Below are 56,242 nucleotides of genomic sequence, written 5' to 3'. Positions count from 1 at the left end.
GTGTCGGCGCCGGCTTCGAGCCGGACGTGTTCGCCGCGTTCGGCCGCGATTTCGACGCGCGCTCGGCGCGGCAGGCCGATGCCCTTGCGACGCTGCGGCGCGCGCTGGACGGCGCGCCACTCGGTCCCGCCGGCGCGACACTGCAACCGGGTGCGCCCACGCTGGCCGCGCGTCTCTGGCAGGCGACCAGCCATGCCGAGGCGGTCGCGCGCGACGGCCTCGGGCTGATCGTCGCGCGCACGCGTCCGGAACAGGACGGCGAAGCGGCGCTCGTGGCACGCTATCGCCGCGCCTGGACGCATCCGCGCGCGCCGCGCGTCGCGCTCGTGCGAGCGGTCGTGCCGGGCGCGGACGCGGCCAGCGTCGAGGCCGCGCTCGGTCCCGACATCCTGCGCTACGCGGCCCGGCTCGCCCACGCGAGCGGTACCCCGACGCCGGCGCCGGCCGACATCTCCGCGCTGCTCGATCGCTTCGGAGTCCTGCGCGGCACACCTGCCGACATCGCGGCCGCGCTGCAAGTCGATCCCGCGTTTACCGGCGCGACCGAGCTGGTCGTGCAGGTACAGACGACCGGCACGTCGCATCGCGACGCGCTGCGGCGGCTCGAAGCCGTCGCCGGCGCGATCGCGCCGGCACTCGGCTGGACGCCGGCCGCCGCAGCCATCGAAGCCGCTTCGCCCACTTCCGCTCCGATCCCGACATGACACATTCGCCCTCTCCCGCACCGGCCGCGCAACGGCCGTTCAAGCTCGGTTTCCTCACGCACGTCCACGGCACCGGCGACGCGCGCCGCGTCTATGCGGAGCTCGAAACGCTGTTCGTCGCGGCCGAACAGCTCGGCTTCGACGGTGGCTTCGTCGCGCAGCACCACTTCCGCGCGGAGTACGGCCGGCTGCCGTCGCCGCTCGTGCTGCTGGCCGCCGTCGCGCAACGCACGCGCCGTATCGAACTCGGCACCGGCATCGTCACGCTGCCGCTCGAGGATCCGCTGCGGCTCGCCGAAGATGCGGCGGTACTCGACTCGCTGGCCGGCGGCCGGCTGCAACTCGGGCTCGGCAGCGGCGGCGCGAATCTCGACGCGTTCGCCGCGTTCGGGCTCGACGCCGATACGCGTCAGGCGCACTTCGCGAGCGCGCTCGAGCGCCTGCAGGACGCGCTCGCGGGCCGCCCGCTCGCACACGGCGCCGCCGATGCACCGCCGCTCGTGCTGCAACCGGCGGCGCCGGGCGTGCGCGCACGCCTGTGGCATTCGCATGCGTCGCCCGACGGCGCGCGATTCGCGGCCCGGCACGGCAACGGCCTGCTGCTCGGCACCGCCGTGCACGATCCGCGCATCGTGCAGTTGCCGCTCGCGCACGCGTATCTCGACACGTGGCGCGAACAGGCGCACGCCGGTGCGCCGGCGCCGCGAATCGGCGTGGTGCGCGCGGTATTTCCCGCCCGCGACCGGCGCACCGCGCTCGCCGCCCTCGCACCCGACGTGGTGCGGCATATCCCGTGGCTCGCAACGAGCGGCCATCCCGGCGTGACCGATCCCGAACAGATCGTGCGGCTGCTGAACGTCCATTACGGGCATCCGGACGAAGTAATCGAAAGCCTGCGCGGCGACCCGGCGCTGCTGCCGTTCGCCGATTATTTTCTGCCGGTCGTGCAATCGGAAAGCACGTCGCTGGACGACGCGCTCGCGCGGCTGCGCACGCTCGCGGAAACGATTGCGCCGGCGCTGGGCTGGCGGCCAGCCCTCGCCGCCGCATGAGCGCGCCGGGTCTGCTGCTGCGGCTCGACATCGGCTGCGACGACACGCGGCCCGATCCGGCCGCCGACTGGATTGCGATCGCCGAGGCCGGCGTGTCGGCCGGCTGCGATGCCGTGCTGCTGCCCGCGCAGGCGGCCGGTCCCGATCCGTGGATGGCGGCCGCCGCGCTCGTCGATGCGCTGCCGGCCGTGCGCGTGATGGTGACGCTGCAGGCAGGGGCGATGCTGCCCGTCGCGGCCGCCCATCTCGCGCAGAGCCTGCAGTCGCTCAGCCGCGGCCGCGCGCTGCTCGCATGCGAGGCCGACGCGCCGGACATCGACGCGACCGACCAGGCCATGCATCTGAACCGCGACCAGCGGCTAGCGCGCAGCGCCGAATTCCTGTCGCTCCTGCGCGCGATGTGGGCGGCCGATTCGGCGCTGCAGTATCGCGGCACCTACTATCGCGTCGAGCATGCGCGCCTGCCGGATCTCGCGGCATCGCGGCCTCCCGTCTACTGGTCGCTCGCGGAGCGGCACGAGATCGCGTTCGCCGCGCCGTGGTGCGACGGGCTGCTCGTGCCCGCCCGCGTGCCGTGGCTGGAAGCGGCCGTCGAGCGCGCGTACCGCACGCGCGGCCTCGCACCGCCGCCGCCCGGCGCGCTGCTGCGGCACACGCTCGGTTTCGACGACGCGCGCCGCACGCGCGGCTCGCACCGGATGAACCACCGACGAGGCAACGCATGAGCATCGATTTCGCGTGGTTCCTGCCGACCAACGGCGACGGGCCCCATCTCGCCAACAGCGGCCTGCCGCGCCCGCCGACCTTCATGCAGGACTTTCGGCCGGCCACGCCCGAATACCTGCGCGGCGTCGCCCGCGCGGCCGAGGCCGCGGGCTTCGACAGCCTGCTGCTGCCGATGGCCGCGGGCTTCGAGGATCCGTGGCTGGTCAGCGCACAGCTCGCACGGGCAACGTATCGCCTCGCGCTGATCGTGACGTTCCGGCCGGGGCTCGAACAGCCCGAGCAGATCGCACGCAAGGCGGCGACCCTGCAGCGCATGAGCGGCGCCCGCCTGCGCCTGTTCGCGGTGAACGGCTCGAGTGCATACGAGCAGCGTGCGCTCGGCGATTTTCTCGATCACGACGCGCGCTACCAGCGGACGTCCGAATACCTGCGGGTATTGCGGCGCCTGTGGCGGGGCGCCGGTCATTCCGTGGCCGGGCACTACTACATGCTGAACCCTTCGCATGCCGGCGTGCCGCTCGCGACCCCGCCGGCGATCTATCTCGGCGGGGCGTCGACGCTCGCCGAGCAGGTGGCCGCGAGCCAGGCCGATACCTACCTGCTGTGGGGCGAGCCGCCCGACGCCGTGCGCGAGCGCATCGCGCGGCTGCGCGCACTGGCCGCGATGCACGGCCGCCGGATCCGCTTCGGGCTGCGCGTGCACGTGATCGCCCGCCAGACCGAGCGCGCGGCGTGGGCACGCGCCGACGAACTGCTCAGCGAGATTTCCGACCAGACCTATGTCGATGCGCAGCGTCAGCTCGCCGCCTACGAATCGGTCGGCCAGCAGCGCCAGACCGCCCTGAGCCGCGGTGCGCTGCGCTCGTTGCGCGAGCTGGAGGTGTATCCGAACCTGTGGGCCGGCGTCGGCCTGATTCGTGGCGGTGCGGGCACTGCGATCGTCGGCAGCTACGACCAGGTCGCCGCGCGCATCCACGAATACCGGACGCTCGGCATCGAGACCTTCCTGCTGTCGTCCTATCCGAACCTCGAGGAAGCGACGCACGTGGGCGAGCAGGTCTTGCCGCGCGTGCGCATGCGGCTGGCACGCGCCAGCCTGCCTTGACGGGCCTGGCGGCGAACCGGGGCGACGGCGACGCGCGTCGGGCGGGTCAGTCGTCGAGCGCGGATTCCGGGCGCGGCTCGTTGAGCAGTCCGTGGCGCGCGAGCAGCGTGCGCATCGTGTTGCGCGTGACGCCGAGCAGCTCGGCGGTGCGCACCTGGCTGAACCGGCAATGCTCGAACGCCTCGGAGACGACCAGTTCCTCGATGTCGCGCAGCAGGCTTTCGCCGGGCGCGCGAAACAGGCGGCGCACGCCCGTGCGGATGTCGTCCTGCGGCAGGGTCGTTGCGGCGGCGTCCGCGAGCGCATAGCCGGCGAGCGCCTCCGAGAACTTCAGGTGCTCGGGGCGGATCAGGTTGCCGTTCGACACGAGCAGCGCGAGGTGCATGACGTTTTCCAGCTCACGGATATTGCCGGGCCACGGATACGCATGCAGCGCCTGGACCGTGCCCTCGGACAGCATCGGCTGCGGTCGCTTCAGCTGCGCGCAATAGCGCCCGCGGAAATGCTCGGCGAGCGGCAGGATGTCCTGCGGTCGCTCGCGCAGCGGCGGCAACCGTACGCGGGCGAGACTGATCCGGTAGAACAGGTCCATCCGGAAATTGCCGGCCAGCACGGCCTGCTCGAGATCGACGTTGGTCGCCGCGACGACGCGGACGTCGACCGGCCGTGGGCGGGTCGCGCCCACGCGCGTCACCTCGCCTTCCTGCAGCACGCGCAGCAGCTTCGCCTGTAGCGGCGGCGCGAGATCGCCGATTTCGTCGAGAAAGATCGTGCCGCCGTGCGCTTCCTCGAAGTAACCGAGGCGCCGCCCCTGCGAGCCGGTAAACGCGCCGGGCTCGTGACCGAACAGTTCGCTCTCCGCGAGCTGCTGACTGATCGCGCTGCAGTTGACCGCGATGAACGCGCCCGAGCGGCCGCTGACATGGTGGATATGACGCGCGACCAGTTCCTTGCCGGTGCCCGTCTCGCCCATGATCAGCGCGGGCGCGGCACTGGGCCCGATCTGCTCGACGAAGCGCAGCACCGCGCGCGACGCGGGATCGGCAAACACGAGCGCCTTCGCGCGCACCGACAGGGGGCGATGCTCGCTTTCCGGCAGCGCAATGAGCGAAGGGAAATCTGTGCGGTTGTCCATGATCCAAACCCTGGCGAACCGGTTATCGATACTGGCGTCCGCCCAAGGGATTGATCATAGTCAACCCCGCGCACAGGCAAAATGCCGATTGCTGTGATGCTTCGCTGCCGCGCGCAGATAACGAATCCCGTGTGCGCCGCCCGGCAGGATGTCCGATGTATCCGGAAGCTTCCGTTCGGCAGCCACGCGCGCCCCCTTTGGGAGCGCTCAGTCCCATTTGATTCCGGCGTCAGTTTCACGGTTGCAACGGACATTATCCTGGTCAATTCCGTAACATGGCATTTGCGTCTACTTCAGAATCCCCTAGCTATATAAATAGGGCGATTTTTTCGCCAAAATGACGGCCAAAATATTCAATTTAATTACTTGCATCTTTCAAATTCATTCACTCACTTATTCGCGCCCCATATTAAATTCCCCGTTTCGCAAATAACCAAAAACTATTCACGCATCATCGACACGACCCCATTAGAATCGTGACGGCAAATCAATATGAATTTTTGCTATTTGCTAATAAAAATTTCTTATGTTGCGCCGCAGCGTTAACCCTCCTATAGTTCGACGAAACAGTACATACCGGTTCGAATAAATCAGCCGGATTGAACAGAATTCGTTTATTTCGATTTTGTTTTCAATCGCCGCGCGCATCTCGCAAAAATAAATTCGCTCTATGGATTTGCATATATTTCCTTGCACAATCATTTTAGCAATTGCCTCGGAGCTTCAAGATGTCACATCTGCACGGTAAGGAAGAATTTTTCGACACTGAGCTCGTGTCTCCATCCGATCTCAAGAAAATTCTCTATTTGCCAAAAGAGGATCTTCAGTTTATAGAGCATGCGCGCGCAGCCATATCGAATGCCCTGAATGGCATATCCGACAGGCTTCTGGTTATTGTCGGCCCCTGCTCCATTCACGACACCGCAGCGGCACTACAGTACGCGGAATATCTTTCCCTCCTTCGCGGCCGGTTGAGCAAGGATCTGGAAATCGTGATGCGCGTCTACTTCGAGAAACCAAGAACGCGCCTGGGCTGGAAGGGTTTGATCAACGATCCGCACCTGGATGACACCTGCGACATCGCGGCCGGCTTGCACACGGCGCGCAAACTCCTTCTCGACATCGCCGCGATCGGCTTGCCGGTTGCAACCGAATTCCTGGATGTAACGAGCCACCACTACTTGTCGGATCTCGTCAGCTGGGGGGCCATTGGTGCAAGAACGACGGAGTCCCAGATCCATCGCGAGATGGCGTCCGGTCTGCCTTGCCCGATAGGGTTCAAGAACGGCACCGATGGCGGCATCAAGGTTGCCGTCGACGCGATCCTTGCGTCATCCCGGCCGCACCATTTTCTCGGCATTGCGCAGGATGGCCGTTATGTCAGGCGCAGGACCCCGGGCAACCAGTCCGGTCACCTGGTACTCCGAGGCGGGCCCACACCCAATTACGACGAGCAAAGTGTCGCAACGGCATGCAGCATGCTGTCGGCGAACGGCTTGACGCCGCGCGTGGTGGTGGACGCCAGTCATGGCAATAGCGGCAAGCAGCATGAAAACCAGTTGTCGGTTTGCGACGAACTGAGTTCCCGGATCGCGCGTGGCGATGCTCAAATCGCCGGCATCATGATCGAGTCGAACCTCGTTGCCGGTAGCCAAACGCTGAAGCCGGGCAAGGCACTTGTCTATGGGCAAAGCGTGACCGACTCGTGTATCGGCTGGCAGGAAACCTCGCTCATTCTGCAGCGGCTCGCATTCGATGTCCGAAGGCGTCGCAAGCTGCTTGCCGGCGCCAGCCAGCCGTTGCAGGTCCAGTTCGGCTGAGAGACCGCTTCAGAAAGCCCCGGATCCGACTACGCCATGATCAATGCCAGCCATACCGCACCGCAGCCCGACGGGGATGAGATCGGTGCTTGCCTAGCCCGCATCGACGCGATCGACACGACGATCCTCGCGCTGCTCAACAGCCGCTGCGAGGAGGCCGCGCATATCGACCGCACGGAGCCGCGCGCCGGGCATCCGACGCCCCAGGCCTCGTGGGAATCGCGGATTCTCGAACGTCTGGGCGTCGAGAACCGCGGCCCGTTGGCGCCCGCTCACTTGAACGATATCTGGCAGCAGATCTTCAGGTCGTGCCGCGCGGCACGACAACCGTTTCCGTTGCCTACCGCCTATCTGGGACCTGCCGGAACGTACAGCGAAGACGCCGCCGTGTCGCACTTTGGCATCGGGCAGCCTCGGCTCCCGTGTGCGACGGTCGACGAGGTCTTCAATGCCGTGATCGCCGGTACCGCTGCGTACGCGGTCGTACCGGTCGAGAACTCGGCGGAAGGCCCCGTGGCTCGGACGCTGGACCTGATCGAGCAGGCGGGCTTGCCGATCACCGGGGAAATCATCCTGCCGGTCGTCCACTGCCTGCTTTGCGTCACCGACAATCTTGAAGGAGTCCAAAGCGTGCTGGGACACCCGCAGGCTCTGGCGCAATGTCGCCAGTGGCTGGACACACACCTGCCCGGTGTGGAGCGCCGGCCGGTATCCAGTAACGCAGCGGCGGCCAACGCGGCGCACGAATCGTCCGCGCAGGCCGCCATCGCCAGCGCGCGTGCGGCAGGCATCTATGGACTCCAGGTGCTTGCCCACGGGATCCAGGATGACCCGTTCAACAGTACGCGGTTTCTCGTCGTCGGCGCGTCGCCCGGATCGCCAACCGGGCACGACCGTACGCTGGTACTCGCGGAAATCGCGAACGCGGCGGGCAGTCTCGCGCAGCTGCTTGCGCCACTGGAGCAACGCGGGATCTCGGTGACGCGCATCGAAACCAGGCCGATCCGGGGCGAACTGTGGAGCTACCGGTTCTATCTTGAACTGGCTGGTCATCCGGAAGACGAACTCATCGCCGCCGCGCTCAGCGAAATGGCGGAGACTTCGACGAGGTTTCTCGTGCTGGGGTCCTATCCGTGCAACGTAAGCCCTGATGTCGCGCCGACGGCCGGCATCGAACCGAATGCTCGCGACACCCGCGTGCGCGGCGGGAGGGCCCGCGTGCCCGCCACCGCGCGGGCACGGGTTGCGGCTCGCAGAGAGACATGACGTGAACTCGATCCCGGCAAGCACATCCGTGCACGCACACTCCGATCCGTCATCCACCAACAGCCGAACGGGGGACGATCCGGCACGCATCGCGCTCATCGGCATGATGGGTGTGGGAAAAACGGCTGTCGGACGGCAGCTAGCGGCAATGCTGAAGTTTCCATATGTGGACTCTGACCGCGTTGTCGAGGCCAGGACAAACTGGACCGTGGCGGAATTGTTCGCGCACGACGGGGAAGCTGCGTTCCGTGCGATGGAGGCCGGTGTCGTCGACGAACTCACGCGGTGGCCACGGGCCGTTATTGCCACGGGTGGCGGAGCCATCCTGGATACACATACACGTCTTGTGTTGACCAGTCGGACGCGAGTCGTCTGGCTAAGGGCGGAACCCGAGGAACTCTTGCGCAGAATGTCGGACGACTCGCAACGCCCGTTGTTGCGTCACGGCGACCGGCTGCAGGCATTGCTCGAACTGAGTGCACAGCGCGCCCCGCTCTACCGGCAATGTGCGCACGTGCAGGTCGACACGGATGGAAAGACCGTGGCGGACGTCGTCGCAGACATTCTCGGTCATTTGAGCCCGAGCCATTTGAATCGCGAAACCGGTCGCGACGCCGTAACCCATACAGGTCCGTCATGATCTGCGCGCGGTCGCACACGCCATCGCAACATTGATTTCATGCGCGTCGGGCTGAAGAGACCGGGATGGGCACCCAGCGCCCGACCGGCATTCACACTTCGAGCACATGAAACATGCGGATATCGGCTCACGCGGCGAGGTTCGACCCATTGAGCCTTTGATCGCGTAAGCGCAATCATCTTTTGGATAGGTTTGCAATAGACGATACGTATTCCTTAATTATTAACAAATATCGAACCCCGATACATTGTTTGGAGGGCTACACCGTGTCAACCCTGATTCCGGAATCTCCCGTTCTCGAGAAGTCCCGCGCGTATCGCCCCCAATCAATGAGCGTCGTCGACCTGTTGTGGCGGGCTGCACACCGGTACCCCAGCTCGGGGTTACGGTTCGTCGCCAGTGTTCCCGGCGAGGAGGACTTGTTCGTCACGTACGCTGCGTTGCTCAACGAGGCACGGAACATAGCCTCCGCGCTGCGCCTTCTCGGGCGCCGGCCCGGCGACAAAGTCGTGCTCGTGCTCGATGACGCGCGAGATTTCATCCCCGCGTTCTGGGCATGCCTCCTGGGCGGCCAGATTCCCTGCCCGCTCGCCCCGATCCGCAACGACCCGGCTCGCTGGGAACGGACGATCGAGCATGTCTGCACGTTGCTGGACGATCCGCTGCTGATCACGACCGAGGCGCTTGAAGGCTATCTGCCGGACGATTCGCTGGTCGTGACGCTCGACACCTTGCGCCACACGCTGCAGGGATTCAACCACGCGCCCGCGCATGAGGCGTTCCCCGACGACCCCGCCGTATTCGTGCTGACATCCGGCTCGACCGGCAATTCGAAGGCGGTGGTACTCACCCACGGCAACCTGCTTGCGTCGATGGCCGGCAAGAACGAGCGCCAGCGGCTGAGCGCGTCGGACGTCACCCTCAACTGGATCTCGTTCGAACACGTCGCCGCGCTGCTCGAGGCACACCTGTTGCCGCTCTATGTGGGCGCCCAGCAGGTGCACGTGGATTCGGGCACGATCATCGCCAACCCGCTGGTTTTCCTCGATCTGGTGAGTTGCTACCGCGTATCGATGACCTTCGCGCCCAACTTCCTGTTTGGACAGATCAATGCGGCACTCCGATCGGCCAGCCCGGGCGCACTGCAATCGAGTTCCGTCGACCTGTCCAGCCTGCGGCACATCGTATCCGGCGGCGAAGCGACCGTTGTCGACACCGGCCGGCGATTCCTCGAGCTGCTGGCGCCGTTCGGGCTGTCGCCGCACGCGCTGTGGCCGGCCTTCGGCATGAGCGAAACCTGCGCGGGGTCGATATATTCGCGCGAGTTTCCGGCGGCGGACACGTCGCGCGAGTTTGCCGACCTGGGTACGCCGATCGCGGGGCTGCAGATGCGCATCGCGGACGACGAAGGCGTACCCGTTCCGGATGGCGAGCCCGGAGAGCTGCAATTGCGCGGCGCGATGGTCTTCAGCGAGTACTACCGGAACGAAGAAGCGACGCGCGCAGCCTTCACCCTGGACGGATGGTTTCGCACCGGCGATCTCGGGCGTGTCGAGAACGGAAAACTTCATCTGGTCGGCCGCAGCAAGGACAGCATCATCGTCAGCGGCGCGAACTACTTCAGCCACGAGCTTGAAACGACCGTCGAACAGCTCGACGGCATCGAACGCTCGTTTGTCGCGGCTTTTCCGACCCGTCCGAAAGGTGTCGATACCGAGCAGCTGGTCGTCGCGTTCGCCACGTCGATCCCGGCGGACGACGAGGCGCGGCTTCATCAGCTATGTATTGCCGTGCGCAACACCACGATCCTCCAGTGGGGCTTCCGGCCGACGCTGATTCTGCCGCTGCCCAAGCACGCGTTTCCCAAGACCAGTCTCGGGAAGATCCAGCGGGCCACACTGCGCAAGCGCCTGGAGGCGGGTGAATTCGCCACCGAGATTGCGCGCACGGCGGAGGCGACAAGCCGGCAAACGGGTGGATACGTGGCGCCGGAGGGCGCGACCGAGACGGCGCTGGTCGAGATTTTCGCCAACCTGTTTTCGCTCGAGCGCACCTCGGTGAGTACAACGGCGAGCTTTTTCGACCTCGGCGGGACGTCGCTCGACATCCTCAAGCTCCAGCAGGCGATCGACCGCCGCTTCGACGGGACGCTGAAGATCTCGTTGTCCATGATCCTGCAGAATCCCAGCGCCCGCCGGCTGGCCGCACGTCTCGATCCGGCGCGCGCAACGAACGCCGCCTATGACCCGATCGTTCCGCTGCAGACCACCGGCACCAAGACGCCACTGTTCTGCATTCACCCTGGTGTCGGCGAAGTCCTCGTGTTCGTCAACCTGGCGAACTATTTCGTCAACGACCGTCCGTTCTACGCGCTTCGCGCTCGCGGCTTCAATCCCGGCGAGCCCTACTTCGGGTCGTTCGACGAGCTGGTCAAGACCTATGTCGACGCGATTCGCGCGCGTCAGCCCCACGGACCTTACGCGATAGCAGGCTACTCGTACGGCGGCGCCGTGACCTTGCCTGTCGCCAGGCTGCTCGAGTCGCAGGGAGAACGCGTGGCCTTTGTCGGCAGCATCGATGCGCCCCCGCTCATCCGGCATCCTCGCGGCAAGGTCGATGCCGTCGAGAGCGCCGTCATGCTCGCCTTCTTCCTGTCGCTGATCGACACCGAGCAGATGGAGACGTTGCCGGCGCAACTGCGCGCGATCGAAGATCGTCAGGATATCCATGAATATCTGTACGGCATCGCGCCACGGGATCGCCTCGCCGAGCTCGGGCTCGACCTGCCGGGCTTCACCGCGTGGTCGAAGCTTGCCCTGGCGCTATCCGACATGGGTCATGCGTACGTGCCGTCGGGCACGATCGAATCGGCCACGGTGTTTTATGCGGACCCACTGTGGGGCGCCAAGCAGGATTACCTCGATCGGGAACTCCGGCGCTGGGACGAATTTACGCGGGCGCCAAACCGCTACATCGAGGTGACCGGCGAGCATCACACGATCCTCGATCCGCGGCACGTGACGGCGTTCCAGGCGACGCTGCGCGCGGAAATCGACCTCGCGCTGAACGGCCTGTAACGCCGCACCGGAGACAGACATGACAACGACAGTCCGGCAGTTGAGCGTCAACGACGTCGACCTTGATTATGTGGATCAGGGTGCGGGCAACACGATTCTATTCGTGCACGGCTACATTTCGGATCACCGCGTATGGGACGCCCAGCAGCAGACGATTCCCGCCGGTTATCGCTACATTGCGCCTTCACAGCGCTACTTCGGCACCCGGCCGTGGCAGGACGAAGGCGAGAGCTTTTCGTTCGCGACGCACGTCGACGACCTTGCCGCCTTCGTCCATCGCCTGGACGTGGCGCCGGTGCACGTGGTCGGATGGTCGTATGGCGCGGCGCTGGCGCTGGCGCTCGCCGTGAGGCACCCGGATTGCGTACGCAGTCTCTTTGCCTATGAACCGGGCAGCGTGACCTTCGTCACCGATCCCGACGACATCCGCATCCTCGCCGACGACCGTGCCGACATGGTGACGCCCGCCGTCGCGGCACAAGAGCGCGGCGACCTTCGTGACGCGCTGCGCCAGGTTTTCGATCACGCGAATGGACGCACCGGCCTGTTCGATACGCTGGCCCCTGCGACTCGCTCTGCATTCCTTGACAATGCCCGGACCATCCCTCTGCTGTTCCGCTCGCCGCCGCCGCTCCCCATCACCGATGTCGAGCTCGGCCAGATCAGGGTGCCGGTGGCCATTGCAAGGGGTGAGCTGACCCGCACGTTCTATCGGGTCGTCGCGCAAACAGCCGGCCGCCTGATTCCCGACGCACGTCTCGTTGTCCTGTGTGACGGCATGCACGCGGCACCGGTTCTCACACCTGAACGGTTCAACGAAGCGTTCCTTGCCTTTCACCGCGACATCGACGCCCGGCTGACATCTCCGGTACGGGCACCCGCTTGAATACCCGCACGTCATGCACGTTACGTACGTGTTGCACGCCCCCCAGGGCCTTTTGAACCAATGGATAACCCAAACATGAATGCACCCGACGAAAAGCGTACCCAGAAATGGGTCCTCACGCTGACATCCATCGCCGCATTGATGGCCATGCTCGATTCGATGGTCGTTGCGACCGCGTCGAACGCCATCCGTGCAGACCTCCATGCATCGATCGGCGCGCTCCAATGGACGATGAACGCCTACAACCTGAGTATCGCCGCGCTGCTGCTCAGCGGCGCGGCACTCGGCGACCGCTTCGGGCGGCGGCGCATTTTCGTCCTCGGACTGTTGCTGTTCGTCCTGGCCTCGGCAGCCTGCGCGTTGTCGCGAAGCGCGCAATGGCTGATCGTGGCGCGCATCGTACAGGGCGCGGGGGCAGCGCTGATCACGCCACTGGCGCTCGCACTGCTGAGCGCGGCATATCCGCCCGAGCATCGCGGCAAGGCACTTGGCCTGTTCAGCGGCATCATGGGTCTTGCGCTCATTATCGGCCCGGTGCTCGGCGGCGCCATTGCCGGAAACGCCGCCTGGCAGTGGATCTTCTGGCTCAACGTACCGATCGGACTGGCCCTCATCCCGCTCGTGCAGCGCCACATCCCCGAGAGTTTCGGCCCCAACGTCGCGATTGATGCCCCGGGTGCGCTACTGGTCATGGGCGCGGCGCTTGGGCTGGTCTGGGGCCTGACACGTGGAAGCGCCGTCGGTTGGTCAAGTACGGAAGTTGTCACCGCGCTCGCCGCAGGGTTCGTACTGGCGGTCGGATTCATCTACCAGGAATCTCGCACGGCCCAACCGATGGTGCCGTTGCGCTTCTTTCGCTCACGAGCGTTTTCTTCCGGCATCGGCGCAAGCTTCCTGTTCTATGCGGGCATGTACGGCGTCGTGTTCTTCCTGCCGCAATTCTTCCAGTTCGCCCAGGGCGAAGGGCCTTTCGGCGCGGGGCTGCGTCTGTTGCCGTGGACGGCCACGCTCTTTGTCGTCGCTCCCGTGGCGGGCAACATCGTCGACAAGATCGGCGAGCGCCCGCTGATGCTCGTCGGGCTGTTGCTACAGGCGCTTGGCTTCGCGTGGATCGCCTGGGAAGCCAGCCCCGACGTTCCCTATACGCACTTGATCGTGCCGCTGGTGCTGGCCGGCGCCGGCGTTTCGATGGCAGGCCCCGCCGCGCAGAAGGCGGTACTGGGTGCAGTGACGGTCAAGGAAATCGGCAAGGCGTCGGGCATATTCAACATGTTCCGGATTCTCGGAGGCGCGTCCGGGATCGCAATCGCAGTCGTCGGATTCTCCAGCGCCGGCAGCCTCGGTTCCGCCAGGGAATTCACGCTCGGGTTCGTCTACGCAATGGCCATCGCAGCCATCCTCTCGCTTGCCGCCGTCGTCGCGTCCGCGTGGCAACCGGCCCGCGTCGCGGTCACCCAGGATCCGGCCGACGCAAAAATCTGAGGACACTGCACCACGTCTCGCCTCGGGGGCAGCAGTTGCCTGAACTGCTCCCCCGCAAAATCCGGCGAGATCCGACTGAATCCAAGGCCGTTCATCTCCGCACCCTTCCACCCGGTACGGCGTCTTTTTGTATGTCGACATCATCGCCGTCACGCCAAACGCGTTCATCGCCCAGCGAATGCCTAGGGAAAATCCGGAGACATCCTTACAGCGATTTATCTGATGATTCACGGAAGCGTCATGTTTCGGCGATCCAGTCGTCCGCCAGGCTTTCAATTCGCGTCACGAAACCGATGCCGCCTCGCGGCCATCACGATGACCGCGGTCTGAAACGGCAGTCGCTGGCAAATCGTCAGGCGCTCAATACTTTCAACAACCCGGTCGAGAGTAATCGTGAGATTCCGTGGCCCGCTGGTGCGGTGGAGACGAGGCGACGCGCGAAACCTGCGCGCCGCGATCGCGTCCTCCGACGACAGTGACGGCTGGCAAAGCCCTCGCCTGCATCTGTCGATCTACACCATCCTGTCCTGTCGTTCCGTTCGCCGCCACAACGCCGTCGCCGCGCGTGCCTACGTCGCGATCCATACCGACGACGTGGCATCGCTGCTGCCTTAGCGCGCCGCCCCTTTCCCTGTATCCGTTCGACCTGATCGCCGTGTCGCCAGACCGGTGACGGGATCGGCTCGCGCTTCGTTTCCGCGCGATCCCTCTCGAAATCGAACGGACTCCTCATCGTTGCGTATCGCGCTCGCTCACCGCGAGCGGCGATCACGCACGCCCGCTTCATCCGATGAACCATCGCGCCCCGACCCGCGCATCGCGGATCGACACGCGCACCGAAAATGGAAGACTTCGTCATGCGAACCCGCACGCTTGCCCGCGCCATTGCAACCGCCGCCATCCTGTCGGCCGCCGCGTCCGCCGGCACGACCGCCCACGCGGCCGGTGAACTGAACATCTACAACTGGTCCGACTACATCGCACCGGACACGATCCCGAACTTCCAGAAGCAGACGGGACTCCACGTCCGCTACGACAACTACGACAGCGACGACACGCTGCAGGCGAAACTGCTGTCGGGGAATTCCGGCTACGACATCGTCGTGCCGACGTCGAACTACATGGCCAAGCAGATTCAGGCGAGCGTCTACCAGCCGCTCGACAAGTCGAAGCTGCCGAACCTGTCGAACCTCGATCCGCTGCTGATGAAAATGGTCGCCGACGCCGACCCCGGCAACCAGTACGGCGTGCCCTGGGCCTACGGCACCGACGGCATCGGCTACAACGCCCAGGCCGTGAAGAAAGCACTCGGCGACAAGGCACCGGTCGACAGCTGGGCACTGGTGTTCGATCCGGCCAACATGGCGAAGCTGAAGAGCTGCGGCGTGTCGTTCCTCGACCAGGCCGTCGACGTGTTCGCGGCCACGCTGCAGTACATGGGCAAGGATCCGAACAGCACGAACCCGGCCGACTACCGCGCGGCGTACGAGGTGCTCAAGAAGGTGCGCCCGTACATCACGCAGTTCAACTCGTCGGGCTACATCAACGACCTCGCAAACAACGACCTGTGCGTGTCGTTCGGCTACTCGGGCGACGTCGGCATCGCGCATCGCCGCGCCGCCGAAGCGAAGCGCCCGTACGAGATCCGCTTCGCGAATCCGAAGGAAGGCGGGCTGCTGTGGTTCGACATGATGGTGATCCCGAAAGACGCGCCGAACCGCGACGCCGCGCTGAAGTGGATCAACTACCTGCAGGACCCGAAGGTCAACGCCGGCATCACCAACGCGGTGTTCTATCCGACTGCGAACAAGGCCGCGCGGCAATACGTGAAGCCGGCCATCGCGCGCGATCCGTCGGTATATCCGGCCGACGAGGTGTTGAGCAAGATGACGCTGCTCAAGCCGATGCCGCCCGAGATTCGCCGGCTGCAGAACCGGCTGTGGGCGCAGTTGAAGACGGGGCGCTGAGCGGAGGCGCGCGACACGAAGACAGCCGACGCCGCGCCTCCGGCCGTCCAGGCGGAGGCGCGTACGCCGCCGACACGCTCGTGCTCGCGTCGTTGCGGCAGACGTTCGACCCGTTCGCGACGTCGCCCGACCTGCCCGGCTACCTCATCAGCCGCGTCGCCGAACACGGCCGCCGGCGCGCGGCTGAAATGCGCGAGGTCTGCGAGACGCTGCGCGAAGGCGGCTTCGCGCCGGAGATGAGCGTGGCATGCGCGCGCGTGCAGGATCGCTTCGTCGACAGGATGGCCGGGCACGGGCTCGACTACGACGCGCTGCCGCCATTCGGCCGGGCGCGGCCGCTCGACCTGCTGGACGGCCGACAACGACAGGAACCGGCCATGCCGCGCGGGACGTCGAGACGAACGCGCTCGACACCGTTCGATGCGCTATCGCAGCGCCTGCTCCGCGGAAAACGCGTCTTCCACGAAGCGAATCACGTCATCGAGCGACGACGTGCACGCGGCGTCCGGCGCCAACGACGCAAACGCACCGTCCGGCCCGAAACAGACGAGCGGCTTGCGCCAGCGCTGCGCGAGCGCAACTTCTTCGGCGGTGCCGTGCCCGCCCGGCAGCGCGACGATCAGGTCGCTGCTCAGCACGTTCACGTAGTTGCGGTTGATCGTGTGCGGCTCCGCATCCGGCTCGCGGCGCGGCAGCGGCGTGAGGATCGGGATGTCGACGAACGGATGCGGATAACCGTCGAGCGGCACGAAGCCCGCAAGCGGATCGGCCTGTGTCGGCAGGATGCCGATCGATCGTCCGGCCCGCCCGGGCACGCCGGCGAACGCACGCGCGACCGCGAGCATCACGCCCTGCCCGCCGCCCGTCAGCAGGTTGAAACCGGCCTGCGCGAGCCATGCGCCGAGCGGCTCCGAAAACGCGAGCCACGGCTCCTTGCCCGAGCCCATCACGCCGATCGTCTTGTTGTTCTGCTGCATCGTGGTTTCCGGTGAAGTCGTTGGATTGCGCGCGATCGCGGCGCTCACTCGAGCTCGACGCCCTTCAGTTCGGGAATCAGGAACAGCGTCGCGACCATGTCGAGCACGTAGAGGCCGGCGAGCATCGCGATGGCTGTCTGGAACGAGTAGTGCGCGGCCAGTGCGCCGACCGCGACGGGGCCGAAGCCGCCGACCGCGCGACCGATATTCCACAGCACGTTCTGCGCGGTTGCGCGTGCGGCCGTCGGATAGCCTTCCGACATCAGCGTCCCGTAGCCACCGACCATCCCGTTGACGAACATGCCCATCAGCGCACCGGCCCACAGCATCGCCGTGGGGTCCGACAGCTGCGCATACGCGATGACCGTCGCCACCGCGCCGAGCTGGTACAGCAGGAACGTCGGCTTGCGCCCGATGCGGTCGGCCAGTTGCCCGAACACCCAGACGCCGATCATCATCCCGACGACCGTCGCCGCCGTCCACAACCCCGACTTCGTCAGCGAGAAGCCCATCTGTTTCGACAGGAAGGTCGGCAGCCAGATCATGATCCCGTAGTAGCCGAAGTTCTGGACCGAACACAGGATCACGATGCCGAGGCTCGTGCGTGCGGTGCGGCCGTCCGCGACGAGCAGGCGGAACGCGTTGGGCTTCGGCTGCGCCGCGCGCTGCACGAACGCTTCCGGCTCGTGCAGCTTGTTGCGCATCGCCCACGCGAGCAGCGCGGGCAGCACGCCGACCAGGAACATCCCGCGCCAGCCGATGTGCAGCAGCAGGAACGGTGTCAGCAGGGCGGCCAGCAGCACGCCGGCCTGCCAGCCGAGCGCGACGTAGCACGACACGCGTGCGCGCTTGCTCGCCGGCCACGCTTCCGCCGCGAGCGCCATGCCGATCCCGAACTCGCCGCCCAGCCCGATGCCCGCGATGGTGCGGTAGACCAGCAGATCCCGGAAACCCTGCGCGAACGCGCACAGCCCGGTGAAGATCGCGAACAGCAGGATCGTCCAGGTCAGCACGCGCACGCGCCCGTAGCGGTCGCTCAGTGCACCGAACAGGATGCCGCCCGCGACGGCGCCGATCAGCGTCCAGGTGACGAGCGCGCCGCCCTGCCCGGAGGTCAGATGCAGCGCCGCCGTGATCGCCGGCAGCATGAAGCCGAGGATCAGCAGGTCGAAGCCGTCCATCGCATAACCGATCGCCGATCCGGCCAGCGCTTTCCACGCGTACGCGCCGACCTGCTCCACGCGCGGGGCCGACGGGCCGCCGAGCGTCGAAGATTTCATGTTTGCTGCCATGGTGTCCCGCCACGATTGTCCGGCGACATTCTAAGGCCTGCGCCCGCGAGCGAAGGGCCGGCAGGCAGGCCGGTGGCGAGGCGCCGCGCGCGTCGGCACCCGCTTGCGGGACGGCATCGCGCAAACCTGCGGGCAACGAACGGGAGGGAACAACAGCGAGCCGGTGTCGGCGGTGAAGCCTGCGATGTCGCGGTCAGGCCGGACACCGGATGAAAAACGGCGTGGTGGGAGCATGTTGCCGGCCGGTCAGCTTGCGCGAACCGGGCGGCGCCGGATGGCCCGGCGTCCCGGCCGGCTTCAGCCCTGGTCGTCCCCGGGCCACCAGGTCTTGGCCTCGCGGTCGACGGCAAGCGTATCGAGATCCCTGCCTTCGAGCCATTTCGGCCGCGGGCCGCGGCCCGACCATGAGCGGCCGGTCGTCGGATCGTAGTACTTGGCAGGTGCCTTGCGTTTTCGCTGGACGATGTAGCCAAGCGCGCTCAGCACTTCCTGCTGCGTAATTCCCAAAAGCTCGACCTGTTCCTTGAATGCCGCGAGCGCGGCCTGCTTCTCCTTCTGCTTCGCATCCGACAGCTTGATGTTCAGGTCCCGAAGTTGTGCTTCGAGTTCCTGCAGGGCCTGGGTCATGTATTCATCCTCTTTGGGCATGTTTTCGCAAAAAGCTCCGATGGCGGAACCTACCACGAAGTTCCGCCGATGGGTGCTCTCAAATGTGTGAATCGTTTGCCAGAGCCGGCATGGCTTGCGCAATACGCACTAAACGACGTCGCGCGTCAATCAATGACAGACAGGACCGGGCCGGCATCGCGCAGCCCGCCGCGTACGAAGGCACGGTGAACGGCTGCGGCAAGTAAGCGCCGCACCTGGCACAGGCGCGGCATGGCGCGAATGATAGCAGTGCGCGGCGTCGTGATGCATAAGCCGCCGGACGGCGTTGATACGAACCCGGCCGCTTTTCGGCCGCTTATCGGTAGTTTACCGGCCGACGTCGCGGGCTTCCCACGCGATCCGGTCGAACAGCGCGCGCAGCTTCGCGCCGCGCGCCGCGTTCAGCGCGGCCGCATGCGCGACACGCCCGGCGAGATGCGCGCGGAAGTCCGGATGCGCATCGCGATTCTGCGATGCCGGCCCGCTCCGAATGCAGTTGGTCAGGATGGCTTTCAGGAGATCGAACTCATCGCGCGCCAGGTTCGGATGACGATTGACGACCACACCGGCCAGTTGCTGGCGCATGCCGCGCCGCATCACGCGCGTCTTGCGCAATTGCAGCGCAAAGCCCTCCTCCAACGCGATCGCGGCGACCCGGACCTCCAGCCGCTCGACGTCGCGCGCCTGCGCGCCGCCGCCGGAAAATGCGAGATCGTCGGCATAACGCGTGTAGGTCGCACCGAGCGAACGCGCGAGCCCGGCGAGCCGCATGTCGAACCGGAACGCGCACAGGTTCGCCAGCGCCGGCGACGTCGGCGCCCCCTGCGGCAGATGGCGTTCTCGATAGCGCTGGCGGCCGATCCAGTCGAACCGGTCGCGCAGGTCCGGCGCGAGCAGCCGCGCGGACGGTACGCGATTGGTGCACAGCCTGGTGAGCGTGCGCGCGACTTCGGCGGGGTACCCGAGCGTGACGAACAGCGCGTGAACGCGCGCGGCGCGGATCGATACGAAGAAATCCGCGAGATCGAAACGCACGACGACATCGCGATCCGCATGCGGCGCCGCGAACGACACGATCCCGTGCCCCTTGCGAAAGCCGTGTACCGCACCGTGCGGCGCAATGCGATCGAGCAGCCCGTGCAGGACGCGGCGCTGCGCTTCGCGCAGCCGGCCCTTCGGGATCTCGACCAGGCGGCACCCGCCGCTGCGCTTGTCGTGCGCCACGTACGTGTAGTGATGCAACGGCGTGGCGCTGCTGCGCGCGTCGACGCGCCAGTGGTCGGACAGCCAGTCGAGCTCCGGCACGCGCACGCCGAGCCAGTCGGCGAGATCGCCGGGCGTCGCCCATTGCGGCACGTCGCAGCCGGCCAGCAGCGCCGGCAACGGCTGCTGGACTGGCGGCCGCCGCACGACGCGGATCGCGGCCGGCCGATCGCTGCCATACCACGCGAGCACGAAAGCCGGCGCATCGGCGAGGTCCGCCGCAAGCGCATCGATGTCGACGTCGGCCCAGCGCGCGCCGAAGCGTGCGAGCGCGGCATCCGCGACTTCGTGCGTCCACAGTGGTGCGCCGCCGAGCACGGTTGCCATCCGGGACAGCACGCCGGCGCGTTCGGGCGCACCGGCCAGCATGGCCTCGGCAATCGTGCGGGTGGTATCGCGCAGGGATGAAGACATGGAGAAAGATGGGCGGGACGATGAGCCAACGTGACGGGTACTGCGAGGAGTCACGTTGCGCAACGCGCAACGGCGCTCCTTGCGACGCATCGGGATGTCGATCTGATCCACGGGGTAGCCCCGTAGTCCTGGAACATCGGTTGCCTGTTCCGGGCGTGTGCTTGACCCACCGGCCCGCGATGCGACTTTAATGGCCGCGAACGCGGCGTGTCAAACCCGGTGGCGATCCGCCGCCGCCGGAGCGCACCGGATCGCGACGAACGACCTACGCGTGCCGGGAAAACAGTTCGCGGTACGCGATCGGCGCGACGCCGACGCCGGCCATGTTGTTCAGCATCGTGGCCCAGGTCGCGTTGTCGACGCTGACCGGAAACGACCGCACGCGGTTCGCGAGCAGCCAGAAGGTGCGCGTCATGCCGTTGCTCATCGCGACTTCATACCCGCTTCCCTCGAGCCAGTAGCCGACCGGCGGCAGCGCGACCGGTTCGAGGCGGCCGGCCCGGAACGCGGCGGCGGCCGACGCGTACTTGCTGTCGAGCGGCATGATGCGGCGCGGCACGCAGTCCTGCGAGTTCAGTTGCGGAAATCTCGGGCTCGTGCCGAGCCACAGGCCGTAGAACGTCTGAGCGTCGAGGTGCACGACGTAGCGCTCTGTTTCGGCGGGCGTCGCCGCCATGTAGCAGTCGGCCTGGCCCGGAACGGCCACGCGCCACATCGCGCGCTGCGCGCTCAGGTCGACCAGTTCGCTCGCCTGCGGCCGCGGCTGGATGGGAGACGGTCGTCCCGCTTCGCGCAGGTCGCGCGCGCGATCGAGTCCGATACGAAGACGTGTCAGCATGGGCCCTCTGTTTCTCTCGTGATTTGTTCGAATGAGTCAGGATGCGGGCCAATACGTCGTCGCGTGTCGGCAATGCGTGTGCCCGGTGTCCTGACACTCCCGGTGTGTTCGGGAACCCGCGCAGTGTAGCGTTTTTCGGTGCGCGTCAAGATGAGCGCGCCCGACCTGCGCATCGCAGCCCCGACGGAAGGCCGGGCGCCGTGTCACGATCGATCGCTCTGCCCCGCGCCGCTCGGCACGATTGCGCGGCCGGCCGTGCCTGCGTGCGTCAGCGCGATGCCGATCACGACCAGCACGAGCGCCGGCACCACATACCACCGCAACGGTTCCCCCAACAGCGCCGACGACAACAGGACGCCGAAGATCGGTACGAGGAACAGGTATATCGATACGGCGCCCGCCTTGTTGTAGGACATCAGGCTGTTCCACAACAGGAAACTGGCGGCGGATACGAAAGCCAGATACGCAAGCACGAGTACCGACCCGGGCGAGAAGTCGAATGGCGCCACACCTGCTTTCGCGCCGCCGACCGCGATCAGGGCAAGGCCGCCGAGCAACATCTGCATCGCCGTGAGCGGCAGGACGGGCAGGATCGCCGGGGCCGCCTGCTTGCTCAGCATGTTGCCCCAAGCGGCAAAAAACATCGCCGACAACATCAGGCCCTCGCCGCTTCCGATCGTGAATGCGTAGCCATTGGCCATCACGTGGTAGAACACGATGCCGGCAAAACCCAGGACGGCGGCAGCGACCTTGGTCGCGGTCATGCGGTCGTCGGCATGCATGACGTGCGCGAGGCCCAGTTGAAAGAACGTGAGCGTGCCGGCGATGATCGCGCCTTCCATGCCACTGCTGAGCGCAATCCCCGCGTAGAAGAAGACGTATTGCAGGAATGTCTGTACGACACCCACTCGCACGACCGCTACGGCCGTTGCCCGGTTCAACGGCGGCCGCGGGACGCGCGCGACGGCCATCAGCGCGAACAGCAGCAGCGCCGCCAGGACGAAGCGATAGCCTGCAAATTCGATCTGCTGGAATGTGTCGTCGCGTCGAATGCCCAGCATCCCGTACCCGACCTTCACGACAGGAAACGCGCTGCCCCACAGGCAAGTCGCTGTCACCGCGGTCACGAAGCGACCGGTGGGTTCCGCAAGGAAGCTCGTCACGCCGGACCGTGCAGGCCCGAACACGTGATCGACCGGTTCATTTCGCAACGTAGCCTCCATCGACCAGAAAGTCCGCTCCGGCAATGACGAAGGCGGCCTGCGACGCGAGAAAGCACACGGCCGCCCGACGAGACTCAATGACATGCGTGGCCGGTTCCTGACACGTGTGCACGGTGTCCTGACGCTCCCGATGTGCTCGGGAACCCGCGCAGTGTAGCGTTTTTCCATTCAGGCACGAGTCGAATCGGCCCGGCCGGCGCCGACAACGGGATGAACATGGACAGATGCGCGCTGCGCAGCTTGCGCACCGGACGAACAACGCGCCCGGAATTCAGGCAAGACCCCGTCCGGTTTCCCGGCCAAGGATTCATCCCGCTCTCACACGCTCGAGCCCCGCGAACGCCCATGCGCTTCGTCTGCCGCGCCCGCACCACCCTCATCCATCGATTCAATATTCGTCGCCGATTATTTAAATATCGAAACAATCGAAAACAAAAACAACAACACGCAGAATTCAATGAAATAGCATTCAAACAAAAAATTATCGAATTCGATTAACGATAAATTAATTCGATTGGCGCTCTCAAATTCAAATAAATAGTCTGTGTTGTGCGCCGCAACACCGCAAGTCAAAATCAACGAGATAACGGAGGCGCAGCACGAATCATCGTATTCGTGTTTTGTCGCATGGTTTCACCGTACCAGGCCACCGTTGATTTCCAGACACTTGCGAATCAGCAATCCGTAAAGACAGACTTGTCTTTGCGGACGTGACCGACGTCGTCATATCGCATCATTTCATTCATTTCCAAAGGAAAGTCATGAAGAAGATTGCAACCGTGCTGTTTTCAGCACTGATGCTCGCCTCCACGTGCGCGTCCGCACAGGCGCTTTGCAAGGCCGGCAAGATCGACAAGATCGAAACCGACCCCACCGGCAACCTGCTGGTGACCATCAACGACGGCGTCTATTCGTTCAGCGCCAAGGAAGTTTATTCAATTATTTACCAGGTATATTCAGAAAACAGGAATCTGTTTATCTACGGAAATAATTGCGCGAATGGCTCGCCGGCGACCCGCTTTGCCATTCGTTAATCGACCTTGAAGCGCTCGACGATTATCAATACGTGGAGCCTGGAGCTGGATTGACATTCTGAATCCAGCGCCACGGCGGGCTGTGGTGCCGACATTGCGCAACATGACACCTTCATGCCCGCTGGCTGATCGACCCTCTGCCACGCCCTTCCCGGTATCAGTGAAGCCAGGTTGCTTGCCGTTTCGAGTCAGGCGCTGTCCGGTATGTGTCGCGCCCGGCGCATCGTCGTGAGGTTCGCACCGAAATGCCGCATCGACGGCTGCACGATCATGCAGTTGCCATATGGTGTGACGATCGGTGTGACGATCGCATCGTTACTGTCACGCGATCTCGTTGCCGGCCTTTGCGATCGCCTCGAGCTCCGTCGCATGTGCTGGACGTGCAGTGGAATCGGTAGTTGGCGTAGCCGGTCGAGACCGACGCCCGGTTCGTTGCGCCGGCTTCGCGCGAGATTGCGTGCGCAGCTTGTGAAAGCGTATGCGCGGTCGTAGCATCAGGCTTTCCTGCTTCATCGACAGGTTGAATCCTCAGCCACGAGCTGACGCTCGATCGAGCCGGCTAGTTTGCCGACAAACTCTGCGTGCTCTGCTTTGATGCACTCATCCTGTTGCCCCACATGCGCGGCAACAGGATGGACACGCGGCTGTCGAATATCGTTATGCGCAGACAGTACCCATCCACGTCGAAGGCGCCCCAATGATCGACCACGTTTACATCTCAGTCACCGACATCGAGAAGTCACTGACCTTCTACTCCGAAGCCTTGAAGCCGCTCGGCTGGAGACTCTTCGGCAACTACGACTCCGCTTCGGGCCCGGAGAGCGTCCCGGATCTTTACGGCATCGGTGACGATGTGTATGGCAAGGGAGAGGGGGTTGGATCGAGCATCTGGCTACGCAAACGCAAGCCCGGCGAAACCGGGCTTTACCTCGGGATCGTCTGCGATACGAATGAACTGGTCGACGCTGCCTACGCAGCCGCAATCAAGGCCGGCGGTATTGACGAGGGAAAACCGGCGGATCGTACCTACTTCGCCCCCGGTTACTACGCAGCCAACGTCGCCGACATCGACGGCAACCGTCTTGAGTTCGTACACAAAGCGTGGAACCCCAAGCGACACGCGTAGCAATCCGATTGATACACGGGTGCCCTGGCTGTTCGTACAAGCTCTGGACGATCCTGCACCGGATACAGGGTTCCTGTGCGGAAGTGCGGTTGGCCGAATCGGATCGAGAACGGACTTGCGGCGCCGGTCGAGCGGTCGAGCCGGCGATAGCCCTGCGCCCGGACAATCCATGCGGGCGCAAACGGCGTAACGGCGATTTGTCTGTGCCCCGCGCACGGGTGCGTGAATCGGATGCGGTGTAGCGCACGACACCCCGGCTGAGCGAGACCGCGCGGGGCGTATCCCGGCGGTCCGCCGCAGGCGACGTCAACGCTCCAGCAATCGCCCCAGCCGCATCATCGTGACGTTCACGCCGAGATGCCGCATCGACGGTTGCACGATCACGCAGTTGTCATACGGCGTGACGATCACGTCGTCGCCGTCGCGGGCAATCTCGGTGCCGGCCTGCTCGATCACCTCGAGCCCAGTGAACGGTTGCGAGAACCGGAAATCCATCGAACGCGCGACGACCGGCTCCGTGATCTCGACGAATTTCTGCGGCACCGGTGCAGGCTGCGTGAGGAAGGCCGCGACGTCGTCGCGCGCAACCACGCCCGCATGCAGCAGGAAGCGCGCCGCGCTGTCGAGCGCGACATCGCGCGCGCTCGCAGCGAAGTGCTGGCCCGTCTCGATCAGCAGCGCATTCTTTGCGCTCGCCGGATCGCCGAAGCCGCCGTAGTCACGCAGCCGCGTGCCGTTCGCATGGCCGCGATCGATGATCACGTGCTCCGGCGTGCCGATGGCGGCCGCCAGCGCGATCGCCTTCTCGAGCGGCCCGGTCATCATCAGCGGCGCGGACGCTTCGTGCATCGAATGAATGTCGAGCAGCAGGTCGACCGTATCGAGCAGCGGACGCATCGCGCGCGCACGCGCGAGCTCGCGGCTGTCGCGCGTGCCGTCGAGCGCGGCCGGCGTCCACACGCGATTCATGTCCTCGTCGAGATAGCGCGTCGCGTCGGCGTTCTCCGCGCTGAAGTGCTCGTATGCGCCGACGTTGCCGAAGCCCAGCGACAGCCGGCCCGCAACCGGGCGCAGGCCCGCGGCCAGCAACGTGTCCACCGCGATCGCGCCGCTGACTTCGTTGCCGTGCGTCAGCGCGAGGATCATCACGTGCTTGCCGGGCCGGCCGCTGTCGAACGTATGCAGATAGTCGATGCCCGTATTGCCCGCGCGCCAGCGCGTGATGTCGGGGAAGGCCACTTCGATCGGATAGGCCGGCAATGCGGCGCGGATGGCTTCAAGCGTGGTCATGTCGGAAAGGCTCAACAGGGGTTCGGGAAAGGCGCAGCCGACGTGTGCCGGTTGCGCCGGAATCGGGTTCGCGGCCGGCGCGTCACACCTCGGTCACGCCTCGGTCACGCGCGTCGACGGCGTGGCGGCAGCCGCCGCGCCGCGCATCCGGCGGCCGAGCGAAATCACCGAAGTGATCCCGAGCACGGCCGTCGCCATCACGTAGAAACTCGGCGCCAGCTTGTTGTGCGTCGCGTCGATCAGCCAGGTCACGATCAGCGGCGCGAAGCCGCCGAACAGCGTCACCGAGAAGTTGTACGACAGCGCGAGGCCCGTGCCGCGCGTGCTCGTCGGGAAGATGTCGGCGAGCAGCGCCGGCAGCGGCGCGAGGCTCACGGCGATCAACAGGCCGACCAGCGCCTGGACCGCGAGCAGCGTCTCGACCGTCGGATAGCGGTTCAGCGCGACGAACAGCGGCCAAGTCGTCGCGCCGACCAGGATCAGCGCGATCAGCATCACGCGGATGCGGCCGAAGCGATCCGACAGATGCCCGACGACCGGCGCGGCGACCATCAGCATCGCGCCCGTGACGACCGCGCCGAGATACGACGACGTGGCCGGGATATGCAGTTGCTTGACCGCGTACGTCGGCATGTACAGCTTGTGCACGTAGTTGAAGGCCGTGGCCGTCGCGACGACACCCGCGCCGAGCAGCATGTTCGCGCGATCGCGCCCGAACACCTCGCGCAGCGGCGACTTCGCGCGCCCTTGCTCGCCGAGCCGGCGGAAATCGGCCGGTTCGTCGATGTTGCGGCGAATGTAGAGCCCGACCGGGCCGATCAGCAACCCGACCGAAAACGCGACGCGCCAGCCCCACGCATGCAGCTGGTCGGCGGTCAGCAGCAGGCTCAGCAGCGCCGACACGCCGGCCGCGAGCACCGTCGCGAGCCCCTGCGTCGACATCTGCCAGCTCGCGAAGAAGCCGCGGCGCTTCGCATCGGCCTGCTCGACCATGAACGCGGTCGCCGCGCCGAATTCGCCGCCCGTCGAGAAACCCTGCAGCATCCGCGCGACGATGATCAGCAGCGGCGACGCGATGCCGATCTGCGCATACGTCGGCGCGAACGCGATCATCGCGGTGCCGAGCATCATCAGCGCGATCGACATCGTCAGCGATGCCTTGCGGCCCGCGCGGTCCGCATAGCTGCCGAGCACGATCGAGCCGAGCGGACGCGTGACGAACGAAATGCCGAATGTGCCCACCGACAGCAGCAGCGAGGTCGCCGCGTCGTGCGTGGGAAAGAACAGCTGGCCGATGACGATCGCGAAATAGCCGTAGATCAGCAGATCGTAGAACTCCAGCGCGTTGCCGATGCTCGCGGCGCAGATCTCGCGCCACGGGTTGTGCGGGGCCGGCGTCGCGGCGTGCGTATTGCGGGTCATCCCTGTGCTCCTCCGGTAATGCTGGCCGTCAGGATTTTGAAAGACGGCGCGCGGCTGTGCCGGCGGCCGTTCGGGCCAGTCAAGCGCGGAGTGTAGGCAACGCGGGGCGGGCGTTCGTGCCGTTTCGGCACGCAATCGTGCCGATCGGCGCGCGGGCCGCGCAGCCGCTGCTCACGGAGGCTACGCCGCGCCGTCGTCGCGTGACGGCGCGGTGCGCCAGATCGCGTCGAGTACCGGGTGCGGGTCGTTCCGGCGCCGGTACAGCGCAATGTCGAAGCCGATCTGCCAGTCGGCACCGCCGACGATCGCGAGCTCGCCGCGCCGCACATCGTCGGCGACGAGCCGCTGCGGCAGCCACGCGAGGCCGAGCCCGCGACGCGCCATCGCGAGGATCGCCTCGTACGAATCGGCCTGGTACACGGGCCGCAGCGTCGGGCGGTTGGGCATTTCGGCGAGATGGCGCGCCAGCACCGCGCGCAGGGTCAGCGTGCGCGCGAACGCGAGCCACGGCACCGGCGCCTGCCCGGCCGGCAGCCGGTAGCGCACGCTGCCGCGCGCATCGAACGCGCTGACCGGCACCAGCACCTCGCGCGCGACGGACAGCCAGTCAAAGCGGTCGCGATCGATCAGCAGCCGCGTATGCGGGCTCGAATAGACGATCAGCATGTCGGCGTCGCCGGCCGTGAGCTGCAGGATCGCTTCCTCCGCGCTGCCGGTCGACACGGTCGCCGTGAAGAAGCCTGCGCGCGCAACGGTTTCGTCGTACCAGTCGGGGAAGAAGGTGGCCGAGAGCGTGCGGCCGGTCGCGATCCGGAGGTTGTTCTCCAGCACCGGCGACGCTTCCTGGAGTTGCGTGCGTGCGCCATGCAGGATGTCGAGCGCGTTCGATGCGGCATCGAGGAAGACGGTGCCCGCCGCCGTCAGTTCGAGCGGCTTCGTGCGCGCGATCAGGCGCGCGCCGACCCATTCCTCGAGCGACCGGATCCGGCGGCCGAACGCCGGATGCGTGACAAACCGGTTCTCCGCTGCGCGTGTGAAGCTGCGCGTGCGCGCGAGTTCGACGAAGTCTTCGAGCCATTTCAGTTGCATGGCTGGGCTCCTGGGTGGGCGATGAGGTGCGGGCCGGTGTGCGCGGGCCGCATCCGTGGCGCAGCAGCCGCCATGGACGGATGCGGCTCATGCGGCGCGAGCCGCGCGTGGCGCCCGATCCTACCGCACCTGCGGCGCATCGCGCAGCACGGCGCGCAGCGCGATATCGAAGGGCGTCGCGTGATCGATCCCGGCTGCGCGCATGCGCGAAGCGTCCAGATGGCAATCGTACGGACGCGGCGTCGCGTCGGTCGGCTGGTCGATCCGCCTGAGCGATGCTTCGATGCCGAGCGCAGCCGCGATCCGCTGTGCGATGTCGTACTTCGTCATCGGCTCCTCGCCCGACCAGTGGCGGATGCCCGTGATCGACGCACCCGCGAGATGGCGCAGCGTCAGGTCGCGGATGACGTCCGCGACGTCCGGCGTATACGTCGGGTAGCGGATCGCCCAGGCATCCATGCCGACCGCGTCGGCGCCCGGCCGCGCGGAGGCGGCGACCGCCGGCACGAGGCTCGTGACGGCCGATTCGCTCCAGTCGACGACCGGGCCGAAGAGCAGCGGCAGGCGCAGCACGCACGACAGCGGCGACGCGGCGAGGAGTGCCGCCTCGCCTTCCAGCTTCGTGCGGCCGTAGATGTTCAGCGGATTCGGGACGGCGTCCTCGCGGTACGGAGCGGCCTTGCCGTCGAAGACGTAGTCGGTGGAGATGCCGAGCGTCCATGCGCCATGGCGCGCGGCAAGCGCGCCGATACGGGCCGGGGCCGTCACGTTGATCGCGCGGGCGCCGGCAGGATCGCGTTCGCAGACGTCCGGGCGGCGTTCGGCCGCGCAGATGATCACGGCCGCCGGCTGGCGGGTGGCGAACAGGTGTTCGAGGGCCGGTTCGTCGAGGACGTCGAGTTCGGCGAGGTTTTCCGGGGGCAGCGCAAGGCGTTTTGCGCCTGCGCCTTGCGGGTTGCGGATCGTCGCGACGAGGTTTAACGAAGACTCGCGGGACAGGGATGCGGCAACCGCTCGGCCCAGGAGGCCGGCGGCGCCGATGAGAAGGACGGTCGATTGCGGCACGGTAGCCATCTGTGAAAGGGGAACGGGGATTCCCCAGAGCCTATCGCAACTTTTGGGTGTGAGGCATCAATCGATGGCCTGGGCACCGCTTCACGCCGCGCAAACGCAAGAAAGCCGTGCCGATCAAATACGCGCAGGGGCTTCAACCCGGAGCCGATCAAGCTACGGATGCGTGGGACAGTCAAGCGAGCAACGAATGACGGGCAACCCGCCGCGATCATGGCAGCGCCGACACTGCTCGAATTAATCAGGAATTCGAATGTATCTGATGCGTGCCGGTCAGTGATCGAGGGCACATGGATTCCCGCCGCTCTGCGGCCCTGCGCTACCGCCACACGTCACGCCCCACTAACAAAACAAAGCCCGGCGCACTTTCGTGCACCGGGCTCCGAACCTGCACGGAAACTCCGCCCCGCCTTACTTCCGGTCGAGCGAATACCGCCCCGGCCCGGTCAGCGCGAGCAACAGCAACCCGCCGATGATGCTGATGTTCTTGTAGAAGTTGATCATCGCCATGTATTGCTCCATCCCCTGCAGCGCCCAGTAGCGATGGCCGATCAGCGCGGTCGCGAGCGTATAGGCGGCGAACACCAGTGCGAGCGGACGCGTATAGAAGCCGGCCGCGATCAGCAGGCCGCCGGCCAGCTCGACCGCCACCGCGATCGCGGCTGCCAGCTCGGGCGCCGGGTTCCCCGTCGACGCCATGTACGCGACGGTGCCCGAGAAGCCGTTCAGCTTCTGCCAGCCGAACAGCACGAACAGGACCATCAACAGCACGCGAGCCGCCAGCAGCAGCTCGTCCTTCTTCGACTCCAGCGAAACGTAACGCATAGCAATCACCCTTGAATTGACGGTTTGATGCATCCGGTGCCGAGATGCGCCGAAGCGGCGCGCCAGGTCGGCAACGAATCACTCCTCGCACAATCGGACAGCAAGCCGGCTGGCCCGCCGCCGAAGAATCCGTCTGGTCGCACCGTTCCCGGCGCGCTCCGGATCGGTTCTGGCGAAGCACGGATGCAGTCTACTGTCCCCACGGGAATCATCAATCCGTCAAAACATGATTCGCTGTATCAATTTAGTGGACAATCGAAGACAACATCGTCGATAGATAGCGGCCTGCGGGGAGTGCAAACCAACCTGCTCCATGATTCAAGAACACGAAAATGCCCCGCTTCTTTCAGGCCGCCTGATTCATTCGATATTTTCGACTTCAATTGACACGAATCGGTCACAGCTGTGCATCACGCACTGTCATTCAACGGCAATTTCAATATGTGATTCACGCAGGCCAACTTCATTCCCGCAACTCGACCGATATTGCAATCGATTGGGCATGTTTCAGAAAAAGACACATGGCCCGGGAATAAGCATTGGCAATGCGAAAACGTTTCGCGGGCATGCAGGCCGAAGTCACCCGCAACGGATATCGCCCAACAGGCAAGGATTTCAGCCCGATACCGGCCAGGGAGAACGCCTTCCACACGCCGTCGATCGACACGATGTTTAGCAGGGCAAGCGAAAAATCCGTGAATAAATACAACCAAAACGGTGTGTTAACGGCAAAAAATCGCAGACCTTTAGCCCTCACTCAATCACCCCGTTCCCGTCTGCATTTTTCTCAACAGGCATTACAAAAAATTACCAAGAAATACCGATTTAAATATACGATAGCGCACGTCCTTACGTTTTCCCGACACTCCCGTGAACCCCGGAACGCGTCTCGCCGGATGTGGCCTGCCTTCGAATCGCCGCAGGCCGTCGCGGCAGCCGCTCGTCACGGGATCGCTTTCCAACCGGAGACCATCCATGGCAATAAACACGCCCGTGAACAGCAGCGCGAATTCGAACAGCGTGATGCAACAGGCGGTGCAATCGATCATCAGCGGCTCGACCGGCAATTCGTCGGATATCAACGCGCTCGTCAAGGTGCTGGTGAACGCGAAGACGGCCGGCCACGCGGCGGCGCTGACGTCGGCGCAAGCCACCAGCACAACGCAGATTTCCGCATTCGGCGCGCTGTCGTCGGCGCTGGGTGCGCTCGAGGCAGGCCTCGCGTCGCTGAAGAACGGCGCCCTGCAGTCGACGTTCAACGCGGTCGCGAGCGGCAAGGGCCTGACCGCAACCGCAGGCGTCGGTGCGGTCGCCGGCACCTACACGGTCGGCGTCACGCAGATCGCAACCGCGCAGGCGCTGTCGTCGTCCGGCTTCGACGGGAACAAGGCGCTCGGCACCGGCACGTTGACACTGTCGCTCGGCAGCCAGTCGTTCAACGTCCCGGTCGGCGGCACGAACAACACGCTGTCGGGCATTGCGGCCGCGATCAACGCCGCGTCCGGCAACCCGGGGATCAGCGCAACCGTCATCAAGGGCACCGACGGCTCGCACCTCGTGCTCTCATCGACGAAGACCGGCTCGGCGAACGCGATCAGCGTCGCGGTCGGCGACGTGTCCGGGGACAACGGGCTGTCGAGCCTCGGCGTCAAGTCGACGGCCGACACGTCCGGCGGCGCATCGAAGATCGAATCGGCGAACAGCGCGGCCGCGTGGCAGCAGAGCACCGCCGCGCAGGACGCGAAGTTCACGCTCAACGGCATCGCATCGACCAGCGCGAGCAACGCGGTGTCGGGCGTGCTGACCGGCGTCACGCTGAACCTGTCGGCGGACGCGGTCAACGCGACCGGTCCGCAGACGCTGACGGTCAGCACCGATACGAAGGCGCAGGCGACGACGATCACGAATTTCGTGAACCTGTACAACACCGTCGTCAAGACGATGGGCACGCTGACGAGCTTCACGCCGGGCGCGAACTCGCAGGGCGCGTTGATCGGCGATTCGACGCTGAACACGATCCGCAACTCGCTCGCGTCGAGCGTCGCGCGCGGCGTCCCCAACGAGGACGGCAACGGGCACACAAACCTGATGACGCTCGGCATCTCGCTCGAGAAGGACGGCACGCTGAAGATCGACAACGCGAAGCTCGACAGTGCGTTGTCGTCCAACCAGGCGGGGGTCGCGCGTCTGTTCAACTCGAAGAACGGGATCGGCGCGCGTCTGGCCGAGCAGATCGAACCGTTCACGAAGAAAGACGGGATGATCGACGTGCGCACGAACGCGCTGAGCGCCGATCTGAAGCGCGTCACCAAACAGCAGTCGGACCTGACGGACTACGCCGACCAGCTGACCAAGCAGTATCAGGCGCAGTTCACGGCACTCAACGCGCTGATGGCCAAGATGAACTCGAACACGAAGTACCTGACGCAGCTGTTCGGCGGCGCCAACAGCAGCGGTACGCTGGCAAACAAGTGATGCGCGGCCGGGCCGCCCGATGACCGCGTCGGCGGCCCCCGGCCAATGGATCGGCCGGCTCGCGCCGTCGCGCGCGGCGTGCCGCGTCGCGACGGCGTTCATGCCCGGCGATCTGCTCGCACGTGCCGGGTTCGTTTCCCTGGTTCGCACCCGCGCGGCGGGCGGCCTGCCTGCGGGTTGCCCGACACGCGTGCGCCGTCAGCCGAGCCCTTCGACGCGATCGGCGAACAGATCGATCGCACGCGACACCTGACGCCCGAAATAGCCCGGCCGCTCGCGCTCGTAGGCGCGCAGCAACGACGTGCATTCACGCTCCGCCCAGCGCCACACGGGGCCCTGTTTCGCGAAGACCGGATGACCGTGCAGCTCGGCCGGTACCGTGTGCTCGTCGTCCCAGCCCCAGAAATACGCCTGGTAAGCGCGCGCGAACGGCATCCCCAGGTTGCTCGCCACGGTCTCGTCGTGGCGCAGCGTGAAATCGACGATTTCCTTGCGCGCGTGGCCGCCGATATCGTCGTGACGCGCCTCGATCCAGCAGTGATACCTCGCGAGCTGCGACAGATGCCGCGCGGTGCGGCGCCGCTCGCGCGTCGTGCATAGCGCATACAGGTTGCCGCCGCCGAAATCCAGCACCTCCCCACCCGCGTACGGCCGGTAAGGTTTACCGGTCAGCAGCGTCAGCACCTGCGCGCCGACGATCGCGTAGTCGGCACATCGCATGTAGCCGCTGCGCGTCGTCGCTTCCGACACGCTCCGATGCACGACCTCGTCGATCACGGCGTGCAGCATGGCATCTACCGGTGCCGCCAGGATCGGTGACTGGCTTGTCGTCGTTACGTGTTGCATGGGAAGCGGATGCGGACTCACGGTTCATCGGTAAAAATCGCTCCGCGGCATAATATTACGAATCGTTACGAGAAACGATGAGAGGGTTTGATCAGATTTGTGTGCTTTTGTCGTCCGACGTGAACATGCATCGGCCAGCCGACGGCGGCGGCAGATCGCGGGGGTAATGCGTCGGAGGGACGGGCGAGCGGCTGCGGCTGCGGCTTGCGGTTACGGCTCTTGGCTCTTGGCTCTTGGCTCTTGGCTCTTGGCTCTTGGCTCTTGGCTCTTGGCTCTTGGCTCTTGGCTCTCGGCTCTCGGCTTGAGGCTTGAGGCTTGAGGCTCGCGGCGGGCGGCGGGCGGCGGGCGGCGGGCGGCGGGCGGCTCGATGGTGCGATGGGATGGAGGAAGATGGGGCCGTGCGTCGGTGTGGTGTCGGCGGCCCACCGTCGTTCATGACAACGGGCCGCCTGACCGGTCAGTCAATGCGGCGGCCCGGCTTTGCCGCCCTCGACAGCATCGAAACTCACGATAGGTTCGCCGCGTGACACGTTCGGCCCGAACACGTGCCGGGTTCATGCAATCCGGCGCATGGCAGATACGCCGCCAATACCGCTTGTCGCGACGCGTACGCATCGCATCGCATCGCATCGCATCGCAACAAGCCGACCTTACTTGCAGCCACCGTGCGCCGCCGCACGCTTCCCGCCGAACCCATCCGCGAGCAGCCGCCTGTAAGGCACACCCTACCGTCGCGCACCGCAAGCCGCGAACGGCACACCGCGTGCACTATTGCGCAGCGATCCGACGGCGGAAATGCTCGGTGCCGGCCACGATCTTGTCGAGCACCGCATCGAGTGCCCAGAATCGTTCACGCACGTCGTAGTCGATCGCGCGACAGCGGATCGACGCGAAGGTGCCGATCCGCTGGTGATAGAGCTTCGCGAGCGCCGGATACCCCAGCGCCTCCGACACCGCCGAGACGACCAGGAACGTCGAGAGCTCGTCGGCCAGCGCCGGATGCGTATCCCCTTGCGTGCGCAACCACCGGTACAGATCGGGATGGAAGTTGGTGAACACGCCGTTGAAGCCGGCGGAACCCGCCTTCATCGCATCCCACGCAATCGCGGCATTCGCGTTGAGGATCTTCAGCGGCGAACCCTCGGCGAGCGCGACGCGCCGCTTCACCGTCTCCAGGTCGCAGCTCACGTCCTTGAGCATCACGAACCGGCCCGTGTCGATGCACGCGCGCAGTTCGTCGTCCGACAGCAGCCGCCGGTAAGGCGCCGGACACTCGTACAGCCCGAGCGGCAGATCCGACGGCAATCGCGCCAGCAGCCGGTGAAGATGGTCGAGCAACGCGGCACTGCCCTGGCGCTGCGGATCGAGGCGGTTGGTCACGAGCACGACGCCCTGCGCGCCCGATTCGGCCGCCGCGCACAGCTCCGCGACCTGCGCGTCGAAATCGTCGCTGATGTGCCCGGACGCGACGACGGGCACGCGCCCGGCCACCCGTTCGACCACGAAGTGCGCGAGCTCGGCGCGTTCGGCCAGACTCAGGAACTGCATCTCGCTCGATTGCGCGACCGCGAACAACGCATCTGCGCCGTGCGCCAGATACCACTCGATCAGCCGTTCGAGCCCTGCGTAGTCGATCGCGCCGGCATCGTCGAACGGCGTCAACATCACCGGCACGATCCCCTCGATGGTCACGTTCGATTGCTGCGGGTGTTGCATCTGTTTCTCCTTGCTTCAATGAATGCGGGGGGCGGGCTCACGCCGGCAACGGTCCGGACGCGGCGTTCGCGGCCTGCTCGGGAATCGGCTTGCGCACCAGCAGAAGATAGGCCATTGCACCAGCGAACGCGATCGCCGCAGCCGCCAGCAGCGCCGGCACGAACGACCACTTCTGCGCAATGACGCCCGTCAGGATCGGCGCAAGCGCGCCACCGATGAAACCGCCGAAATTCTGGATCGCGCCGAGCGATGCGACGCGGTTCGGCGGCGCGGCCGCCGTCGCAAGCGCCCACGAGCAGGCCGACGCCGCGTTCGCGAGAAAGATCACGACCGAAATGCACGCGAGCGCCACCGTGTTGCTCTGCACGAGCGCGGCGGGGATCGTGAAGGCGACCATCCCGAGCATCGCGACCACCACCGCATTGCGCCGGCTCACGACCGGCGAGCGGCTGCGACGCGTGATCAGGTCCGACAGCCAGCCGGCGACCAGCGAACCGACGAACCCGCACAGGAACGGAACCGACGCGGCGAAGCCGGTACGGATCAGGCTCATGTGCCGTTCCATCGTCAGGTAGCCCGGCAGCCAGGTCAGGTAGACCCAGTTCAGGTACACGGATCCGAAGTAACCGATCAGCATCCCCCAGGTCGTGCCGTGCGAGAACAGGCTGCGCCATTCGGCGAACGTCAGTTTCGGTGCCGCGACCACGCTTTGCGCGTCGGCATCGAGATAACTGCGCTCGGCGGCGGACAGTTGCGCGCGCACCGGATCGCGATACAGCGCGAACCAGACGACGGCGACGACGAGACCGAGCGCCCCCGTCGCGATGAACGCCCAGCGCCAGTCGAACGACGCGACGAGGATTGACAGCAGCAACGGCGCGAGCGCGGTGCCGAGCGGCGACGCGGCGTTGAAGATCCCGGTCGGCGTGCCGCGCGCGCGCAGCGGAAACCAGTTGCTCACCACCCGCGCGGCCGACGGGAATTGCGGCGCCTCGCCGATGCCGAGCACGATGCGCGCGACGATGAACCAGCCGAAAGTCGACACGATGCCGCCCGCCGCCTGCGCGAACGACCAGACGATCAACCCGACGCCGAGCAGCCGGCGCGGCCCGATGCGGTCGACGAGCCCGCCGACCGGGAACTGGCACAGCGCATAGCTCCACGAGAAGGCCGACAGCAGCAGCCCCATCTGCGAGAGCGACAAGCCGAGATCGCCGCGGATCGCCGAGCTCGCGACGGCCAGCGTGCCGCGATCGAGATAGTTGACGATGCCGCTCGCCATCAGCAGCGCGAGCGCGATGCGTTGCCCGCGCCGGATACGCGGCGGTGCGGGCGGAACTGTCGGGGTTTCGTTCATTGCGGTTGTCTCCATGTCACGGGTATCGGCCGGTTCCGGCCTGTCCGTCTGATGCGGAATTCAGGGGTGCAGGCGCGCCACTTCCTCGCGCGTCGGGATCGAGGTCTGCGCGCCGTAGCGCGTCACGCTGATCGCGGCGGCGCGCTGGCCGAAGCCGATCGCGTCGTCCATCGACGCGCCGCCCGCGCGGGCCGCCGCGAACCCGCCGACGAACGTGTCGCCGGCCGCGGTCGTATCGACGGCGACCACCGTCATCGCACGCACGCGGCCGTTGCCTGCACCGCCGCGCCAGCAAACGCCCCGCTCGCCGAGCGTGACCAGCACGTTGCCGGCACCCTTCGCGCACAGCGCATCGGCGGCGCGCACGGCCGACGCATCGTCGTCGACGGCGATGCCGGTCAGCGACTCGGCTTCGGTTTCGTTGACGACGAGGTAGTCGACCCGTGCCAGCAGCGCGTCGAACAGCGGCTGCGCGGGCGCGGGATTGAGCAGCACCGGCGTGTGGTGCGCGGATGCACAGGCAATCGCGCGCGCGACGGTGGCAAGCGGCACTTCGAGCTGGCACACGAGCAGCGCCGCCCCCGCGATCGCTTCGCGCGCCGCGTCGATCCGGTCGGCATCGAGGCGCGCATTCGCGCCGGGCACGACCACGATGCTGTTCGCGCCGCCGTCGTCGACCGTGATCGTGGCCACCCCGGTCGCCGTGCCGCCGATCCGGTCCAGGTGCGTCACGTCGATGCGTTCGGCCGCCAGCGCGTCGTGCAGGCGTGCACCGAATGCGTCGTCACCGACGCAGCCGATCATCGCGACCGACGCGCCCAGGCGCGCGGCCGCGACCGCCTGGTTCGCCCCCTTGCCGCCATGAACGGTCTGGAAATCCGTGCCGAGCAGCGTCTCGCCCGGCACCGGCAGGCGCGGCGCGCGCGTCACGAGGTCGATGTTCACGCTGCCGACGACGGCGATGCGCGGTGAATGGGCGTCGTTCATTTCTCGATGTAATCGCTTACATTTGCAGCGGACAAAATGGCCGGAACGGCCGTCGTCGATGAAAATTTCACGATATGGATAGAATATGTGTCTGACATAATACGGAAGCACGCCAAGATAGCGCTTACATTCTCACAGGGTCGATCGGGAATGCAAGCGGTGCCACCACGAATTGAGGGTAAACAACGATGCATCTGACAACGCGCGGTGCCGTCACCGCCGCCACGCCGGGAGACGGCCGATGAGCGCGCCTCCGTCCCGCGCCGGCGCGCCCCGGGCGCGCCGCGGCAGCGGCCGCTCGGTGCTCGGCGACGTCGCGAAACTGGCCGGCGTATCGACCGCAACCGTTTCGCGCGTGTACAACGATCCCGGCAAGGTGTCGGCCGACGTGCAGCAGCGCGTGCGCGACGCCGCACGCACGCTGAACTGGATTCCGAATGCGGCGGGCCGCGCGCTCGCGTCCACGCGCACCCACATCACGGGCGCGATCATCCCGACGCTCGACGACCAGGTGTTCGCGTCGCAGGTCGCCGGCATGCAGACGGTCATGGCCGAGCACGGCATCACGCTGTTCCTCGGCTGCTCGAACTACGATCCCGCGCAGGCGCTGGCCCAGGTGCGCGCGATGCTGTCGCGCGGCGTGGAAGCCGTGTCGCTGGTCGGCGAAGCATATCCGCCGGAACTGTTCGAACTCCTTGCGATGCACCGCGTGCCGTACGTCGTCACTTATGCGTATCGCGACGACAGCCCGCACTGCTGCATCGGCTTCGACAACCGTGCGGCGTTCGCGCGGCTCACCACCCACCTGCTCGACCTCGGCCATCGGGATTTCGCGATCATCATGCAGCCGTCGGCCGATAACGACCGCGTGCAGGCCCGCCTGCGCGGCATTCACGACACGCTCGCCGCGCGCGGCCTCGCGGTGCGCCCTGTCCATCAGCACGAAGGCGCGGCCACGATTGCCTTCGGGCGAGCGAGCCTGCGCGCGATCGCCGGCAGTGATGCGGCGACGCGGCCGACGGCCGTGATCTGCGGCAACGACGCACTCGCGCTCGGTGCATTGCTCGAAGCGCAGGCGCTTGGCATCGACGTGCCCGCGCAATTGTCGATCACCGGGTTCGATGACATCGCGCTCGCGCGCGAGATCCAGCCGCCGCTGACGACGATGTGGGTCGACACCGACGCGATCGGGCGCCAGGCCGCACAGGCATTGCTCGACGCGCTCGAGAACGGCGCAGCGGGGCCTGGTCATGCGGTCCTGCCCGAATTACGTGCGCGGGAGTCGGCTGCACCACCGGCCACACCGCCGGCGCAAGCGCGCGCAGTGCGAAAGAAATGAAGAGGCAGGCGCCGGGCGGCTCAGACTGCCCGGCCCGCTCGTCACTGCATCACGTCGACCGGCAGCGTCTTGTCGAGATTGTCGTGCCACGCCTGGATCGTCTTCGGCACGGTTTTCTTCCACGCCGGCACGTTCGAGTAATAGCGCATCCGGACGTTGTTCTGCGCGTCGAACACGAGCAGCCCGATCCACAGGTCGTTACCGCGGCGCATCACGATCGCCGCGTTCGTCGTTGCGATGCCGCGCACCCAGTACGACGCCACGTGCGCGTTCAGCCCGTCGAGATCCTTTTCGTCGACGCTGTAATTGATGATGTCGACAAGCGTCTGGTAATCGCCACCGAGCAGTTTGTGCGCGGTCGCGTTCTGCGTCGCATTGGCGAGCACATCCAGGCTCACGAGATCCGCCGGCGGCTTCGCCTGCATCTGCGACGCCGTCACATAATCGCCCGAGTAGACGACGCCCGAACCGGCGCCACATTCGCCGTCGGCGCCGTGCTGCGCAACCTGAACGCGTGCACCCTTGCGGCTGAAATCGAGACGGCATTGGTCGTGACGAAACGTGCCGCTATTGCCGTGCAGTTCGATATCGCCACCAAGTTCGCCGGTATTCGCGCCGTTGTTGCCACTCAGCTCGAAATGCAAACGTGGCGCCGTGCCAGTGAACGTCAGCACGCCACCGAACGACGGATTATCACTGTCGCGATACCACGTCTGCTGCCAGCGGTCGGCTGCCAGCGGCCTGCCGTTCAGGCTCGCGAGCCGTTCGCGGTAGCGGTCGCCCAGGCACCACGCGTCGGCACCGCACTGGTCGCGCTGCTTCAGCCACTTCAACTGCGCGGACTTCAGCACGGCCGTATCGCCGCCTTTCGCGAGCGCCGGCTTCCACGCCGCCGCGAGGTCGCCGTCGAGCTTCGACAGCGCGGCATCCGCGCAGATCGCCTTCTCGGTTGGCGAAGCGGCCTTCGCGCAGTCGAAGCCGGCCGCGTGCGCGGCAGCCGGTAACAGCGTCAGCATCGCGACCGTCGCGACGGATCGCAGACGCAGGTGCGAGGCATCGCTGACGGAAATCGCGGTTTGCCCGCGTGCATTCGATCGGTTCTGGAGGGTCATCGGCTTGGATCGTCGCTGGATCGCGCGCCTGTAGAAGCTACCTGCACGCGGCATTCGAGGTAAAAACGCCCGGCCCGGCATGCGGCGCATGCCGTCGCTCGCCGAAGCCTAACCCGAATGCGCGACGCCGATCAATCGACGTTCGATGTCGGCGCATCCGTCGGAGCAGCCACGCTGCATTGCACGATGCCGTCTCGCAATGCGGCTTCCACGGCGGCATCGAGGAACAGGATCGATGCGCACGCAACGACCAACTCGAGCCCGCGGTTCGCATACTGCCCCTTGAACCGGTCAGGCAGCGTGATCGCGTTGTGGCGCTTGCCGGCCCCCCGGATCTTCGGGCCGACGAAATACAGCGGTCAACCGTCGAACGGCACCAGCTCGTAACTCGTGCTCCGGCCGCCGGACGACGAGCGTTGCAGCACACCGCGCTCGACGAGTTCAGTGATGTCACGCAGCGCCGAATCCTGCGAGCACTTCGCGAGGGCCGCCCACTTGGTCGTCGTCAGCTTCCCTTCGAAGCCGTCGAGCAGGCGATTCATGACCTTGACCTGGCGTGCGTTCATCGCGAAGCCGGTGCATCGCTGCCAGAAGCGCGCCTTGACCAGCACCGCGTCGAGCGTCGTGTGCGCGTGCTCGATAGCCCGGCCCAGCGTGTTCAGGAACCACGCGAGCCATTCCGTGACATCGAGCGAACCACGCTGCGTACGCTCCAGCACGTCGTAATACGCGTTGCGCTCGCGCTGGATTTGCGCCGACAGGCTGTAGAAGCGCTGCGGACTGCGGTCGGCACGCGCCAGGACCAGATCCCCGAGCGCGCGCGCAATACGGCCGTTGCCGTCGTCGAACGGGTGCAGCGTGACGAACCACAGGTGGGCCAGGCCGGCCCGGATCAGCAAGGGCTCGACCGGTGCGGCATTGAACCACGCGAGAAAGCGCCCGATCTCGTCGGCGAGGCGCGGGGCGGGCGGCGCCTCGAAATGCACGCGCTGCCGGCCGATCGGCCCGGACACGACCTGCATCGGCCCGGTCGCATCCGTTCGCCACCCACCGACCGTGATCCGCGACATCCCCGAATAGCCGGTCGGGAACAGCGCCGCATGCCACCCGAACAGACGGGCTTCGGTGACGGGCGCCGCCGCATGGGTCGTCGCGTCCAGCACCATGTCGACGACGCCCTCGACGTGGCGATCGACCGGCGCCAGCGCGCCGATATCGACCCCGAGCCGACGCGCGATCGACGATCGCACCGACGCCACGTTCAGGCTTTCACCCTCGATGGCGCTGGTCTTGACGACGTCCTCCGTCAGCGCGGCCAGGCTGGCCTCGTCGCGCAGCGCCAGGCCGACGTCCGCCAGCCGCCCGGCCAGTACGCCTTGCGCACGGCTGACGTCGGCGAGTGGCGTCGCCAGTGCCGGGAGGTCGAAGCGCCATGCAGGCCAGCCGGCCGACTCCCAGATAAAGGTGTAATCTCCGCTCATGATGCGGAGATTATCCCACCGATTCACCGCACGACTCAATATTCTCCGCAAATTCTGCGGAGAATAACGCCCCCATTCACCGCAAACCCGCCCGCTACCTTGCCCGGCCCGCCCCGCCCTTCGTCGCGGGCGCCGCCTCCCCGAGCCGTTCCGCGAGAAACCCGATGAACGTGCGCAGCGTGACGAATCCTTCCCGATGCTGCGGGAACACCGCGTTGAGCGTGATCGGCGACGGCGCGTACGCGTCGAGCACCGGCACGAGCGCGCCGCTGTCGAGCGCCGCGCCGACGATGAAGTGCGGCAGCAGCGCGATGCCGAGCCCCGCGATCGCCGCGTCGCGCACCACTTCGCCGTTGTTCGCGACCAGCGGCCCCTGCACGTCGAACGTGCGCGCCGCGCCGTCGACGCGGAATTCCCAGCCGATGCGCCGCTCGCGCCCGTACAGCAGGCACGTGTGGCCGGCGAGATCCGCCGGCGTCTGCGGCGTGCCCTGCCGCTTCAGATAGGCCGGGCTCGCGCACGCGATCATCCGCCATGCGCCGAGCGGCCGCGCGATCAGCGTCGAATCCTCGAGCGAGCCGATCCGCAGCACGAGATCGAAGCCCTCGCCGATCAGGTCGACCCGCCGGTCGGTCAGGTCGAGGTTCAGTCGCACGGCCGGGTGCGCGGACAGGAATTCGGCGATCAGCGGCGACACGTGCGTGATCCCGAACGACAGCGGCGCGCTGATCTTCAGCGACCCGTGCAACTCGGTGCTGCGCACCGACATCGCCTGCTCGGCGTCGGCGATCTCCGCGAGGATCCGCTGCGCGCGCGCATAGAACTCCTGCCCCGATTCGGTCACCGCGAGGTTGCGCGTGTTCCGGTGCAACAACCGCACGCCGAGCGACGCCTCCAGCGCCATCGTGCGCCGGCTGACGAACTGCTTGGACAGCATCAGTTGATCGGCCGCCGCCGTGAAGCTGCCCGCATCGACCGTCGCGACGAAGATTCTCAGATCGTTGAGTTCCATATTGTCCACTCCATAGCGACAGTCATTATCTCCACGGCCATTTATTTGTCAAATCGATTGACCTAAGATTCATCTCAACGAACGGCCGCGCCCACTTCCGAGGTCCGGCGTCTTGAGGAACAAAAATCATGATCGAAATCCGTGCAGCAAACCAACGTGGCCGTGCGGAGCATGGCTGGCTCAGCTCCCGTCATACGTTTTCGTTCGCGAATTACTACGATCCGAAGCAAGTCGGCTTCTCCGACCTGCTCGTGATCAACGACGACCGCGTCGCCCCGGGCCGCGGCTTCGGCACGCACCCGCACCGCGACATGGAGATCCTGTCGTACGTGCTCGACGGCGCGCTGGAACACAAGGACTCGATGGGCACCGGCTCGGTGATCGTGCCGGGCGACGTGCAGCTGATGAGCGCAGGCACGGGCGTGCGCCACAGCGAGTTCAACCACTCGCCGGAAACGCCGGTCCACTTCCTGCAGATCTGGGTCGGGCCGGCTGAAAAGGGTGCCGAGCCTCGCTATCAGCAGACGAATGTCGCGGACGGCGACAAGCGCGGCAAGCTCGCACTCGTCGTGTCGCCGAACGGCGACGCCGGTTCGCTGAAGATCCGGCAGGACACCCGGATTTACGCGGGCCTGTTCGACGGCGATGAAAGCACTACGCTGGAACTTGACCCGAGCCGCTTTGCTTACGTGCACGTGGCACGCGGCAGCGTGACGGTCAACGGCGTGACGCTCGGCGAAGGTGACGGCGCGCGCATCCGCGGCGAACACGCGCTGAGGATCGCCGACGGGAAGGATGCCGAAGTGCTGGTGTTCGACCTGCGTCCGGTCGAAGTAACGGCCGAGTGGGCATAACGCCCGTTCGGGAAACCGGGCCCCGCTGAATGCGGGGCCCTTTTAATCGGAGATTCGCAACATGGCCAAGGTACTCGTTCTTTACTACTCGTCCTACGGGCACGTCGAAACGATGGCGCAGCACATCGCGGAAGGCGCGAAGTCGGTGCCCGGCGTCGAGGTCACGCTCAAGCGCGTGCCGGAAACGATTCCCGTCGACCAGGCCCGCGCGATCGGCGTGAAGGTCGACCAGGCCGCACCGGTCGCGACGGTGGACGAACTCCCCGAATACGACGCAATCATCTTCGGCACGCCGACCCGCTTCGGCAACATGGCCGGCCAGATGCGCACGTTCCTCGACCAGACCGGCGGCCTGTGGATGAAGGGCGCGCTCGTCGGCAAGATCGGCAGCGTGTTCGCGTCGACCGGCACGCAGCACGGCGGCCAGGAAACGACGATTACGTCGTTCCACACGACGCTCCTGCACCAGGGGATGGTGATCGTGGGCGTGCCGTATGCGTGCAGCGGCCTCGTCAACATGAGCGAAATCACCGGCGGCACGCCGTACGGCGCCACCACGCTCGCAGGCGCGGACGGCAGCCGCCAGCCGAGCGCGAACGAGCTCGAGATCGCGCGCTACCAGGGCAAGCGCGTCGCGGAACTCGCGAGCAAGCTCGCGTCGTAACGCGCCGCCGGCGCGGCCCCGCACACACGCAAACGGCGCCGGTAGACCCGGCGCCGTTTGCGCTGTGCCCGGCGCTGGGCCGTTACTGGCCCGACGCCGGGGCGGCCGGCGCCGCCTTCGTCGCGGGCGCCTTCGGTGCGGCGTTCTGCGGGTAGTTGCTCTGGTCGTTGGTCAGCCGGTAGCCGCTGCCCGTGCCGATCGCCTTCAGGTCCGACGCGTGCCGCGCCCGGGCGGCCTTGCGGGCCGCCTTCTTCTGCGCCTTGTCGACCTGCTTCTGCGTCGGCGCGGACGCCGGATCCTGCGCGTATGCCGCCGGCGCGGCGGTCAACAGCAGACCGAACGACGCCGTTACTGCTACTGCCACCGAAACCACGCGAGACTTCTTCATGGCCGGATCTCCTTGTCGATTGTTGGTTGTGGATTGTGGGTAGGACACCGGCGCGCACACGACCGCTTGCGACAACGGCGCCGATGCAACGTTAGCCGAACAGTATGCACTTGTCCCTGTGCGTTCCTGAATTCTCCCGATAACGGCCACGATACGTGCGCACCGCGTACGCCGTCGTTCCGGCGCCTCGCCTGCGCCATCAGGGAAACCGATAACCCGGCCTCTGGCCCGGCCGGCGCTCAGACCCAGCGCGACAGCACCGGCAGCAGGATCGGCACGACGAAAGCCGTCAGCACGCCGTTCAGCCCCATCCCGAGCCCGGCGAACGCACCGGCCTCCTCGCTGACCTGGAACGCGCGCGCAGTGCCGATCCCGTGCGACGCGACGCCGAGCGCGAACCCGCGCACCGCCGGTTCGTCGACGCGCAGCACGTTGAGGATCCCGCGCGCGCACACGGCCCCGAAGACCCCGGTCGAGATCACGAGCACGGCGGTGAGCGAAGGAATGCCGCCGATTTCCGCCGCGACGGCCATCGCGATCGGCGTCGTCGCCGATTTGGGCGCGAGCGACGCAATCGTCTGGTGCGACGCCCCGAACAGTGCCGCAATGCCGACGGCCGACACGATCGCGGTCAGCGAGCCCGCGAGCAGGCCGACCAGCAGCGGCACCGCGGCGCGGCGCAGCTTCGACCACTGGCGGTACAGCGGCAGCGCGAGCGCGACGGTCGCGGGGCCGAGCAGGAAGTGGACGAACTGCGCGCCTTCGAAATACGTCGGATACGGCGTATGCGTGATCGTCAGCAGCACGACGATCAGCGCGACCGCGATCAGCACCGGGTTCGCGAGCGGGTTGAAGCGCGCCCGCGCATAGACGGCCTGCGCGAACAGATACGCGATCAGCGTGATGGTCAGGCCCAGCAACGGGCTCGCGGCGAGATAGACCCAGATCGCGCCGAGTTTCGGAAAGGCCGTCATGGCGTGCCCTCCGCCGCACCGCCCGCGCGCCGCTGGCGCCGCAGCAGCGCCCGCGTGACGAGCGCCGTCACGGCAATCGCGAGCGTGGTGCTCACGGCCAGCGCGACGACGACCGCGAGCGCATCGCCGCGCACGCGGTCGGCCGACACCATGATGCCGACGCCGGCCGGCACGAACAGCAGCGACAGGTGGCGCAGCAGCTCGAGCGCGGTCGGCTCGATTGCGTCGGCCACTTGCGGGCGCAGCATCACGAAGCCGAACAGCAGCAGCATGCCGATCACGGGGCCCGGCACCGGCAGGCCGAACAGATAGGACACGCCTTCCCCGAGACACTGGAAGGTCAGCAAGACCGCGAACGCCTGCAGCATGAAGCGCTACTCCCGAAGGTGGCCGCGCTGCCGGGCGGCCGCGCGGCCGATGGCCGGCGGCTTGCGGCGCCGGCGTGGACGATACGCGCGATCGTACCAACAATGCCCGCGGCGCGGGGCTTCGCGGGCGCCGGGGCCGACGACGCGGGCGAGGGGGGCGAAGCGGGCGGCCAGCACCGCGCCGTGAAGCATCGCGCAAAGCCGGCGTTGCGGCGCGGTTCGTGAAGGAAATCGTATTGCCGAACCGGGACGGAAAATCGCGGACGGTCGGAGCGCGCGGTGTGCAGGGCGACACATTCACCCCACTCGCCCGCCGCATGCAACAAAGGCGGGCATGCGCCCGCCTCGTCGTCGTAAGCACTCGCGCTGCCCCGTCTCATGGGCAGCGCGAGCGCGAACCCACCGCTTACTTCAGTCGCGTCGCGATTTCATTCGCCATCGCCTTCATCGCGGCCTTCGTCGGCGCATCATCGGCCAGTGCGTTCAGCAGACCGAAATCATGGATCGTGCCGTCGTAGCGCGTGGTCGTCGCGTCGACGCCGGCCGCGTCGAGCTTGCGTCCATACGCTTCGCCTTCGTCACGCAGCACGTCGAACTGCGCGACCTGGATCAGCGCGGGCGGCAGGCCCTTCAACTGCGCCGTGCTCGCGCGCAGCGGCGACGCGTAGATCTCGTTGCGTTGCGCTTCGTTCTTCGTATAGGCGTCCCAGAACCACTTCATCATCGGCCGCGTCAGGAAATGCCCTTGCTGATACGCGTTGTACGAACCCGTGTTGAAGTTGTGGTCCGTGACCGGCCACATCAGCCCCTGGAAGCGGATCGCGGGGCCACCCTTGTCCTTCGCCATCAGCGCCACCACGGCCGCCATGTTCCCGCCGACGCTGTTGCCGACCACCGCGAGGCGGCTGCCGTCGACGCCGATCTCCGCGCCATGCGCGGCCACCCACTTCGTTGCCGCATACGCCTGGTTGATCGCGACCGGGTAATGCGCTTCCGGCGACGGCGTGTAGTTCACGAACACCGCGACGGCCCCCGATTGCACGACGAGATCGCGCACGAGGCGTTCATGCGTCGGAAAATCGCCGAGCACCCAGCCGCCGCCGTGAATGAACACGAACACCGGCAGCGTGCCCGTTGCGCCTTGCGGGCGGACGATCGTGACCGGTACGGACAAGCCGTCCTGTTCGATCGTGCGGTTCGACACGTCGATACCCGACAGGTCGACCTTCGCGCCGTTCTGCGCATCGACCAGCACCTGGCGCGCCTTCGCGGGGCTCAGCGTTTCGAGGCCCGGGCCCTTCTGGCCGTTCAGCGCGGCAAGGAAGGTGCTCGTCGTCGTATCGGGCCGGACCGCTTCGGCGCCGGCGGCGAATGCGGTGGTCGTGGCGGACAGTGCGGCGGCAACGGCGGCGGCGATCAGCAGCGGCTTGACGATTTTCATGATGGTTTTCCTTGGCATTAGCCGGTAAATGACGATGGATGATTCGGTGTGCGATCGATCAGGCAAGCGTGAGCGTGACGTCGATGTTGCCGCGCGTCGCGTTCGAATACGGGCACACGAGGTGCGCGCGGTCGATCAGCGTTTGTGCGATGTCGCGATCGAGGCCCGGCAGCGAGATCTTCAGTTCGACTTCGATGCCGAAGCCGTTCGGGATCGCGCCGATGCCGACGCTGCCTTCGATGGATGCGTCCGCGGGCAGCGCGATCTTGTCGCGGGCCGCGACGAACTTCATCGCGCCGATGAAGCACGCGCTGTAGCCGGCGGCGAACAGTTGTTCGGGGTTCGCGCCTGCGCCGCCCGCGCCGCCGAGCTCGCGTGGCGTGGTCAGCTTCAGGTCGAGGTTGCTCTCGGGCACCGTGGCACGGCCGTCGCGGCCGCCGGTGGCTTTTGCATGGGCGCGGTACAGCACTTTTTCGATCGACATGACAGACTCCTTTTCAACAAATGAATGAAACAGCCTTCGAACCGGGGACCGCGTGCCGACAGCCTTGCTGCCGGCATTGCGCTTATTTATCTACTCATAGATAGATAAACGTCCCCAAAAAAATGCAGAGGGTTGAGCCATCTGCGCCAACTATCTATCTACTTGAAGATAGACAAAGAGATCCAATAAAAAGGCGGCGAACCGCCTCACTGCTTGCGCGCTCCGTCAGGAGCGCGTTTTCCAAACGGCCTCGACATCCTCGAGGCGCGCCCGCGTGTGAAACAGCCGGCTGGCCAGCACACTGCCCTGGAACGCCGCGTACAACGTGCGCGCGGCCGTTTCGGGCTCACCGCTGAACTGAAGCGTGCCTTCCTGCGCGCCCTGCGCCAGCAATTCTGCCAGCCAGCTCTCGTTGGCCTTGAAGAACGCCTGCACGGCCTGCCGCACGTTCTCCGGCAACGTTTCGATGTCGGCCGCGAGCATCCCGCACAGGCAGATCAGGTTGCCGTCGCCCAACGTGCGGCCGAACATCTTCGTGTACAGGCTCAGCTTCACGTCGGCCGGCAATGCCGGATCGATCGCCCGCATGGCCGAGAGGACCTCGTCGCTATAAACCGCCACCGCTTCCAGCACGAGGTCGTCCTTCGACGGGAAGTAATAGTGGATGCTCGACGTCTTCACGCCCACCAGGTCGGACAGGTCTCGGTAGCTGAAGCCGTTGTAACCGCGCAGCATCATCAGCGTGATCGCGTGGTCGAGAATCTGTTCGCGGACGGTCGGTTTCGTTTCCATGGAGCGAACTTTATCTACTCATAGATAGACAGTCAAGGGTTTTTTTTGGGGGCGCGATATGCGCCCTGTCCAGCGCCCTACCCGCGCTCGCCCTCCAATGGCTGCCCAACGCATGCACCCGGCTTGGAAAGCGTCCGAACCGGCGTACGTCAAACAGGCGCCGTCATGCTCACTGCGGCTTCAACATCCGCTGAATGATCGTCCGCAACATCGCGCGATGCGCGCGCGGCTTGAACCCCGGCTCGAACACGACCCGCCCGACCGCGCCTTCCGCGAGCGCGAGCAGCCAGGTCGCGACAAGATCGGGCTTCAGGCTGCCGTCTATCTTCCCTTGCGCCACACCGCGCTTGATCAGCGCGACCATCCGCCCTTTCACCTGCGCCTCGTTCGCCGCGAACAGCGCGGCAACATCGGGATTGCGCGTCGCCTCCGCCGCCGTCTCGATGCTGATGCGCGCATAGACGGGATCGCTCGACAGTTCCATCAACGCCAGCGCGATCTCCTCGATCGCGGCCAGCGCGTCGTCGGCGTCCGCATAGCGCGCGAACAGGTCGGCCATCTCGCGCTGGTCGTCCTGCGCGATCGCCTCGATGATCGCCGCCTTCGTCGGGAAATAATGAAACAGGTTGCCGGGGCTCATGCCGGCCGCCTTGCAGATCGCGGCCGTGGACGTCGCATGGAAGCCGTCGCGCGCAAAACACTCGATCGCGGCATCCAGGATCTGGCGCCGCTTCGCTTCCACTCTTTCAGGGTCGATCTTTCTCAACAGGCACTCCGTACTCGACGATGACTCAAATATTTATTAGACTAACTAGTCGATCTATTATCGTGGCGATGCCCCGCAGGCGTCAAGGTAGCGTGCCGATGTCCGTGCCGCCTGCGACATCCGCTCACACCACCACACCGAGGGTCTCTTGAAACGAATCGTCATTGCCGGCATTGCGCTCGTCCTGTTCGTGTTCGTCGCCGCCGGTGCGCTCGTGCTGCGCGGCCTGGCCGACTTCGAGCTGAAGGGCGCGAGCGTGTCGACGCTCACGTTCCGCGCCGGCGGCGCCGACCTCGTCGGCACGCTCGCGCTGCCGGCCCATGCGCCCGGAGCGCCGATTGTACTGCTCGTCCACGGTGACGGGCCGCGCACCCGCTTCTCCGACGACACAATGCTGCCGCTCGTCAACAGCCTGCTCGATGCCGGCATCGGCGTGTTCGCATGGGACAAGCAGGGCACCGGCCGCAGCGGCGGCGACTGGCTCGCGCAATCGATGCAGGATCGTGCGAACGAAACGATCGCCGCGATGGCGCGCGTGCGCGCCACCGTCGGTCCCGCGCACAAGATCGGCCTGCTGGGCTTCTCGCAAGGCGGCTGGGTCGTTCCACGCGTCGCGAATGCGGTGCGGCCCGCGTTCTCGGTGATCGTCGGCGGCGCCGTCAGCTGGCGCCGGCAAGGCACCTACCTGACGCGGCAGCAGCTCCAGGCAACCGGCCTGCAGCCGGATCGAATCGATGCGACACTGGCCGCCGAGCGACGCGATAACGATGCCATCTTCGGCCGGGCAGACGTGCCGGCCGATCCGAACCGCCGCCCCGACATCGAGCCGCGCCGCTTCGGCTTCATCGCACGCAACTACCTGGAGGATTCGTCGCAGGCGCTCGCGACGATGCAGGGGCCCGTGCTGGCCGTGTGGGGCGCGCTGGACCGCAATGTCGATCCGGTCGACGAGGCGAACGCTTACACGCATGCCTTCGCGAACCGGCCCGACCGGCGCGTGGTGGTCGTGGCCGGTGCGACGCACGGGCTGCTGCGCGCCGGCTGGTTCGACTACCAGCTCGAGTCCGACTGGCCGACGTGGAAGACATGGCTGTACATGGCGCTCGGCCGCCACGCGTATGCGCCTGGCGCGCTCGGCCCGATCGAAGCCTGGGTCCGTGCGCAATGAACACGTGTGCAACATGGCGGCATCGCGACTGGCGCCGCGCATGAAGCACGCAGTACCGGCTGCGCCGATCGGCGCAGCCGCATCAAGGAGAGGTTCCAATGTTTTCGTGGTTTGAACGGCGCCTGCCGACTTTCCCGCTCGAAGATCCCGCCACGCCGCCGAAGGGATTCTTCTCGTTCGTCTGGGCGTGCACGAAAGGCGCGCGCAGCTGGATCCTGCTGATCGCGCTCACCTCGGCCGCGCTGGCCGCGTACGAAGCCGCGCTGTTCGCGATGATGGGCCGCGTGGTCGACTGGCTCGCGTCCGCGACACCGGCGGAGTTCGGCGGCCGGCACTTCGGCACGCTGGCCGGTTTCGCGGCGATTCTCGCCGGCAGCACGTTGCTGATCGCGCTGCATACGATGGTCAAGCACCAGGTGCTCGCGATCAACTTCCCGATGCGGCTGCGCTGGCTGTTTCACCGGCTGATGCTCGACCAGAGCCTGTCGTTCTACGCGAACGAGTTCGCGGGCCGCGTGACGACCAAGATCATGCAGACCGCGCTCGCGGTGCGCGATGCGCTGTTCATGTCGGTCGACGTCGTGATCGGCGTCGCCGCGTACCTGATCGGCATCCTCGCGCTCGCGGCCAGCTTCGACTGGCGGCTGATGATCCCGCTCGTGCTGTGGGCGCTCGGCTACGGCGCAGCGTGCGCGTTCTTCGTGCCGCGCCTGGGCGCCGTCGGCAGCCGCCAGGCCGATGCCCGCGCGCTGATGACGGGCCGCATCACCGACGCGTATTCGAACATCACGACCGTGAAGCTGTTCTCGCATACGCGGCGGGAAGCCGATCACGCACGCCGCGCGATGGAAGCGTTCAAGGCGACCGGCGACGCGCAGATGCGTCTCGTCAGCGCGTTCGAGGTCGTCAATCACCTGCTGTCGACGCTGCTGCTGGTCGGCTCGACCGGCCTCGCGCTGTATCTGTGGATGCACGGCGAGGTGAGCGCGGGCGTCGTCGCGGCGGTGATCGCGATGGCGCTGCGCCTGTCGAGCTATTCGCACTGGATCATGTGGGAGATGACCGAGCTGTTCGAGAACGTCGGCACGATCCAGGACGGCATCAATACGCTGACGAAGGTGCGCAGCGTGGTCGACGCGCCCGATGCGAAGCCGCTCGCCGTGCAGCGCGGCGGGATCGTGTTCGACAACGTGCAGTTCGCGCACGAGGACAACGACCGCGCCGTGTTCGACGGGTTGAACCTGACGATCCGGCCCGGCGAGCGGATCGGCCTGATCGGCCGCTCGGGTGCCGGCAAGTCGACGCTCGTGAACCTGCTGCTGCGCTTCTACGACGTGGGCGGCGGCACGATCCGGATCGACGGGCAGGACATCGCGCACGTGACGCAGGACAGCCTGCGCAGCGCGATCGGGATGGTCACGCAGGATACGTCGCTGCTGCACCGGACGATGCGCGAGAACCTGCTGTACGGGCGCCCCGACGCAACCGAACGCGAGATGCACGAGGCGGCCGTGCGCGCGGAAGCGTCCGAGTTCATCGACCGGCTGCGCGACCGCCACGGGCGCAGCGGCTACGACGTCGAGGTCGGCGAACGCGGCGTGAAGCTGTCGGGCGGCCAGCGGCAGCGCGTCGCGATCGCGCGCGTGATGCTCAAGGACGCGCCGATCCTCGTGCTCGACGAAGCGACCAGCGCGCTCGATTCCGAGGTCGAAGTCGCGATCCAGCGCAGCCTCGACGGCCTGATGAGCGGCAAGACGGTGATCGCGATTGCGCACCGGCTGTCGACCATCGCGGCGATGGACCGGCTGATCGTGCTCGACGAAGGGCGCATCGTCGAGGAAGGCACGCACCAGCAGTTGCTGCAGGCCGGCGGTATCTATGCGGCGCTGTGGGCGCACCAGAGCGGCGGGTTCCTCGGCGAAACGGCGGACGTGGAGAAGGCGGAGCAGTAGGCGGGACCGCTGTGGCAACATGGCGGCACGGCGATCGCCGGCCGGTTCGGCCACGATCGCTTTCCCGACGGCCGGACGCCACTGCCCGGCTGCCTGTCGCCCGACGCAGACCCAAGGAGCCCGTATGACCACGCGACCGGATATCGCCACTGCGCTCGACGCGCCCGATTCGGCGCTCGAGGAAGACGAGCAGCGATTCGTGAGCCAGATTCGCCAGCACGGATGGTTCCGCACGGAAGTGTTTGCGGAAGGGGACGATCCAGGGTTCTCGTTCACGACCGGGCTGTGGGTCAACCACGGCTTTCCGGAAATCATCGTGTTCTCGTTGCCGGCGCGCATCGTCCACGACGTGCTGTGGGACGTCTACCGGATGGTCGCGGCCGGCACGCCGCCCCCGGTCGGCGAAGTCACCGCATCCGTCTACGCCAAGGCGAACGCGCTCCTCATGCCGGTCGAAAAAGCCCACTACGAAGCCCATCTCGGCTGGAACCGCTGGTTCTACGGCAACGACGACTTCCCGTGCGTCCAGCTGCTGTGGCCCGACCGCGACGGGGTTTTCCCGTGGCAGCCGGAAGCGGACGACGCGTTGAACGCCGCGCAGCCGCGGCTGTTCGCAGCGGGCGACGCCTGACGCTGATCCGCGCACCGGATTGCGCGGCACGCCGCTCGCGTGCCGCGCCACCCAACGCTACAACCGCACGACCGTCGACTTCAGCTCGGTGTACTTGTCGAGCGCGTGCAGCGACTTGTCGCGGCCGTTGCCCGACTGCTTGTAGCCGCCGAACGGGAAGTTCAGGTCATCGCTGCCGTCTCCGTAGCAGTTGACCCACACGGTGCCCGCGCGCAGCCGCCGCGCAACGGCATGCGCGGTCGACAGATCGGCCGACCATACCGCCGCGGCCAGCCCGTAGTCCGTATCGTTGGCGATCCGCACGGCCTCGTCGACGTCGTCGAACACGATCACCGACAGCACGGGCCCGAAAATCTCCTCGCGCGCGATCCTCGCATCGGGTTTCACCTCGAACACCGTCGGCTCGACATAGAACCCGCCCGTCTCCTCGCGCACGCGCGCGCCGCCCGTCACGAGGCGCCCCTCGTCGCGCCCGGCGCCGATATAGCCCATCACGCGATCGAGCTGCATGCGATCGACGATCGCCCCCATCGTCACCGACGGATCGAGCGGATGCCCGGGCGCAAAGCGCCGCGACGCAGCGACCAGTTTCGCGACGAATGCCTCCTTGATGTCGCGATGCACGAGCAGGCGCGAGCCGGCCGTGCACACTTCGCCCATGTTGAAAAAGATCGCGTCGGCGGCCGCCTGCGCGGCGCGGTCGAGATCGGGGCAATCGGGCAACACGATGTTCGGCGACTTGCCGCCGAGCTCGAGCCACACGCGCTTCAGGTTCGACTGCGCGGCGCACGCCATAATCTGCTGCCCCGTGCGCGTCGACCCGGTGAACGCGATGCAGTCGACGTCGCGATGCAGCGCGAGCGCCCTGCCCGGCTCCGCGCCGCCCGGCACGACGCTGAACACGCCCGCCGGCATACCGGCGTCGCACGCGAGCTGCGCGACGCGGATCGCGGTGAGCGGCGATTTCTCGGACGGCTTGAGCACCACGCTGTTGCCGGCCGCGAGCGCCGGCGCGAACTTCCAGGCGGCCATCAGCAGCGGGAAATTCCACGGCACGACGGCCGCGACGACGCCGATCGGCTCGCGCGTGACGAGCCCGACCAGATGATGGTCGACCGGCGCAACTTCACCGCCGACCTTGTCGATCGCTTCCGCATACCATTCGACGCAATGCGCGGCAGCCGGCACGTCGATCGCCGTGGTATCGGCGATCGGCTTGCCGGTATCGAGCGTCTCGAGCAGCGCGAGTTCGTCGAGGTGCTCGCGCATCAGCGCGGCCCAGCGCTGCAGTACCGCCTTGCGGGCGCGCGGGTTCATGCCGGCCCAGCTCCGGGCGTCGAACGCGCGGCGCGCGGCCGCCACCGCGAGGTCGACGTCGTCGGCGCCGCAATCGGCCACGTGCGCGAGCACGCCACCGTCGATCGGGCTCACACAAGCGAAGGTCGCACCGGTTTGTGCGTGGCGCGCCTCGCCGTCCACGAACGCGCGCCCTTCGATCCTCAACACGGACGCGCGGGCCTGCCAGTCTTCGAATGTCGGTTGATTCATGCGTTTCCTCGTGAAAAGTCGCGCATCACGACCCGGTGAACGGATCGATCGGCGTGAAGATGCCCGCGCGCGCCTCGATCGCTTCGCCCGCGGCGAGACACAGCGCTTCCTGGAAGCGTCCGGCGACGACCTGCACGCCGGTCGGTACGCCATCGCGGATGCCGGTCGGCACCGACAGCCCCGGCAGCCCGAGCAACGCGGTCGCGAGCAGCGGCCCCTGCCGGTCGATGATCGCGCGCATCGCGTCGTCGCCGTGCTGATCGGCGTCGATCGCGAACGGCCGCGCGCACGACACCGGCATCAGCAGCAGCGGATAACGCACGAAGAACTGCTGCCAGTCGCGCAGCAGCGCAGTGCGCCGTGCCAGGCCGCTCATGTAGCCCTCGAGGTCGAGCGGCGTCGCGAGACGGCGCTGGCTCGCGAACGCGGTACGGATCGTGGTGTCGCCGTGCTCCATGATCACGTCGCCGAGGCCGCTGCGCGCTTCGTTGGTCACCAGGTCCAGCCACAGTTCGCATGCTTCGGTGAAGCGCGGCGGCTCCGCTTCCTCGACGACGCAGCCCGCGTCCTCGAGCCAGCGCGCGGCCTGCCGGATCGCATCGACCACCACCGGATCGGACGGCACGCCCGGCAGCGCCGGGCACACGGCCACCCGCGCGGGGAACGCGGCTTCGTGCGCCATCGGCGCGACCGGCATCCACCATGCGTCGCGCGCGTCGCCCGCCGCCATCGCGTCGAGCGCGAGCCGCAGATCGCCGACCGTGCGGGCGAGCGGCCCCTGTACGGAGGCGAGCTGCACCGCGAGCGTGCGGTCCTTCGACTGCGTCGGGTTGTACGCGGGCACGCGCCCGGTGCTGGGCCGCAGCCCGGCGACACCGCACGCGTAGGCCGGGTAGCGGATCGAGCCGCCCAGGTCGTTGCCGTGCGCGATCGCGCCGATGCCGGCGGCCACGGCCGCGGCGGCTCCCCCGCTGGACCCGCCCGGCGTGAGCGACGAATTCCACGGATTCGACGTGCGGCCGTGCAGGTCGTTGTCGGTGAACCAGCGGTACGAAAACGCCGGTGCATTGCTGCGCCCGATCACGATCGCGCCGGCCTTGCGCAGGTTCGCGGTCACCGGGCTGTCCTCGTGCGCGATCAGGTCTGAAAACGCGCGCACGCCGTTGGTCGTCGCGCATCCGGCCGTGTCGACGTTGATCTTCACGGTCACCGGCACGCCGTGCAGCGGGCCGACCGGCGCGCCGCGCGCGATCGCAGCATCGGCAGCGGACGCGGCCTGCAACGCGCTGTCGGCCATCACGTCGACGATCGCGTTGATGACGGGGTTCACCGCCTCGAGCCGCTGCAGGCAGCTGCGCGTGAGTTCGGTGGCAGACACGTCGCGACGCGCGACGCGCTCGGCCATCTCGGCCGCGCTGAGACGCCACAATTCCTGGGTCATGAGTTGCTCCTCGTTGATCTCGATGGTTATCCGGAACCGGCCGCGCGCTACGCGCCCGGCTGCCTCGCCTGCGG

Annotated in this window: 52 protein-coding genes and 1 pseudogene (2 of these 53 only partly in view); 23 read left to right on the top strand and 30 right to left on the bottom strand. The window is 66.5% G+C overall.

What is annotated here, in order from left to right:
• The 4 genes in view from ACPTTF_RS33790 to ACPTTF_RS33775 are tightly spaced (each overlapping or abutting the next) and all read left to right on the top strand, a layout consistent with a single transcriptional unit that may run on beyond the window.
• Positions 1–704, top strand: the 3' portion of a protein-coding gene (locus ACPTTF_RS33790) for an LLM class flavin-dependent oxidoreductase (RefSeq protein WP_423371978.1). It extends 319 nt beyond the left edge of the window; 704 of the gene's 1,023 nt are visible here — the last part of the coding sequence; the start codon falls outside the window, past its left edge; the stop codon is at positions 702–704.
• Positions 701–1,756 (top strand): LLM class flavin-dependent oxidoreductase, encoded by a 1,056-nt coding sequence (locus ACPTTF_RS33785; RefSeq protein WP_423371977.1) that lies wholly within the window; start codon positions 701–703, stop codon positions 1,754–1,756. Before ACPTTF_RS33790 ends, ACPTTF_RS33785 begins: the two co-directional genes overlap by 4 nt.
• Entirely contained in the window at positions 1,753–2,481 is a 729-nt protein-coding gene (locus ACPTTF_RS33780) for an LLM class flavin-dependent oxidoreductase (protein WP_423371976.1), read from the top strand. Before ACPTTF_RS33785 ends, ACPTTF_RS33780 begins: the two co-directional genes overlap by 4 nt.
• Complete coding sequence (locus ACPTTF_RS33775; RefSeq protein ID WP_166958716.1) at positions 2,478–3,587, top strand: LLM class flavin-dependent oxidoreductase; 1,110 nt, start codon at positions 2,478–2,480, stop codon at positions 3,585–3,587. Before ACPTTF_RS33780 ends, ACPTTF_RS33775 begins: the two co-directional genes overlap by 4 nt.
• 46 nt (positions 3,588–3,633) lie before the next feature.
• On the opposite strand, the gene ACPTTF_RS33770 is transcribed toward ACPTTF_RS33775, so the two are convergent.
• The gene (locus tag ACPTTF_RS33770) at positions 3,634–4,722 is read right to left on the bottom strand and encodes a sigma-54 interaction domain-containing protein (RefSeq protein WP_423371975.1); all 1,089 of its coding nucleotides are present in this window, start codon (positions 4,720–4,722) and stop codon (positions 3,634–3,636) included.
• A 728-nt stretch (positions 4,723–5,450) separates the two neighbouring features.
• Between ACPTTF_RS33770 and ACPTTF_RS33765 the strand changes: the two genes are divergently transcribed.
• The 9 genes and pseudogenes from ACPTTF_RS33765 to ACPTTF_RS33725 all read left to right on the top strand — a co-directional run.
• A complete protein-coding gene (locus ACPTTF_RS33765) occupies positions 5,451–6,542 on the top strand; it encodes a 3-deoxy-7-phosphoheptulonate synthase (protein WP_423371974.1) in 1,092 nt (363 codons plus the stop codon).
• Positions 6,543–6,578: 36 nt separating this feature from the next.
• Positions 6,579–7,808, top strand: coding sequence for a prephenate dehydratase (gene pheA / locus ACPTTF_RS33760; protein WP_423371973.1), 1,230 nt, complete (start codon positions 6,579–6,581; stop codon positions 7,806–7,808).
• Between the two features lies 1 nt (position 7,809).
• The gene (locus tag ACPTTF_RS33755) at positions 7,810–8,448 is read left to right on the top strand and encodes a shikimate kinase (protein ID WP_423371972.1); all 639 of its coding nucleotides are present in this window, start codon (positions 7,810–7,812) and stop codon (positions 8,446–8,448) included.
• Positions 8,449–8,777: 329 nt separating this feature from the next.
• A complete protein-coding gene (locus ACPTTF_RS33750) occupies positions 8,778–11,525 on the top strand; it encodes an AMP-binding protein (RefSeq protein ID WP_423372606.1) in 2,748 nt (915 codons plus the stop codon).
• A gap of 19 nt (positions 11,526–11,544) precedes the next feature.
• On the top strand, positions 11,545–12,411 hold the full coding sequence (locus tag ACPTTF_RS33745; protein WP_423371971.1) for an alpha/beta fold hydrolase: 867 nt from the start codon (positions 11,545–11,547) through the stop codon (positions 12,409–12,411).
• Positions 12,412–12,486: 75 nt separating this feature from the next.
• Positions 12,487–13,893 carry a DHA2 family efflux MFS transporter permease subunit gene (locus tag ACPTTF_RS33740; protein WP_166958728.1) on the top strand — a complete coding sequence of 469 codons (1,407 nt, stop codon included), beginning with the start codon at positions 12,487–12,489 and terminating at the stop codon, positions 13,891–13,893.
• 393 nt (positions 13,894–14,286) lie between these two features.
• Complete coding sequence (locus tag ACPTTF_RS33735) at positions 14,287–14,508, top strand: hypothetical protein (protein ID WP_166958730.1); 222 nt, start codon at positions 14,287–14,289, stop codon at positions 14,506–14,508.
• 242 nt (positions 14,509–14,750) lie between these two features.
• Entirely contained in the window at positions 14,751–15,860 is a 1,110-nt protein-coding gene (locus ACPTTF_RS33730) for a polyamine ABC transporter substrate-binding protein (RefSeq protein ID WP_423371970.1), read from the top strand.
• Positions 15,833–16,117 (top strand): annotated as a pseudogene (locus ACPTTF_RS33725) (DUF1932 domain-containing protein); the annotation flags it as partial. The gene ACPTTF_RS33730 and the pseudogene ACPTTF_RS33725, both read left to right, overlap by 28 nt.
• Before the next feature lie 168 nt (positions 16,118–16,285).
• Here the strand turns inward: ACPTTF_RS33725 and ACPTTF_RS33720 are convergent.
• The 6 genes from ACPTTF_RS33720 to ACPTTF_RS33695 all read right to left on the bottom strand — a co-directional run bounded on the left by ACPTTF_RS33720 (position 16,286) and on the right by ACPTTF_RS33695 (position 22,683).
• Entirely contained in the window at positions 16,286–16,837 is a 552-nt protein-coding gene (locus tag ACPTTF_RS33720; RefSeq protein WP_423371969.1) for a DNA-binding protein, read from the bottom strand.
• 44 nt (positions 16,838–16,881) lie between these two features.
• Positions 16,882–18,129 (bottom strand): MFS transporter, encoded by a 1,248-nt coding sequence (locus ACPTTF_RS33715; RefSeq protein ID WP_166958738.1) that lies wholly within the window; start codon positions 18,127–18,129, stop codon positions 16,882–16,884.
• 297 nt (positions 18,130–18,426) lie between these two features.
• Positions 18,427–18,756: an H-NS family nucleoid-associated regulatory protein gene (locus ACPTTF_RS33710; protein ID WP_166958740.1), complete on the bottom strand. Its 330-nt coding sequence runs from the start codon at positions 18,754–18,756 to the stop codon at positions 18,427–18,429.
• A 348-nt stretch (positions 18,757–19,104) separates the two neighbouring features.
• Positions 19,105–20,454, bottom strand: a complete 1,350-nt coding sequence (locus ACPTTF_RS33705) for a reverse transcriptase family protein (protein ID WP_423371968.1) — start codon at positions 20,452–20,454, stop codon at positions 19,105–19,107.
• Between the two features lie 265 nt (positions 20,455–20,719).
• Positions 20,720–21,292, bottom strand: a complete 573-nt coding sequence (locus tag ACPTTF_RS33700; protein WP_423371967.1) for a plasmid fertility inhibition factor family protein — start codon at positions 21,290–21,292, stop codon at positions 20,720–20,722.
• Positions 21,293–21,495: 203 nt separating this feature from the next.
• Positions 21,496–22,683 (bottom strand): DMT family transporter, encoded by a 1,188-nt coding sequence (locus tag ACPTTF_RS33695; RefSeq protein WP_423371966.1) that lies wholly within the window; start codon positions 22,681–22,683, stop codon positions 21,496–21,498.
• 42 nt (positions 22,684–22,725) lie between these two features.
• Between ACPTTF_RS33695 and ACPTTF_RS33690 the strand changes: the two genes are divergently transcribed.
• The 3 genes from ACPTTF_RS33690 to ACPTTF_RS33680 all read left to right on the top strand — a co-directional run bounded on the left by ACPTTF_RS33690 (position 22,726) and on the right by ACPTTF_RS33680 (position 24,675).
• Positions 22,726–23,013: a hypothetical protein gene (locus ACPTTF_RS33690; RefSeq protein WP_423371965.1), complete on the top strand. Its 288-nt coding sequence runs from the start codon at positions 22,726–22,728 to the stop codon at positions 23,011–23,013.
• 263 nt (positions 23,014–23,276) lie between these two features.
• Positions 23,277–23,549, top strand: coding sequence for a hypothetical protein (locus ACPTTF_RS33685; protein ID WP_166958748.1), 273 nt, complete (start codon positions 23,277–23,279; stop codon positions 23,547–23,549).
• A gap of 697 nt (positions 23,550–24,246) precedes the next feature.
• Positions 24,247–24,675, top strand: a complete 429-nt coding sequence (locus ACPTTF_RS33680; protein ID WP_423371964.1) for a VOC family protein — start codon at positions 24,247–24,249, stop codon at positions 24,673–24,675.
• A gap of 306 nt (positions 24,676–24,981) precedes the next feature.
• On the opposite strand, the gene ACPTTF_RS33675 is transcribed toward ACPTTF_RS33680, so the two are convergent.
• The 6 genes from ACPTTF_RS33675 to ACPTTF_RS33650 form a co-directional block, all read right to left on the bottom strand.
• Positions 24,982–25,965: a succinylglutamate desuccinylase gene (locus ACPTTF_RS33675; RefSeq protein WP_423371963.1), complete on the bottom strand. Its 984-nt coding sequence runs from the start codon at positions 25,963–25,965 to the stop codon at positions 24,982–24,984.
• A gap of 93 nt (positions 25,966–26,058) precedes the next feature.
• Positions 26,059–27,387 (bottom strand): MFS transporter, encoded by a 1,329-nt coding sequence (locus ACPTTF_RS33670; protein ID WP_423371962.1) that lies wholly within the window; start codon positions 27,385–27,387, stop codon positions 26,059–26,061.
• Positions 27,388–27,567: 180 nt separating this feature from the next.
• Positions 27,568–28,476: a LysR family transcriptional regulator gene (locus ACPTTF_RS33665; RefSeq protein ID WP_166958756.1), complete on the bottom strand. Its 909-nt coding sequence runs from the start codon at positions 28,474–28,476 to the stop codon at positions 27,568–27,570.
• A gap of 120 nt (positions 28,477–28,596) precedes the next feature.
• Positions 28,597–29,550, bottom strand: a complete 954-nt coding sequence (locus tag ACPTTF_RS33660; RefSeq protein WP_423371961.1) for a dTDP-4-dehydrorhamnose reductase family protein — start codon at positions 29,548–29,550, stop codon at positions 28,597–28,599.
• Positions 29,551–29,958: 408 nt separating this feature from the next.
• Entirely contained in the window at positions 29,959–30,372 is a 414-nt protein-coding gene (locus ACPTTF_RS33655; protein WP_423371960.1) for a DoxX family protein, read from the bottom strand.
• Positions 30,373–30,835: 463 nt separating this feature from the next.
• The gene (locus tag ACPTTF_RS33650; protein ID WP_423371959.1) at positions 30,836–31,129 is read right to left on the bottom strand and encodes a hypothetical protein; all 294 of its coding nucleotides are present in this window, start codon (positions 31,127–31,129) and stop codon (positions 30,836–30,838) included.
• Positions 31,130–31,347: 218 nt separating this feature from the next.
• On the opposite strand from ACPTTF_RS33650, the gene fliD reads away from it, so the two are divergent.
• Positions 31,348–32,847 carry a flagellar filament capping protein FliD gene (gene fliD, locus ACPTTF_RS33645; RefSeq protein WP_423371958.1) on the top strand — a complete coding sequence of 500 codons (1,500 nt, stop codon included), beginning with the start codon at positions 31,348–31,350 and terminating at the stop codon, positions 32,845–32,847.
• Positions 32,848–33,045: 198 nt separating this feature from the next.
• Here the strand turns inward: fliD and ACPTTF_RS33640 are convergent, their stop codons facing one another.
• The 4 genes from ACPTTF_RS33640 to rbsK all read right to left on the bottom strand — a co-directional run bounded on the left by ACPTTF_RS33640 (position 33,046) and on the right by rbsK (position 37,753).
• Entirely contained in the window at positions 33,046–33,693 is a 648-nt protein-coding gene (locus ACPTTF_RS33640) for a hypothetical protein (protein WP_166958764.1), read from the bottom strand.
• Positions 33,694–34,461: 768 nt separating this feature from the next.
• A complete protein-coding gene (locus ACPTTF_RS33635) occupies positions 34,462–35,409 on the bottom strand; it encodes a dihydrodipicolinate synthase family protein (RefSeq protein ID WP_423371957.1) in 948 nt (315 codons plus the stop codon).
• Between the two features lie 37 nt (positions 35,410–35,446).
• Positions 35,447–36,766 (bottom strand): MFS transporter, encoded by a 1,320-nt coding sequence (locus ACPTTF_RS33630; protein ID WP_423371956.1) that lies wholly within the window; start codon positions 36,764–36,766, stop codon positions 35,447–35,449.
• A 60-nt stretch (positions 36,767–36,826) separates the two neighbouring features.
• The gene (gene rbsK, locus ACPTTF_RS33625; protein ID WP_423371955.1) at positions 36,827–37,753 is read right to left on the bottom strand and encodes a ribokinase; all 927 of its coding nucleotides are present in this window, start codon (positions 37,751–37,753) and stop codon (positions 36,827–36,829) included.
• 241 nt (positions 37,754–37,994) lie between these two features.
• On the opposite strand from rbsK, the gene ACPTTF_RS33620 reads away from it, so the two are divergent.
• A complete protein-coding gene (locus ACPTTF_RS33620) occupies positions 37,995–39,092 on the top strand; it encodes a LacI family DNA-binding transcriptional regulator (protein ID WP_423371954.1) in 1,098 nt (365 codons plus the stop codon).
• A 41-nt stretch (positions 39,093–39,133) separates the two neighbouring features.
• Here the strand turns inward: ACPTTF_RS33620 and ACPTTF_RS33615 are convergent, their stop codons facing one another.
• The 3 genes from ACPTTF_RS33615 to ACPTTF_RS33605 all read right to left on the bottom strand — a co-directional run bounded on the left by ACPTTF_RS33615 (position 39,134) and on the right by ACPTTF_RS33605 (position 42,697).
• Positions 39,134–40,204 (bottom strand): lysozyme inhibitor LprI family protein, encoded by a 1,071-nt coding sequence (locus ACPTTF_RS33615; protein ID WP_423371953.1) that lies wholly within the window; start codon positions 40,202–40,204, stop codon positions 39,134–39,136.
• Positions 40,205–40,563: 359 nt separating this feature from the next.
• Positions 40,564–41,685, bottom strand: coding sequence for a Fic family protein (locus ACPTTF_RS33610; RefSeq protein ID WP_423371952.1), 1,122 nt, complete (start codon positions 41,683–41,685; stop codon positions 40,564–40,566).
• A 94-nt stretch (positions 41,686–41,779) separates the two neighbouring features.
• On the bottom strand, positions 41,780–42,697 hold the full coding sequence (locus ACPTTF_RS33605; protein ID WP_423371951.1) for a LysR substrate-binding domain-containing protein: 918 nt from the start codon (positions 42,695–42,697) through the stop codon (positions 41,780–41,782).
• Between the two features lie 128 nt (positions 42,698–42,825).
• Between ACPTTF_RS33605 and ACPTTF_RS33600 the strand changes: the two genes are divergently transcribed.
• Together ACPTTF_RS33600 and wrbA are read left to right on the top strand one after the other, a co-directional pair.
• Positions 42,826–43,551, top strand: coding sequence for a pirin family protein (locus tag ACPTTF_RS33600; RefSeq protein WP_166966116.1), 726 nt, complete (start codon positions 42,826–42,828; stop codon positions 43,549–43,551).
• Between the two features lie 61 nt (positions 43,552–43,612).
• Positions 43,613–44,215: an NAD(P)H:quinone oxidoreductase gene (gene wrbA, locus ACPTTF_RS33595; RefSeq protein WP_423371950.1), complete on the top strand. Its 603-nt coding sequence runs from the start codon at positions 43,613–43,615 to the stop codon at positions 44,213–44,215.
• Between the two features lie 82 nt (positions 44,216–44,297).
• Here the strand turns inward: wrbA and ACPTTF_RS33590 are convergent, their stop codons facing one another.
• The 7 genes from ACPTTF_RS33590 to ACPTTF_RS33560 form a co-directional block, all read right to left on the bottom strand.
• Positions 44,298–44,603 (bottom strand): hypothetical protein, encoded by a 306-nt coding sequence (locus tag ACPTTF_RS33590; RefSeq protein ID WP_166966120.1) that lies wholly within the window; start codon positions 44,601–44,603, stop codon positions 44,298–44,300.
• Positions 44,604–44,842: 239 nt separating this feature from the next.
• Positions 44,843–45,577: an LrgB family protein gene (locus ACPTTF_RS33585; protein WP_423371949.1), complete on the bottom strand. Its 735-nt coding sequence runs from the start codon at positions 45,575–45,577 to the stop codon at positions 44,843–44,845.
• Complete coding sequence (locus ACPTTF_RS33580) at positions 45,574–45,945, bottom strand: CidA/LrgA family protein (RefSeq protein WP_166966123.1); 372 nt, start codon at positions 45,943–45,945, stop codon at positions 45,574–45,576. Before ACPTTF_RS33580 ends, ACPTTF_RS33585 begins: the two co-directional genes overlap by 4 nt.
• A gap of 406 nt (positions 45,946–46,351) precedes the next feature.
• Complete coding sequence (locus ACPTTF_RS33575) at positions 46,352–47,386, bottom strand: alpha/beta hydrolase (protein ID WP_423371948.1); 1,035 nt, start codon at positions 47,384–47,386, stop codon at positions 46,352–46,354.
• Between the two features lie 58 nt (positions 47,387–47,444).
• The gene (locus ACPTTF_RS33570) at positions 47,445–47,870 is read right to left on the bottom strand and encodes an organic hydroperoxide resistance protein (RefSeq protein WP_423371946.1); all 426 of its coding nucleotides are present in this window, start codon (positions 47,868–47,870) and stop codon (positions 47,445–47,447) included.
• Between the two features lie 225 nt (positions 47,871–48,095).
• On the bottom strand, positions 48,096–48,662 hold the full coding sequence (locus tag ACPTTF_RS33565) for a TetR/AcrR family transcriptional regulator (RefSeq protein ID WP_166966129.1): 567 nt from the start codon (positions 48,660–48,662) through the stop codon (positions 48,096–48,098).
• Positions 48,663–48,831: 169 nt separating this feature from the next.
• A complete protein-coding gene (locus ACPTTF_RS33560; protein ID WP_423371945.1) occupies positions 48,832–49,428 on the bottom strand; it encodes a TetR/AcrR family transcriptional regulator in 597 nt (198 codons plus the stop codon).
• 148 nt (positions 49,429–49,576) lie between these two features.
• Between ACPTTF_RS33560 and ACPTTF_RS33555 the strand changes: the two genes are divergently transcribed.
• From ACPTTF_RS33555 to ACPTTF_RS33545, 3 genes are all read left to right on the top strand, one after another.
• Complete coding sequence (locus ACPTTF_RS33555) at positions 49,577–50,596, top strand: alpha/beta hydrolase family protein (RefSeq protein WP_423371944.1); 1,020 nt, start codon at positions 49,577–49,579, stop codon at positions 50,594–50,596.
• Positions 50,597–50,694: 98 nt separating this feature from the next.
• Positions 50,695–52,548: an ABC transporter ATP-binding protein gene (locus ACPTTF_RS33550; protein ID WP_423371943.1), complete on the top strand. Its 1,854-nt coding sequence runs from the start codon at positions 50,695–50,697 to the stop codon at positions 52,546–52,548.
• Between the two features lie 124 nt (positions 52,549–52,672).
• A complete protein-coding gene (locus tag ACPTTF_RS33545; RefSeq protein ID WP_166966137.1) occupies positions 52,673–53,179 on the top strand; it encodes a DUF4262 domain-containing protein in 507 nt (168 codons plus the stop codon).
• Between the two features lie 57 nt (positions 53,180–53,236).
• Here ACPTTF_RS33545 and ACPTTF_RS33540 read toward each other — a convergent pair whose 3' ends face one another.
• The 3 genes in view from ACPTTF_RS33540 to ACPTTF_RS33530 are tightly spaced (at most 47 nt apart) and all read right to left on the bottom strand, a layout consistent with a single transcriptional unit that may run on beyond the window.
• Entirely contained in the window at positions 53,237–54,727 is a 1,491-nt protein-coding gene (locus ACPTTF_RS33540) for an aldehyde dehydrogenase (RefSeq protein WP_423371942.1), read from the bottom strand.
• 25 nt (positions 54,728–54,752) lie between these two features.
• Entirely contained in the window at positions 54,753–56,168 is a 1,416-nt protein-coding gene (locus tag ACPTTF_RS33535) for an amidase family protein (RefSeq protein ID WP_423371941.1), read from the bottom strand.
• Positions 56,169–56,215: 47 nt separating this feature from the next.
• A protein-coding gene (locus ACPTTF_RS33530) for a cupin domain-containing protein (RefSeq protein ID WP_423371940.1) crosses the window boundary here: on the bottom strand, positions 56,216–56,242 show its end. The gene runs 354 nt beyond the window's last position; the window shows 27 of its 381 coding nt (coding positions 355–381); its start codon lies off the right edge, out of view; it ends in the stop codon at positions 56,216–56,218.

The sequence above is a fragment of the Burkholderia crassaminum genome (assembly GCF_964265005.1).
In the GTDB taxonomy this organism is placed as follows: domain Bacteria; phylum Pseudomonadota; class Gammaproteobacteria; order Burkholderiales; family Burkholderiaceae; genus Burkholderia.
Note: the sequence above shows the minus strand (reverse complement) of the source record. Positions and strands in the feature narration are given on the sequence as shown.

Excerpts from the sequence above, each read along its gene's own strand:
- ACPTTF_RS33740 (WP_166958728.1), top strand. The coding sequence starts at position 12,487 with ATGAATGCACCCGACGAAAAGCGTACCCAGAAATGGGTCCTCACGCTG.
- ACPTTF_RS33540 (WP_423371942.1), bottom strand. The coding sequence starts at position 54,727 with ATGAATCAACCGACATTCGAAGACTGGCAGGCCCGCGCGTCCGTGTTG.
- ACPTTF_RS33640 (WP_166958764.1), bottom strand. The coding sequence starts at position 33,693 with ATGCAACACGTAACGACGACAAGCCAGTCACCGATCCTGGCGGCACCG.
- ACPTTF_RS33590 (WP_166966120.1), bottom strand. The coding sequence starts at position 44,603 with ATGAAGAAGTCTCGCGTGGTTTCGGTGGCAGTAGCAGTAACGGCGTCG.
- ACPTTF_RS33695 (WP_423371966.1), bottom strand. The coding sequence starts at position 22,683 with ATGGAAAAACGCTACACTGCGCGGGTTCCCGAGCACATCGGGAGCGTC.
- ACPTTF_RS33685 (WP_166958748.1), top strand. The coding sequence starts at position 23,277 with ATGAAGAAGATTGCAACCGTGCTGTTTTCAGCACTGATGCTCGCCTCC.
- ACPTTF_RS33750 (WP_423372606.1), top strand. The coding sequence starts at position 8,778 with ATGAGCGTCGTCGACCTGTTGTGGCGGGCTGCACACCGGTACCCCAGC.
- ACPTTF_RS33585 (WP_423371949.1), bottom strand. The coding sequence starts at position 45,577 with ATGACGGCCTTTCCGAAACTCGGCGCGATCTGGGTCTATCTCGCCGCG.
- pheA (WP_423371973.1), top strand. The coding sequence starts at position 6,579 with ATGATCAATGCCAGCCATACCGCACCGCAGCCCGACGGGGATGAGATC.
- ACPTTF_RS33770 (WP_423371975.1), bottom strand. The coding sequence starts at position 4,722 with ATGGACAACCGCACAGATTTCCCTTCGCTCATTGCGCTGCCGGAAAGC.
- ACPTTF_RS33680 (WP_423371964.1), top strand. The coding sequence starts at position 24,247 with ATGATCGACCACGTTTACATCTCAGTCACCGACATCGAGAAGTCACTG.
- ACPTTF_RS33705 (WP_423371968.1), bottom strand. The coding sequence starts at position 20,454 with ATGTCTTCATCCCTGCGCGATACCACCCGCACGATTGCCGAGGCCATG.
- ACPTTF_RS33620 (WP_423371954.1), top strand. The coding sequence starts at position 37,995 with ATGAGCGCGCCTCCGTCCCGCGCCGGCGCGCCCCGGGCGCGCCGCGGC.
- ACPTTF_RS33780 (WP_423371976.1), top strand. The coding sequence starts at position 1,753 with ATGAGCGCGCCGGGTCTGCTGCTGCGGCTCGACATCGGCTGCGACGAC.
- ACPTTF_RS33615 (WP_423371953.1), bottom strand. The coding sequence starts at position 40,204 with ATGACCCTCCAGAACCGATCGAATGCACGCGGGCAAACCGCGATTTCC.
- ACPTTF_RS33785 (WP_423371977.1), top strand. The coding sequence starts at position 701 with ATGACACATTCGCCCTCTCCCGCACCGGCCGCGCAACGGCCGTTCAAG.
- ACPTTF_RS33775 (WP_166958716.1), top strand. The coding sequence starts at position 2,478 with ATGAGCATCGATTTCGCGTGGTTCCTGCCGACCAACGGCGACGGGCCC.
- ACPTTF_RS33605 (WP_423371951.1), bottom strand. The coding sequence starts at position 42,697 with ATGGAACTCAACGATCTGAGAATCTTCGTCGCGACGGTCGATGCGGGC.
- ACPTTF_RS33635 (WP_423371957.1), bottom strand. The coding sequence starts at position 35,409 with ATGCAACACCCGCAGCAATCGAACGTGACCATCGAGGGGATCGTGCCG.
- ACPTTF_RS33675 (WP_423371963.1), bottom strand. The coding sequence starts at position 25,965 with ATGACCACGCTTGAAGCCATCCGCGCCGCATTGCCGGCCTATCCGATC.
- ACPTTF_RS33565 (WP_166966129.1), bottom strand. The coding sequence starts at position 48,662 with ATGGAAACGAAACCGACCGTCCGCGAACAGATTCTCGACCACGCGATC.
- ACPTTF_RS33730 (WP_423371970.1), top strand. The coding sequence starts at position 14,751 with ATGCGAACCCGCACGCTTGCCCGCGCCATTGCAACCGCCGCCATCCTG.
- ACPTTF_RS33610 (WP_423371952.1), bottom strand. The coding sequence starts at position 41,685 with ATGAGCGGAGATTACACCTTTATCTGGGAGTCGGCCGGCTGGCCTGCA.
- ACPTTF_RS33535 (WP_423371941.1), bottom strand. The coding sequence starts at position 56,168 with ATGACCCAGGAATTGTGGCGTCTCAGCGCGGCCGAGATGGCCGAGCGC.
- ACPTTF_RS33630 (WP_423371956.1), bottom strand. The coding sequence starts at position 36,766 with ATGAACGAAACCCCGACAGTTCCGCCCGCACCGCCGCGTATCCGGCGC.
- ACPTTF_RS33600 (WP_166966116.1), top strand. The coding sequence starts at position 42,826 with ATGATCGAAATCCGTGCAGCAAACCAACGTGGCCGTGCGGAGCATGGC.
- ACPTTF_RS33765 (WP_423371974.1), top strand. The coding sequence starts at position 5,451 with ATGTCACATCTGCACGGTAAGGAAGAATTTTTCGACACTGAGCTCGTG.
- ACPTTF_RS33745 (WP_423371971.1), top strand. The coding sequence starts at position 11,545 with ATGACAACGACAGTCCGGCAGTTGAGCGTCAACGACGTCGACCTTGAT.
- ACPTTF_RS33655 (WP_423371960.1), bottom strand. The coding sequence starts at position 30,372 with ATGCGTTACGTTTCGCTGGAGTCGAAGAAGGACGAGCTGCTGCTGGCG.
- ACPTTF_RS33670 (WP_423371962.1), bottom strand. The coding sequence starts at position 27,387 with ATGACCCGCAATACGCACGCCGCGACGCCGGCCCCGCACAACCCGTGG.
- ACPTTF_RS33700 (WP_423371967.1), bottom strand. The coding sequence starts at position 21,292 with ATGCTGACACGTCTTCGTATCGGACTCGATCGCGCGCGCGACCTGCGC.
- rbsK (WP_423371955.1), bottom strand. The coding sequence starts at position 37,753 with ATGAACGACGCCCATTCACCGCGCATCGCCGTCGTCGGCAGCGTGAAC.
- ACPTTF_RS33690 (WP_423371965.1), top strand. The coding sequence starts at position 22,726 with ATGAACATGGACAGATGCGCGCTGCGCAGCTTGCGCACCGGACGAACA.
- ACPTTF_RS33715 (WP_166958738.1), bottom strand. The coding sequence starts at position 18,129 with ATGGCAGCAAACATGAAATCTTCGACGCTCGGCGGCCCGTCGGCCCCG.
- ACPTTF_RS33545 (WP_166966137.1), top strand. The coding sequence starts at position 52,673 with ATGACCACGCGACCGGATATCGCCACTGCGCTCGACGCGCCCGATTCG.
- ACPTTF_RS33575 (WP_423371948.1), bottom strand. The coding sequence starts at position 47,386 with ATGAAAATCGTCAAGCCGCTGCTGATCGCCGCCGCCGTTGCCGCCGCA.
- wrbA (WP_423371950.1), top strand. The coding sequence starts at position 43,613 with ATGGCCAAGGTACTCGTTCTTTACTACTCGTCCTACGGGCACGTCGAA.
- ACPTTF_RS33660 (WP_423371961.1), bottom strand. The coding sequence starts at position 29,550 with ATGGCTACCGTGCCGCAATCGACCGTCCTTCTCATCGGCGCCGCCGGC.
- ACPTTF_RS33550 (WP_423371943.1), top strand. The coding sequence starts at position 50,695 with ATGTTTTCGTGGTTTGAACGGCGCCTGCCGACTTTCCCGCTCGAAGAT.
- ACPTTF_RS33665 (WP_166958756.1), bottom strand. The coding sequence starts at position 28,476 with ATGCAACTGAAATGGCTCGAAGACTTCGTCGAACTCGCGCGCACGCGC.
- ACPTTF_RS33710 (WP_166958740.1), bottom strand. The coding sequence starts at position 18,756 with ATGACCCAGGCCCTGCAGGAACTCGAAGCACAACTTCGGGACCTGAAC.
- fliD (WP_423371958.1), top strand. The coding sequence starts at position 31,348 with ATGGCAATAAACACGCCCGTGAACAGCAGCGCGAATTCGAACAGCGTG.
- ACPTTF_RS33580 (WP_166966123.1), bottom strand. The coding sequence starts at position 45,945 with ATGCTGCAGGCGTTCGCGGTCTTGCTGACCTTCCAGTGTCTCGGGGAA.
- ACPTTF_RS33570 (WP_423371946.1), bottom strand. The coding sequence starts at position 47,870 with ATGTCGATCGAAAAAGTGCTGTACCGCGCCCATGCAAAAGCCACCGGC.
- ACPTTF_RS33720 (WP_423371969.1), bottom strand. The coding sequence starts at position 16,837 with ATGCAGCAGAACAACAAGACGATCGGCGTGATGGGCTCGGGCAAGGAG.